The following is a 54182-nucleotide window of genomic DNA, read 5'->3' on the forward strand; positions in this document are numbered from 1 at the left end:
CCTCCCCGCCGGCCTCCCCGACCGCCTCCCCGCCGGGTCCGGAACAGTCGGCGGGCGAGGCCTCGGTGCCCGCCGCGCTGCGGTTCACCGCCCCGACGCTGGATGGCCGGACCTTTCGGGGAGAGAGCCTGGCGGGCAGGCCCGTCGCCTTCTGGTTCTGGGCGCCGTGGTGTCCCAAGTGCCTGTCGGACGCGCCCGCCGTCAAGGCGGCGGCCGCCCGGCATGGTGATGTCGCGTTCGTCGGAGTTGCCGGCCTGGACACCGAGGCGGCGATGCAGGAGTTCGTCCAGCGCACCGGAACCGGAGATCTCGTGCACCTGTCCGACACCGAAGGCGCGGTGTGGACGAAGCTCGGCGTCAGCGAGCAGTCCACCTTCGTGTTCGTGAAACCGGACGGCTCCGCGGAGAAGGTCTCCGGCCCGCTCGGCCGGGACGGGCTGGAGGAGCACCTGCGCACACTGGCCGCCCGGTAGCCGAGTCGTGTCCTCCCTCGGTACGGGCCTGTCCGAGGCGCCGCTGGCCCTGGCGCTCACCGCCGGGATGGTGGCCGCGTTCAATCCGTGCGGTTTCGCCATGTTGCCGGCCTACCTCACCTTGCTGATCAACAGCCGGGGAGCCGGCCCCGTCCGCCGGGCGCTGATCCTGGCAGCCGCCATGACCGCCGGATTCGTCACGGTCTTCGGCCTGTTCGGACTGGTCGTGACTGTGCTGGCGGTGTCGGTGGGCCGCCACCTGCCGTGGGTGACGCTGGTCATCGGGGCGATTCTGGTCGGGCTGGGCCTGTGGTTGCTGTCAGGGCGGGAGCTGGTGCTGCGCCTGCCGGGCCTTGCCACCGGCCGCCCCGCCACCTCAGCGCTGTCGCTGTACGGCTACGGCCTGTCATACGCGGTGGCCTCCTTGTCGTGCACGGCCGGGCCGTTCCTGGCGGTCACTTCGGCCGCACTGTCCGGCGGCGGAGTGAGCGGCGGAGTGGCGGCCTTCACCGCCTACGCGCTGGGCATGGGTTTGATCGTCGCCATCTTGTCGCTGGCGGTGGCGCTCGCCCGTGCCGCCATCGTGGCCCGGTTGCGGCGTCTGCTGCCGTACGTGTCCAGGGCCAGTGGCGGCCTGCTCGTCCTCGCGGGCCTGTACGTCCTGTATTACGGCTGGTACGAGCTACGCGTCTTCGCGGGCCAGGACGCGCGCGATCCGATCGTGGGCGCGGTGACCGCCGTGCAGTCGACCGTCGCGGGCTGGGTGGCCGGGCTCGGCCCGGGATGGCTCACGCTCTCGCTTCTCCTCCTGCTCGCCCTGGTGACGCTGGTCGTGCGCCTGGCACGTGGCCGCGACGAAGCCCGCTGAAGACCTGTCCCGATCCTGCCTGTGGCCCTTACCAGATGCACGTGTTCTGGGCGTGCACTACCCGTGGGACGGCAGCGACGGCCTGGCGCTGGGCGAGCGCATCGCCGGGCAGGTCCTCACCACCAAGCTGACCCCGCTGCCCAGCACGCCGCTGAAGGCCCCCGCACGCTGAGCAAGCCGTAGATCAGTTGCTCACTCGGCGAGTTCTCCGTGCACCCACCGGCGCCAACGAAGATCGGGGACCCGCCGAGCGGCAGCCGGCTGACGGTCAGCCGAGGACGAACGGCAGCCTCGCCGCCGACGCGCCCAGCCCGGCCGTCTCCGCGCCGGTCGGGGCGCGCCGCCCGGTGCCGACCAGCAACGCGTCCCTGTCGGAGAACGACGCGGGGAACGCGGTTCCGGCGATCTTCTCCAGCAGCTCACGGGACAGGGCGAGCCCTTCCTCCGGCGGCTCCGCCGCGTCCGGTAGGTGCGCGATCAGGTCGAGGTGGTGCAGCGTCCACTCCAGGACGTAGGCGGTGAGATAGTCGCCCGCGGTGAGAACCACGTCGCGGGTGCCGACCCGCAGCCGAGGGTCGGCGAGCCCGGCGGCCCGGCCCGCGGCGGAGCCGACGTCGTCGAGATGGAACTTCAGCAGCCGGGGTTCCTCGTACGCGGCGGCCAGCCGGACGACCAGCGCGTCGAGCGGGTCGTCGCCGGTCGGGGGAGTGCGGGAGACCTCCCAGTAGGTCACCGCGTCGCGGGTCGGCTCCGTGTCGGCCGGGGTCACCAGGGTGATCAGGACGTCCTGGGCGTCGATGACGAGGTGGCACACCAGATCCCGCACCAGCCAGCCGGCGCAGCCGGACGGCCGCGCGAAGTCCTCGTCGGGAAGCTCGGCGACCGCCGTGCGCAACGCCGCCCATGACCGGGTGAAAGGCTCCACCTCGCCACGGTAACCCAATGATCACCCAGGCGGTTTCCTCAGGCTCCGACGTAGGCCGCGAGGTGCTCGCCGGTGAGGGTGGAGCGGGCGGCGACGAGCTCGGCGGGCGTGCCCTCGAAGACGATCCGGCCGCCGTCGTGACCGGCGCCCGGGCCGAGGTCGATGATCCAGTCGGCGTGCGCCATGACCGCCTGGTGGTGCTCGATCACGATGACCGACTTGCCGGAGTCGACGAGCCTGTCGAGCAGGCCGAGCAGCTGTTCGACGTCGGCGAGGTGGAGACCGGTGGTCGGCTCGTCGAGGACGTAGACGCCGCCCTTGTCCGCCATGTGGGTGGCGAGCTTGAGCCGCTGGCGTTCGCCGCCGGACAGCGTGGTGAGCGGCTGGCCGAGGCTCAGGTAGCCGAGCCCGACGTCGGCGAGCCGGCCGAGGATGGTGTGCGCGGCCGGCGTGCGCGCCTCGCCCGCGCCGAAGAACTCCGTGGCCTCGGTGACCGACATGGCGAGCACCTCGCTGATGTCTCGGCCGCCGAAGCGGTATTCCAGCACGGCCGGCTGGAACCGCTTGCCCTCGCAGTCGTCGCAGGTGGTGGCGACGCCGGCCATCATGCCCAGGTCGGTGTAGATGACCCCGGCGCCGTTGCAGGTGGGGCAGGCGCCCTCGGAGTTGGCGCTGAACAGCGCCGGCTTGACGCCGTTGGCCTTCGCGAACGCCTTGCGGATCGGTTCGAGCAGCCCGGTGTAGGTCGCCGGGTTGCTCCGGCGTGATCCCTTGATCGCGCTCTGGTCGACCGAGACGACTCCGGCCCCGGCGGGGACGGATCCGTGGATCAGCGAGCTCTTGCCCGAGCCGGCGACGCCGGTGACGACGCAGAGCACGCCGAGCGGGATGTCCACGTCGACGCCCTGCAGATTGTGGCGGGTGGCGCCGCGGATCTCCAGCGCGCCCTTGGGGGTCCGTACGGTCTCCTTGAGCGCGGCCCGGTCGTCGAGGTGGCGGCCGGTGATGGTGTCACTGCCCCGCAGCCCCTCGAAGGTGCCCTCGTAGCAGATGGTGCCGCCCGCCGCGCCGGCGCCGGGGCCGAGGTCGACGACGTGGTCGGCGATCGCGATCGCCTCCGGCTTGTGCTCGACGACGAGCACCGTGTTGCCCTTGTCCCGCAGCCGCCGCAGCAGGTTGTTCATCCGCTGGATGTCGTGGGGGTGCAGGCCGATGGTGGGCTCGTCGAAGACGTACGTGACGTCGGTGAGCGCGGAGCCGAGGTGGCGGATCATCTTGGTGCGCTGCGCCTCGCCGCCCGACAGCGTGCCCGCCGGCCGTTCCAGGGAGAGGTAGCCCAGCCCGATCTCCACGAACGAGTCGAGGGTGTGCAGCAGTTTGGCGAGCAGCGGCCCGACCGACGGCTCGTCGAGGCCTCGGATCCAGGCGGCCAGGTCGCTGATCTGCATGGCGCAGGCGTCGGCGATGTTGATCCCGGCGATCCGCGAGGAGCGGGCCTCCTCGCTGAGCCGGGTGCCGTCGCACCCGGGGCAGGTGGTGAACGTGACCGCCCGGTCCACGAACGCCCGGATGTGCGGCTGCATCCCCTCCCGCTCCTTGGACAGGAACGACTTCTGGATCTTCGGGATCAGGCCCTCGTACGTGAGGTTGACCTCGTCGACCCTGACCTTGGTCGGCTCCTTGTAGAGGAAGTCCTGGAGCTCCTTCTTGGTGTAGTCGCGGATCGGCTTGTTCGGGTCGACGAAGCCCGACTCGGCGTAGACCCGTACCGTCCAGAAGCTGTCGGACTTCCACCCGGGGATGGTGAACGCGCCCTCCGCGATCGACTTGGAGTCGTCGTAGAGCTGGGTGAGGTCGATGTCGGAGACCGAGCCGCGGCCTTCACATCGGGTGCACATGCCGCCGATGCGGGTGAAGGTCGCCTTCTCGGTCTTGCGGGCGCCGCGTTCGACCGTGATCGCGCCGCTGGCCCGGACCGTGGGGACGTTGAAGGAGAAGGCCTGGGGCGAGCCGATGTGCGGCTGCCCGAGCCGGCTGAAGAGGATGCGCAGCATCGCGTTGGCGTCGGTGGCGGTGCCGACCGTGGAGCGGGGGTCGGCGCCCATCCGCTGCTGGTCGACGATGATCGCGGTCGTCAGGCCGTCGAGCACGTCGACCTCGGGTCGCGCCAGCGAGGGCATGAAGCCCTGCACGAAGGCGCTGTAGGTCTCGTTGATCAGCCGCTGCGACTCCGCGGCGATCGTGCTGAACACCAGCGAGCTCTTGCCCGATCCCGAAACGCCGGTGAACACCGTCAACCGGCGCTTCGGGATCGCGATGCTGACGTCCTTGAGGTTGTTGACGCGCGCACCGTGGACGCGGATCAGGTCGTGGGTGTCGGCATCGTGCGGCGCAGGCGACTGCGGGTCCGTGTTCGTGCTCATGGTCTCTCCATCTGTTCGCTGGGTCGCCTTCGCGGTCGTGCCGGGATCGATCTGACCAGCTTCGAGCGTATGTCTCAGGTGCCGCGCATCGTCCGCCCGGGGACGTTATCACCACGGGCGCTGCCAGATACTTCGCAGGTCAGCGCAGTTCGTTGATGCGGATGAGGTTGCCCGCGGGATCGCGGAAGGCGCAGTCGCGGGCTCCCCACGGCTGCTCGGCCGGCTCCTGGACGACGTCGGCGCCGCCTGCCTGCACGCGCTTGAAGGTGTCGTCGAGGTCGGTGGTGGCCAGGGTGATGCCGGCGTAGACGCCCTTGTCCATCAGGCTGGCGACGGCGCGCCGCTCGTCGTCGGAGACGCTCGGGTCGATGGCCGGCGGCTCCAGGACGATGGACGTGCCGGGCTGGCCCGCGGGGCCGACCGTGATCCAGCGCATCCCCTCGTTCCCGACGTCGGCGCGGACCTCGAAGCCGAGGACGTCGCGGTAGAACGCCAGGGAGGCGTCCGGGTCGTCATGGGGGAGGAAGGTCGAGTGAATGGTGATGTCCATGGCGGCAACGCTAGGCGCCGCACCGGGACGGGGGCTTCTCCGATCCTGACCGATCCGGCACCGGGCACGTTCAGCACTCGCGCAGCGCCGCGCGGGCCTGCGTGACGGACAGGGGCGGCGCGGGCAGGGGTCGCGCCGCGGCGGCGCGCAGGCCGTCCAGCGACAGCGCCAGGTGCCGCCGCCAGGCTCCCGGGGACACGGCGTGCGTGGCCTTGACGGTCGCCGCCACGCCCCAGATGACGAAGGCCAGGTCGGTGAGCGTGACGTCGTCCCGCAGGTCGCCGGCCCGCTGGGCGCGGTCGAGGATCTCGCGCATCAGGCCGTGCCCTCGGTCGCCCGCCGTCGCCGTCCGCGCGGCCAGGTCGTTGTAGCCGAGGTCGGCGGCCTGCAGCTCGCACACGCCGGTCAGGAACGCGACGAACCCCTCCCAGGCGTCGTCCGTCGCCACCGCCTGCTCGGCCAGGTCGGCCACTCGGGCCACCCGATCGGCGAAGACGGCCTCCACCAGGGCTTCGCGGGTGGGGAAGCGGTTGTAGAGCGTCCCGATGCTCAATCCGGCCGCCCGGGCGACCTCTTCGAGCGGCACGTCGAGCCCGCGATCCGCGAACAGCCGCCGGGCTGCCAGCAGGAGGCGTTCGCGGTTCAGCACGGCGTCCTTGCGCATACCGGTCAGCTTAGCTAACTTGAGGGCCATCTCAACTTGAGGAGGACCTCAACTTATGGCCCGGACCATTGTGATCACCGGCGGCACGAGCGGCATCGGCCTGGCGCTCGCCCGCCACCACACCGGACGCGGCGACCGGGTCGTGGCCGTGGGGAGCGGCGAAGCGGGCGGCCGCCGCCTGCGCGCGGAGGTGCCGGAGGCCACGTTCGTCAGGGCCGACCTGAGCTCCGTCCGCCAGACCCGCGAACTGGTGGCCCGGCTATGCGCCACGTACCCGGTGATCGACGCGCTGGTGCTCGCCGCGTTCCGCTTCAACCCGGCACGGGTGGAGACCGGGGAGGGGTTCGAGCACACCTTCGCCCTGTACGTGCTCAACCGCTGGCTCATGGCCGAAGGGCTGCGCGGCCCGCTGGAGAACGCCCCCGAACCGGTGATCGTCAACCTGTGCGGCGCCGGGCGGGGCGGCCGCATCCACTGGGACGACCTCCAGCTCGAGAACGGCTACCGGGGACTCACCGCGACCATGCAGGGCGCCAGGGCCAGTGAACTGCTGGGGGCGGCCCACGTCTCCACACGGACGAAGTACGTGCTCTACAACCCGGTGTTCGTGGCGACCGGGCTGCACGAGCCCTTCAGGCAGCCGTTGCGCGCTCTCGTCAGGGTGGCGTCGGCGGCGTTCGCCCAGCCGGTGCGCAAGGCCGTGCCGCCGATCGCCGCGCTCGTCGACCGGCCGCCGGCCGCGCCGCTCACGGCCTGGAAGAAGGGCGAGCCCGTCGGCCTCACCGTGGACCGGGCGCAGGCGCGCCGCTTCGAACAGACCGTCCGCGCGATGGTCAGAGCTTGACGCGGGCCGCGACCGGCAGGTGGTCGCTGCCGGTCGCGGGCAGGGTCCACGTGGCGACGGGCGCCACCGCGCGGGTCATGACGTGGTCGATCCTGGCGACGGGGAAGGCGGCGGGCCAGCTGAAGCCGAACCCCTCGTCCGCCGGGGTCATCCGGGAGGTGAGCGGGACCAGGCCGCGGTCGTCGAGGGTGCCGTTGAAGTCGCCGAGCAGCACGACCCTGTCCAGTTCCTCGGCGTCGAGGGCCGCGCCCAGCGCGGCGGCGCTCTCGTCCCGCCATCCGGTGCCGAAGCCGTCCGGCAGCCGGATGCGGACCGACGGCAGGTGGGCGACGTACACGGCCAGGTCACCCGACGGCGTCCGCACGGTGGCCCGCATCCCGCGGCTCCAGTCGCCCCGGACTCCCGCCGGCCTGATGTCCACCGGCCGGGAGCCCGCGAGGGGATACCTGGACCAGAGCCCGACGGTGCCCACGACGGCGTGGTGGGGATGGCCGGGCGTCAGCGCGGCCCGGTAGACGGCCAGGGCGCCGGGCATCAGTTCCTCCACGGCGATGAGGTCGGCTCCCGCCCGGGCCAGGGCGCGGGCGGTTCCTCCCGGATCGGGGTTCTCGTCGCTGACGTTGTGCTGGACCACGGTCAGGTCGTACGCCTCCCGATCGGCGGGCAGCCACCGTGCGCCGAACAGGACGACCCAGACCAGCGCGGGCAGTGTCGACGCCACCAGCGCGACCGCCGAGCGCCGTAACAGGGCCAGGACCACCACCGCCGCAACCGCCAGGCCGCCCCAGGGCAGGAAGGTCTCCAGCAGACTGCCGAGATTGCCCGCGCTGTTGGGCACGACCCGGGGGAACGCCAGCAGCCCCGCCGCCAGCACGGCAGCCGCCGCGAGAACCCGCCCGCGCCGCCTCGGCCGATCTTCGATGCTCATACGCCGACCGTACGGAATCCGCAGTGGATTTCTTTGTGATACTAACCTGGTTCCGGTAGGGAACCTGCGGGTCGGCGCCGCTCAGCACGGGATCAACGGCAAGGAGACGGCTGTGGCACGGGAGTTGCGGGAGCAGGACGCCGTCTGCGCGATCGCGCAGGGCGCGGCCGTGGTCGGGGAGTGGTGGAGCCTGCTCATCGTCCGGGAGGTCATCCGCGGCCGGCGCCGTTTCGACGACCTGCAGGCGGAGCTGGGCATCTCACGCCGGGTGCTCGCCGAACGGCTCAAGCACCTGCTCGACCACGGCGTACTGGAGCGCCGTCCCTATCACCAGCGGCCGACCCGGTACGAGTATCTCCTGACCGACGCCGGCCGCGCGCTGGCGCCCGTGCTGATCGGCCTGCAGGACTGGGCCGACCGCTTCGTCCTGGGCGATGGCACCCTCACCGGCGGCGCCGGGCCCGACAGCCCCGAGACCGAGCGGCTGCACGCGCTGATCGGCTCGGGCGTGCCCGGCCCGCTGCGCCTGCCCTCGGCCGGCGGAGGCGACCTGGACGTGGTGGCCGGCGACGCGCCCGTCACCGTCATCTTCACCTACCCGGCGACCGGCGCCCCCGGCCCGCTGCCGGCGAACTGGTCGCAGATCCCCGGCACGGCCGGCTGCACGCTGGAGAACCGGCTGTTCCGCGCCTCCGCCCCGGCCTTCGCCGGGGCCGGGGTCGCCCTGCGCGGGGTGAGCACCCAGCGTCCGGACGAGCAACAGGCGTTCGCCGAAGCGGAGGACATCCCCTTCCCTCTTCTCTCCGACGTGGATCTGGCCCTGTGTGCGGCGCTGCGCCTGCCCACCTTCCGCGCCGGACAGACCCTGCGCCTCAAACGGGCCGTCGTCATCGTCGACGCCGACCGGACGATCCACCACGTCCTCTACCCGATCACCGACATTCCCGCCGCGGTCGACGAAGCCCTGCGTCTCGGCGCGCAACTGGCCCTGCGTCTTCCGCGTACGGGCTGAGCGTGGGGGAGCACTACAGCTCCGGAGCGCCCCACGAGGTGACGCGCACGACGTCGCCGACCGAGATCTTGCCGGGGCGGATCACCGCGAACCTGCTGCCGAACGCGACCCCGCCCCGGGCGGCCCGGCGATAGGTGGCGAGGGTGCGCAGCGGCTCCGGGCCGGCCTTCCGCCCGGTCTCCTGCTCGACCATGGTGACGGCGCAGCGGATGGCGAGCTTGGCGTGGCCGATCTCCGTCTCGCCGATGCCGACGCGGTGGGCGCGGTCCTCCGTGTGGGGCTCCTCCCAGCCGTCGACGACGATGTTGGGCCGGAAGCGGTTCATGGGCAGCGGGCCGGCGCCGCGCGCGGCGAGCTTGCCGTCGAGGAGGCCGAGCGTGGACCGGGACAGGACGAGCAGGGCGCTGCTGTCGGCGTATCCGGCGGTGCCGGGGGTGCTGCCGCTGGTGACGCGGTGGTGCTCGGGCGGCACGCGGACGAGCCGGCTGCTCCCGCCGAGCACCTGCGAGAGCCATTCCGCGGCGGCCTCGCCCTGGTCGATGCCCAGGTAGCCGGTCCCGAACAGGTCCACGGGCCGCCGCTCGCCCGAGGTGTCCACGCGCAGGCGCAGGGTCTCGGTCCCGGGCGCGCGGAGGGTGAGCCGCTCGCCGTCGGCGCTGACGCCGGGCCGGATCAGGGCCATCCGCGGATCACGGCGCTGGGTGCGGAACACGCCCTGCTCGCTGACGACCATGAAACTGCGGTCGTGCGCGAGCCCGGCGGGCGTGAGCACCGCCTCGCCGGCGGACGTCCCGGCGCATCCCTTGATCGGGTAGTAGGTCAGCTCGCTGACGACGGCCATGGCCGGCCCGCTCCTGATGATGTCCGGCAGGGCTGGGACATGGTGGGTTTCCCTTCCACACTGAGTGAATTCCAGAAGGAAACCTACTACGGGCGGCGAACAGGCTGTCAACTCACCGCCTGCTCGCGTTCTGCCGTTTCACCCAGACGGCGGAACAGGTGCGCCCACCCGCCGCCGGTCTCCTCTTCGAGCGCGGCGGGCAGACCGCTGTGGCGCAGGGTGAGCTCGGTGCTGTCGCCGTCCGGGGTCAGGGTGACTTCGACCCGGGATGCCTCCGGCGGCAGGCCGGGCGCTCCCGGCGTGGCCTCCCAGGCGAAGGTGAAGACGAGACGTTCGTACGGCACGAGCTCGACGAACCGTCCGCGCATCACCGGGCATGGGCCCTCGTGCATCGCCACCCGCAAGGCACCGCCGGGGCGGGCGTCCAGCTCGGCCGTTCCCCACCATCGCGCCAGGCGTGCCGGGTCGGTGAAGAACCGCCAGACCGTCTCGGGCCGCGCCCGGATGCGCAACGTCTGCTCAATCGTCCTGCTCACAACGATCCCTCCCCGTCCTGGTCGCCGGTGTGCGCGCGTTCTTCCCGCTCGGCTTCGCGCTGGAGGCGGCCGAGCGAGGTGGACCACATGCTCTCCAGGAACGCCACCGCCTCGGCCAGCCCCTCGGGACGTAGCCGATAGAAGCGGCGATTGCCCACGCGGCGGACCTCGACGAGGCGGGCCGCGGCCAGCGTTCGCAGATGCTGGGACACCGCGGGGCGGCTGATCTCGGGGAAGCGCCCGGCGATCTCGCCCGCCGACACCTCGCGATCCCGCACCAGGACGAGGATGGCGCGGCGGGTCCGCCATGCCAGGAGACGACAATGCCCCGCGGCCGGAGAACCAGCGCTTGAACGCACTGGTCGGCCGTTGGCGTTCCCAGGGGCGCATCGCGGCCACCGCGACCGGCCCGGCGGTCGGCATCGCCGGGTCGGACACCTACGAGTGGCTGGCGGGCGAGCACTTCCTCATTCACCGGGTGGACGTACGCATGAACGATGAACACGTCGAGGTCATCGAGATGATCGGGCCCTACGATCCGGCGAGCCGGACCTACCCGATGCGCTCCTTCGACAATCACGGCAACTTCCTCACCATGCGGGCAAGCGTCGACGACGACGGTGTCTGGACGTTCGCCGGTGAGACGGAGCGGGCGACGCTGGTGATCACCGACGACGGCGGCGCCATGACGGCCGCATGGGAGCGCACCGACGACGGCTCGAACTGGCGGCACTGGATGGACATGAGCTTCACGAGGCACCAGGTCCAGGACCGGCTTCCGAAGGATCACTGATCGTCGAGCCGGGAATCACCTGGACGAACCGCTTGGCGCACCATCCGGTCCCGGTGTTCCTCAGGCGTGCGGCCTCAGGCCGTGCGGGTGGTGCGCCTCCCGACGAGAGCCGTGACACCGAGGGTGTTGTGAGGTGGACCAGGCGTTGATGGCCGCCCGGGTACGTGCGAGGGTGGGCGGCGACGGAAGGGTTGAGCGATGAGATCGTTCACGGGAAAGATGGCCGTCGTCACCGGAGGCGGCGCCGGAATGGGACGCGAACTGGTCGTCCGGTTGGCCGCCGAAGGTTGTTCGGTCGCCGCGTGCGACATCGACGAGGCAGCTTTCACGATGCTCTCCGTCGAGTGGTCATCAGTTTCTTCTGTCTCGAGGCGCTTCGAGACTGTTCCCAGTGACGTCTCGGCGGGTGTGGTCTCGTCGGCTGATGCGCGTTGCCGGCGACCGCCACGGTGATCTATAGCCGAGTTCGCGGAGACGCTCGGCGAGCCGGTAGGAACTGATCGGGCGTCCGGGTACCTCGTCCGCGCGAGGCGGGCCGCAGCGCTGCGCTCCACAGGATCTGGGAGACGCAGGGAACACGGTGCTTCGACTACGTGCCCGCGCGGCCGGCGATCGTCAGCGCCAATGGAGATCTCCGATCAACGCCGTCTCGGCACCCCCGTCCGCGAAGATGACCTGACCGGTGACGAAGCGGTTGTCCGCACCGGCGAGCCAGCAGATGAGCTCGCCAACCCACTCCGGTCGCCCGGGAAAGCCGCCGAACGGTTGCGGAGCTGCGGTTTCCACAGCGGTGCGTACGTCTTCGCTCGCGAAGATCCAGGAGGCCGCGGGTGTGTCGACGACGCCGGGTGCGACGACATTGAGGGCAATGCCGGCTCCCGCCCATTGGGATGTCGGGGCAACCTTGCGCACCCACCGATTCAGCGCTCGCTTGGCGATGCCATAGGCGCCGGTAGCGCCACCACTGGATGGGTTCGCGTCAGCGTAGGAGACGGCGGCGGCCTCGTCGCCGTCAAGACATGCCTGCACCACGCGCTCGTCCGCGGGCGCCAGCGAGGAGGTCGACGACACGGCCACGGCCCGGGGCGCCTCGCTCTGCGCCAGCAACGGCCGTAGCCCTTCGAGCGTCGCCACCGTGCCGAAGTAGTTCGTCTCCAGGAGCCCGGTCTTGCCGCCCCCGGCGACAGCGAGCACTGCGTCGATGGGCCCACGCTCGGTCACCTGGTCGACCAGCGACTGCCGACCGTCAGGCGTGGACAGGTCGGCCTGGATATCGGCGTCGCCGAGGTCGCAACCGATGACCGTGGCACCGCGCTCACGGAGCATCGTCGCAGTAGCGGCGCCGATGCCCGACGCCGACCCGGTCACGACATACCGCCGCCCAGCAATCCCTGCATACGTCATTGCTACCCCTGTGTATCGGTCCTGGACGGCTGTGTCATTTCAGGATTTTTCTCGTGCTGCGGTCGAAGAGTTCGACGAGTTCGTCGGCGCATAGATCGGGGGCGAGGCCGGCGGAGACGAGCGGGGCCGCACTGTCGATCGAGGCGCGTAGCGCCGCCGCCATGACCTGCGGGCTGAAGGGGCGGAAGGCGCCGGTGCGCTGCCCTTCGGCGAACAGCTGGGCCAGCCGGTTCTGCGATTCGATGTGGTGCTGCTCCCAGACACCCGCACCGCCGTTGAGCAGGATCTGCTGGAGCGCCCGCACCTGCGGCGAGTGGCTGGCGATGAACGCCACGTTCGCCCGGATGACGGTGGCGAGCAGTTCGCGGGCGCCGGTCACGCCCTCGATGGCGGACCTCATGTAACCCTCGGCGTCGGCGACAACCTGGTCGGCGACGGCTGCGAACAGCTCATCCTTGCTGGAGAAGTGGTAGGTGATCAGCCGCTTGCTGCTGAGCCCGGCCTCCTTGCAGATGGCCTCGAAGGTGGTGGCCTGGTAGCCGCGTTCGGCCAGCAACGCGATCGCGGCACGGGTGATCTGCTTCCTGCGAGCCGCGGTCGCCTCGTGACGGGTAGTCATGCCCACCGCACCTACTTGCGGGTGCCGGAGTGGACAGCCTCGCGGCTCACCAGAACTGTGACCACGGCGAGAGTTCGTTTATCCACGTGGATAACTTTATCCGGCTGGATAATCTTATGGCAAGCTCACGGTCGATGATCTGTTCCGCGACGGAGGTGATGCGTTCCTGCGCCTCGGAAAACGCCCCCGGGCCGGTCGCCGCCCTGCAACTGGACTACATCGCGACCCGCGACAACATGAACACCGCCACCAACGCGCCTCTCGCTGGCGGTTCCCTGGCCGCCGAGCAGGCCAGCCCTGCCGCCCCGGCCCTCTCTCCGCCCTCCTCAACGAGATCGGCATCCCAGCGGCCGCCGCCCGCGGTGGTTGCCCTTGCGGGCCGCGGGGTCGAGTCCTTCGAGGGTGGCCTTGCGGATGTTCTCGCGCTCGGGTCTCGGCCATCGCGATGATGGAGCGGCTGCGGGGTGGCAGGACCAGTTATCGCCGAGGTCAGATCAAGGCCCTGCTGCATATCATCCAGCAGTGAACTCTCCCGTCATACTCGAGGCCGCCGCGACGCCGACCGCTCCCGCTCTTGTCCTTCGCCCCTGGCGCGCGGAAGACGTTGCTGCGCTGGTTGAGGTGTACCGGGACGCCGAACTGCGGCGTTGGACGAGCTCTCGTATGGAGAGTGAAGACGATGGCCTGTGCTGGGTTCGAGATCAGGAGCAGGGTTGGGCAGCAGGCGACCGGTTCGCCTTCGCAGTCCTTGAGACGGCCCTTGACGCGGCACCGCTGCGGTTGGTGGGCAACGTGGTGCTCAAGGAAGTCGCGTCCGGCAAGTCTTCCGCAGAGGTCGGCTACTGGACGGCGGCACAGGCTCGCGGACGAGGCGTGGCCCCGCGAGCCCTGGATACTCTCACCGCCTGGTCCTTCGATGCTTTCCGAGCACATGGTCTGGAGCGCCTCGAACTCCTGCATCAGGTCGACAACCTGGCATCCTGCCGCGTCGCCGAGAAGAACGGCTACCAGTTGGACAGGATCCTGCCATCGGCTCCTCCTTCCTATCCTCTCGATGGTCATGTGCACATACGGCGCGCAACCGCCTGACCCCGATCGGCGGCGCATATCCCCGGCAGGCGCGGACACATGGAACCGCGCCTACGGGCCGTCAACGTCGTCTTCACCCGGGCTCCGGCGGCCTCTCCCCGCGAGGTGCGCGGGGCGGGCACCTCCGCCCTTACGGACAGATCCGGATCGAGGCGGCTGCTCATGTCCAGCTCGAACCTGCCGTACGGATTCACGCGCGTCCCAGAACAGCGGCGACAGCGCTCGCCGGTCCGCGACGGTGAGCACGACCTGGAGCCCATCGTGGATGTCCTGGCGCATCTCGACGTCGGCGAGGTAGTCGCCTGAAGGTCGCGGTGAGTATCAGCGGCGGGCGTCCGGCAGGGCGGTGTCGGTGATGGCCAGGTCGTCGCCCAGGTTGAGGATGCGCACCTCGCCGTGATCGAGTCCGAGCCGGTGGCCGATCTCGGTCTCGATCCGGTGGTCGATGATGTGGTGAACGGCTCGGCTCATCAGAAAGGTCTCCGCGGCGGGAGCAACGGTGACCTGGCCGTACTCTTCCGTGCGGAAACGGGTCCGCGAGTGCATGTGAACGAGAAGTCACGCTAGGCCGACCGGCCCTGCTCCGCTGACGGGTGGTGATGGGCCGCTGCGAGACGCGCCTCAGCCCGTCGTCCAGTGACGGAGCTTCTCGGGATTACGCACGACCCAGATGCGCTTGATCTTCTCGTCTGCGACCTCGAACGCGAACACTGTCACGACGACGCCGTCCTGTTCGGCCACCACGCCGGGCTGCCCGTTGACCGTACGCTCCAGGAACGTCATGTTGCCGGGTCTGCGACGGGCGATTTCGATCCAGGCGCGCGCGATCTGCTCGCCGCCCTCGATGGGGTCCAGGAAGGTGGTGGCGAGGCCGCCGCCATCACCGATCGCCACGGCGTCGGGGTCGAGCAGCCCGATCAGGGCGTCGATGTCCTTGGCCTCCCACGCTCGCTTGAAGTCCCGGATGATGCCGGCCTGCTGGGGCGCCGGGGTGGCGGAGGGCTGGGCGGCGCGGATGCGGCGGCGGGCGGAGGAAGCCAGCTGGCGGCAGGCCGCCGGGCTGCGGCCGACGATCTCGGCCACTTCGGCGAAGGAGTAGCGGAAGACGTCGTGCAGGATGAACGCGACGCGTTCGGCCGGGTCATCGCTTCGAGCACGACCAGGAAGGCCAGATTGACCGACTCGTCCAGGGTGATCCGGTCGGCCGGATCTGCGGTCGCACCGCTGTCCGTGGGTTCGGGCAGCGGCTCGGGGAGCCATTCGCCCAGGTAGGTCTCTCGCCTGGCCCGGGCCGAACCGAGCAGGTTGAGGCAGATGCGGCTGGCGACGGTCGTCAGCCAGGCGCCGGGGGAATCGATGGCGTCCTGCCGCTGCCGGGACATGGCGTACCAGCGGGTGTAGGTTTCCTGGACGGCGTCCTCGGCCTCGGCCAGTGAGCCCAGCAGCCGGTACGCGAGGTTGATCAGCTGACGCCGCTCACTCATGATCGCGTCCAGGCTCGGATCTGTCCGGTCTCCGGGTGAACCAACAGCGTCCGGCCTGTTTCGGCTGGTCATCGTGACGGCTCCCTCGGTCGTGTCTGTCTTCATCCTGCTCGACAAGACAGCGTGCCGGAATGTGAGGCCGGTGCCGTCGCCTCACATTCCTGGGGGCTGTGCTGTCGAACCGCATGAGTCCAGCTCGGACGTCCTGGCCACCGCGGAAGGACGTGCCGAGCCCCGCCGCGTGCAAGCGAGCACCTTCGGCACTCGTACGACTACGGCGCGCAGTCGCGGCCTTACCCCAGGGAGCCATCTTGAGCCTGTTCCGGCTTGACGCCAGCATTCTTCCCGGCACCTCGGCCAGCGCCGAACTCGCCGACATCGTGGAAGCCGAATGGACCGCCGCCCACCCGGACGCGCCGGTGGTGCGCCGCCACCTGGGCACCGATCCACTGCCCGCGGACGCCTGGGCGCAGGCCCACACCGGCGCATTGACGCCCGCGTCAGACCGCTCGCCCGCCCAGCGCGACGCACTCACGCTCGCCGAGTCGCTCGTCGCGGAACTGGAGGCCGCCGAGAGGGTGGTACTGGCCGTGCCGCTGTACAACTTCGGTGTCTCCCAGCACTTCAAGGCCTGGGTCGATCTGGTCATCGCCGGGGCCCCCATGGGCAGCCCGGTGCTCAAGGCCAAGCCGACCGTCCTGGCCACCGTGCGGGGCGGCGGCTACGCCCCCGACACCCCGCGCGAGGGCTGGGACCACTCCACCCCGTACCTCAAGCGCGTCCTCGCCGACGTGTGGCAGGCCGACCTCACCATCGTCGAACGCGAGCTCACCCTCGCCGCCACCAGCCCAGGCATGGAACACCTGCGATCCCTCGCCGCCGACCTCCACACCCGAGCCCTGGCCGCGGCCCGGGACGCCGGCTCGAAGAGGTCATAGCCTCTCGCGCGGAGCAGCCCTGCGGCACGCCGGGGGCTCGTCTCTCCCGGCCAGTCCTCGACCGGCTTCGGTGCTGGTCATCGGGACGCCTTGGGGGCGACGACGGGTTCGGGCGCGATCCGCGTACGGCCCGGCAGCAGCGGGATCACGGCCAGCACGGCCGCGAGGAGCACGGTGACGAGCCAGAAGACGCCGTGGAGGCCGGCGGTCACGTCGCCGGAGGTCTGCAGGACGAGGGTGACCAGGGCGATGCCGAGCGCGGCGCCGAGCTGATTGAGCATGTACAGGACGGAACTGCCCTGCGCGACCAGCGGGCCCGGCAGGCTCCGGTAGAGCGAGCCCATCGTCGGCGCGCTGAAGCACCCCATGCCCAGGCCGATCGTCAGCGCCGCCAGCACCGGCCACGCCTGGCCGGTGCCGGCGTCGACCTGGGTGAAGGCCAGGGCGCTGAGCCCGGCCAGCAGGGCGCCGCCGAGGGCCAGGCCGCGGGCGCCGAGCCGGTCCGACAGCCGTCCGGCCAGCGGCATCGCGATGGCCCCGCCCAGGCCGGCCGGGGCCATCAGCAGCCCGGCGGCGAGGACCCCGTGGCCGTGCGCCTGCTGGTAGTACAGCGGGAGGGCGAAGAGGGTCGCGAAGTTGGCCAGGCCGCCCAGTCCCATGATGGTGACGCTCGCGGTGAATCCCCGACTGGCGAACATGCGCACGTCGATCAGAGGCGGCGTGCGCCGGGAGCGGAGCGCGTGCAGGGCGTAGCCGCTGATCAGGACGATGCCCGAGGCCAGCGGCAGCAGCGCCTGCCAGGCGGTGAACGACGCGTACTCCGCGGTCTGCGACAGGGCCAGGACGAGCGCGGCGAACCCCGGCGCGAGCAGGGCCAGCCCCAGGACGTCGAGGCCGACTGCCGGCCGCTGCCCGGCCGGGGGATCGGCGGGCAGCACGCGGACGGCGAGCAGGTAGGCGATCACGCCGGCGGGCACGCTCAGCAGGAACATCCACCGCCATGAGAGGCCGTCCAGCACGGCGCCGCCCGCGACCGGACCGAGGACCGGGCCCAGCGACAGCACCACGCCCATCAGGCCCATGACGCGTCCCGCGCGCTCCGGTCCTGCGGCGCGGGCCAGCAGGATCAGCACCAGCGGGTCGAGCAGTCCGGCGCCGACGCCCTGCAGGGTGCGGAAGGCGATCAGGCTGCCGGCGTTCCAGGCCAGCCCGGCGGCCAGCGAGCCCGCCACGAACAGCGCCAGGCCCGCCAGCCACAGCCGCCGGCTGCCGTACCTGTCGACCGCCCAGGTGGTGAACGGGATGGTGGCGGTGACCGCCAGCAGGAAGCCGGTGGAGGCCCAGCCGATCGTGCTGAGCGAGGCGTCGAGCGCGCCCGCGAGTGTGTTCGTGGCGACCGCGGCCATCGTGCTGTTGAGGATGCCCAGCAGGCCGCCGAGCAGGACGACGGCGATCAAGGCCGGCAGGGGGCGTTCCAGACGATTTGTTGAACTCATGAGTTCAATTTAGTGATCTCGATATTCTATTGGCAACTTGTGCGTTCAGCAGGATGAACTGGTGAGTACAATCGGGGTATGGCTACCGCACGTGGGCGCATCGACAAACGGCAGGCGATCCTGGACGGCGCGTTCACGGTGTTCGCCCGCCAGGGCTACGCCCAGGCCTGCGTGCAGGAGATCGCCAACGAGGCCGGCGTGGCCAAGCCCACGGTGTACAACCACCTCACGGACAAGGCGACGCTCTTCCGGCACGCGATGCGGGCGGCGGCTCAGAACGTGCTGGACCAGCGCCTGGCCGCGCTCCAGCCGCTCACCGAGCCGGGCCCCGACCTCCGCGCCGGCCTGGAGGAGGTCGGCCACCGCCTGGTGCGCCTGCACGCCGACGACCGCTCCTGCGCGCTGCGGCGGCTGCTGTATGCGGAGCTCAATCACTTCCCCGACATCCTCGACCTCGTCGTCGAGAGCGGACCGCAGCGCCTCAGCCAGGCGCTCGCCGACCGGCTGGCCCGGCTCACCCTCGCCGGCCGCCTGCGCGCCACCGACCCCGACCAGGCCGCCGAGCACTTCCTGGCCCTGATCACCGGCCCGCTGGAGACACGCTCCCAGATGGGCACCCGCCGGCTCGGCGACGCCGAACTGGACGAGATCGCCCGCGCCGCCGTCCGCACCTTCCTCCACGCCTTCGGCGTCGAGGACGACCGTCGCGGGTCCGGACCCGAGGAACCGGGTCTCAGGTCATGACGTCCGGGCCGGGCGGGTTCGCGGGGCCGGCAGCCGGAACAGGTGGTGGAGCCGGCGCAGGGCCTGCTGGTCGCCGGAGGCGGAAGCGGCGCCGCCGTTGATCGCCTCGGCGAGGGTCGACCTGCTGGCGGCGAGGTCGCGGAAGGCCTCCCTGCCGATGGTGATGACCACGTCGGGGTGTTGCGCCGGGCCGTGCACGGTTTCGACGGCGCCGTCGTCGACGCGGGCGTGGAAAACCTCCTCCTCCACCCGGAACTCGTACAGGGCCCGCAGGCCGGCGGCGGCCTCGGCGTCGAAGCAGGCCTTGAGGCCGAGCACGGCCCAGCCGGGGTGGAACGCCTCCTGCTCGCGGGGTTCGTCCATCGCCCAGGTCAGCCCCCACCGGGCCAGGGCCAGCACCACCGGTTCGAGGCCCTCACCGGCGGGAGTGAGGGCGTAGGCGGGGGTGCGGGCCGGCGGCGGGAGGGTGACCTTGCGCACCAGCCCTTCGCGTTCGAGGTGCTTCATCCGGGCGGCCAGCAGGCCGGTGCCCAGGCCGCGCAGGCTGTGCTGCAGGTCGCCGAAGCGTTTGGGGCCGGTCAGCAGCTCACGGATCAGCAGCAGCGTCCACCGGTCGCCCACGAGGTCGAGGGTGCGCGCGGTGGCGCAGTACTGGTTGTAGGTGCGCTGTTCCACTTCATCATCCTAATCCTCCAGCTTCTTGTTATTGAACTGAGCTGCGTGGGCATCCAGGAGGAGCCGGGCCAGCGCCCGCGGGTGGGTGAGCATCACGTCGTGCGGGCCGTCCAGACCGATGGGCCGGTAGCCGATCGCCTCGGCGAACCGGTCGAAGGGGTAGGTGCCCGGTCGGCAGTGAATGGCCGTACCGGGGATCCGGTCGACGGCCCCGCTGAGCCGGGCCGTCTCGGTGAAGGTTCGCAGCGGCTGTGGCCGCAGGCGCTGGGCGAGCCAGCGGGCGTCGCCGGGGTCGGTGACGCCGAAGCTCGCCGGGGGCGGGGCGGGGATGTGACGACCGTCCGGGCTCTTCCCGGCGGCGGCGCGGATCGCCTCGGCGAAGGAGTCCGGGGCCAGGCTGAACATGCCCTCGCCGTCGCCGCCGGCCCAGCCGTCCACCAGGATGGCGTGACTCACCAGGTCCGGTCGCAGGTCGGCGGCCTGCCGGACGACCAGGCCGGCGTAGCTGTGCCCGACCAGCGCCACGTCCTCGTCGTCCGCCGCCCGCAGCGCGGCGAGGACCTCGTGGACGTGGGTGCCCAGGCCGGCGTCGCCCTCCAGGCTGAGGGCGGGGGTCATGGTACGCGCGCCCGCTCGCTGCAGGAGTGGGGCCAGCCGCTCCCAGGCCCAGGGACCGTGCCAGGCGCCGGGCACGAGAACGAACGTGGTCATGCCGTTCCTTCCGGGTGAGGCAGGGGCAGGCCGGTGCCGGCCGAGTTCTCCATGGCCGCGCGGTGGCCGTCGGCGGCCGGCCTGTCCAAGGTGGCGAGCGTCACCCGGCGGGTGGCGGTAGCCACGGCCGGCAACAGGTGGCCGACCTTCAATGGGGCCATGCGATCCCTCCGCTTTCGTCAAGTTCTCGAACTTAAGCATAGACTTCCTGATTTTGAAGTCCAACTTTCGACATCCTCAAGGACACCGCCTTCCTCACCGACTTCACCGACGCCTTCACCTCGGTGGCGACCCGAGAGATGCTGGATCGGCAGACGCTGAACCGTCGGCTGCTGCTCGTGCTCTTCGCCCTCGGCACGAACATGGGGATCCGGCAGATGGCCGCGACCGGCGACCACGGCCAGGACGAGGCCGCGCTGCGGCACGTGCGCGCGATTTACGTCACCCGGCAGAACCTGCGGGCGGCGATCGTCGCGGTGGTCAACGCCACCCTGGAGGCCCGCGACCCCACGTGGTGGGGCGAGGCGACCAGCACTGCCTCGGACTCCAAACGGTTCGCCTCCTGGGACTCCAAGCTGATGACCGAGTTCCATGCCCGCTACGGCGGTTACGGCGTCATGATCTACTGGCACGCCGACAAGGGCCGCCTGTGCATCTACTCCCAGCTCAAGTCGTGTTCCTCCTCGGAGGTCGCGGCGATGATCGAGGGCCTGCTGCGGCACTGCACCAACGCCGAGGTCGAGGCGAACTACACCGACACCCACGGCGCCACCACGGTCGGGTTCGCCTTCACCGAACTGCTGGGTTTCAAGCTGCTGCCCCGGATGAAGAACAACGGCGCGATCGAGTTGTACAGCCCTGACACTGTTCAAACTGCCTGGCCGAAGGTGGACAGGATTCTCAAGAAGCGGCCGATCGACTGGGAGCTCATCGCCCGCAACTACGACCAGATGATCAAGTACGCGACGGCGCTGCGGCTGCGCACGGCGGAAACCGAGCAGGTCCTGCGCCGTTTCATGAAGGGCAACGGCCCCAAGCACCCGGTCTACCTGGCCCTGGAAGAACTCGGTCGGGTGGTACGCACCATCTTCGCCCTGCGACTATCTCAGCGACGAGCACCTGCGCCGGGAGATCAACAGCGGCCTGCAGGTCGTGGAGAACTGGAACAGCGCCAACGACAAGATCTTCTACGGGCGCGAAGGCGTGCTGACTGGGGCCGACCGCGAGCACGCCGAGGTGTCCATGCTCACCTTGCACCTGCTGCAGTCCGCGAGATCCGCAGTGGGCCGACAAACTGACGGAGGAAGACCGGCGCGCGCTCAGCCCGCTGTTCTGGGCTCATGTGAATCCCTACGGCCGGTTCCGGCTGGACATGGATACCCGGCTCGACCTCACTGCGGCCTGAGCGGGTCCCCCCGGCGTTTGCTGGAACCGCGTGTCCCGGTGTTGGGCTGAATGCCTTGCAGCGTGGGGATGGCTCACGGCTCGCGACATGTTCGCGAGGGAGCGGTCTTGGCATCGGCTGTAAGACTGTTCCGTCTTTGACCATTACCTGATGTAAGGGTCAAAGAGGGAGCCTGTGTGCTGAATGATGATGAGTTCGCCGCTTTGTTCGATGCGTACCGCCCCCGGGTGTACGCGTACGCGGTGAGCAGATGTGGTCGTCGGCTGGCCGAGGAGGTGGTCAGTGAGACGTTCGCGGTCGTGTGGCGACGGCGGGACGTCATTCCGGCCAAGGCGCCCTTGCCCTGGTTACTCGGTGTGGCGCACAACGTGATCCGCGATCTCTATCGCGACGAGCTTCGGCGTGCGGCGCTGGATGAGGCGCTGCGCGGCTGGACCGAGGAACTGGAGGGAGACGTGGCCGACCAGGTGGCCGAGCGGGCCACCGCGATGAAAGCCCTGTCCACGTTGAGCGACGCTGACAAGGAGGTGCTGACCCTGGTCGCGTGGCATGGGCTGACTTCGGCGCAGGCGGCTGCGGTGGTGGGAAGTTCGCGATCGGCGTTCTTCGTCCGGTTGCATCGGGCCCGCCGGCGGCTGGAGGCCGCCATGAACAACGTGACGGCGGCCGATCCCCGGCCCGCATTCGTCCCGGAGGAGGAGAAGTGAAGCGAAAGAACGCGCTCGATCTGCTGGCTGCGGCCCGGCCCGCCGACCTCGACCTGCCCGGGGCGCCCCGGGCGCGGACGGAGGAGTTTCCCACGCCGGTGCGACGGGGCCGCGTGCGGTGGGTCGGGGCGGTCGCCGCGTCGCTGGCCACGGCATCCGTGATCGGGACGCTGGCCGTCCCCCGCCTGCTCGCCCTCGACGTCTCCACGGGGCAGGTGGCTACCGTTCCCGACGGGAACGTGCTGGACATGGCGGCCCGCAGCGCGGCAGCGCGGCAGCAGACGCCCGGACGGTTCTGGTACTCCGAGGGCCTGATCCTGGGTGAGGAGATCATCGGTGCACCGGGCAACCGGTACCGGATCAAGACCCGGGTCCAGACCGGCCGATGGGCCCCGCGCGACCCGGCGACGCTCACCGTGCTCACCGAACGCGGGCTGCCCACTGTGCCGGCGTCCGGACATGAGGAGCAGGCGTGGCGGCGAGCGGGGCAGCCCCAGCTGTGCGGCAACGACACCGACTGCAGGAACGACACGGCTCCGCTCGGACGCACGAGGTTCATGTTCATGCCCGGCACCTGGCCCTACCGAGATCAAGGGCTCACGCTTCCCGCCGCTGAGCTGCTCAATCTGCCCAAGGAGCCGGACGCGCTGCGCGAACGCCTGCTGGAGTTCTGGCCCGCCTACAGCGAGACCATGAAGGACTGGCCGACACCGCCGGCGGGGAGCTCGCTGCCCACGAAGGACTCCTGGCTCCTCAGCATCTCCCTGGAACTGCTCCAGCACGCCCCGATCTCAGCGGGCACCCGGGGAGCTCTCTATCGGATGGTGGCGAACCTGCCCGGCACCCGCGCCCTCGGCCGGATCCACGACGCCGAGGGACGCCTGGGGATCGGCATCGGATGGACCAGGGATGTGGGCGACGGGCAGAGTGAGCAGCAACTCATCGTGGAGGAATCCAGCGGCCGGCTACTTGCGCTGCAGAACGTCGTCGTGAAGCCCTGGTCGCAGGACCCTGCGGGCTACGAAGGGGCCGCAGGCCTGCCCGCAGGAACCCTCTACCACGCACTCGTCTACCAGCGCGCCGCCTGGACCGACACCCCCGCCCAGCTTCCCAAGGGGTGCCCCGCCCCCACTCAGACCGACCGGAAGGACTGCGTCGGCTGAAGCCCGACATCCACTCGGCGATCAACCCCTGGGCCTACAGGAAGTCGTCAAGTCATGTACGTGATAATGGTCTATTATCACGTACACGAGCGATCATGACGGCGCGCCGACCAGGCGAACCTTTCGCCGGGGCGGTGCGCGATATCCGGTACATGGCACCGGACGTGGCGCGGCGGCCGGCAGGAGCGCCGCGCCGAAGGTCGCCGCACTGCGCGGCGGAGACGTCAGCCTCGCCGCGGCCGCCGACGCCTTCCTGGCCACCCAGCGCACGGCCAACCTCAACACGCATCGCGCCTACGCCTCGGCCATCGACCGGGTCATCGCGCTGGTCGGCCGAAACCGGCCGCTCGCCGAAGTCGCCGACGCCGAGATCGGCCAGGCGCTCGCCGAGTTGTGGGGGGCGAGCGCGCCGGCGACCTGGAACCGCAACCGCGCCGCCATCGCCTCCTGGCTGTCCTGGTGCCTTACCAAGAAGCACTGGGCCGCGCCGTCGGTCCCGGCCGACGCCGAACGCCGCAAGAAGAGCGCCGACGAGACCCGCACCGTGGCCAAGACCACCATCCACCGGCTGCTGTCACGCCGCGACATCCCCCTTCGCGAGCGGGCGCTCTGGCGGATGCTCTATGAAACGGCGGCCAGAGCGGCCGAGATCCTCGCGCTCAATGTCGAGGACCTCGACCTGGAGCATCGGCGCGCCCCCGTCCGGTCCAAGGGCGGCGCCGTGGAGTGGGTGTATTGGGACAGCGGCACCGCCCACCTGCTGCCCCGTCTGCTCCGGCTGCCCGACGGCAGCACGCGCACGCACGGGCCGGTGTTCTTGTCCGAACGGCGCCCCGTCCCGCCCCGCCGCCCGGCGGCCGACGACATCTGCCCGCACACCGGCCGCGCCCGGCTCGGCTACGACCGCGCCCGCGTCCTACTGGACAAGTACGCCGGTCTCGACCTGCACCAGCTGCGCCACTCCGCCGCCACCCACCTCGGCGAGGCCGAAGTCCCGCTACAGCTCGTCATGGGTAAGACCCGGCACAAGAACCCTCGCACCGCCATGCGCTACGTCAAACCCGGAGCCGAGGCCATCGCCAAGGTCACTGAGGTTCTGGCGCCCCGTCGCCGTACCCACTGATCAACCGGGTGGCGGCCGGCCGGAGCTATAGGAGTTCCGGGCCGAGATCGCACGGCGACGGGTGCGCTACTGGGGAGGGAGCACGCAGAACTCGTTGCCGTCGGGGTCGGCCATGACGATCCAGCCGGCCCCGTGCTGCTCGATGTCGAGGCGGGTCGCGCCGAGGGAGACGAGACGGTCGACCTCCGCCTGCTGATCACCGTGGGCGGGTGGGGCGAGGTCGATGTGCAGCCTGTTCTTCCCGAGCTTCGGGGCCACGGGCGGACCGCCCCAGGTGATCTTCGGGCCGCCGTGCGGTGAGCGGATCGCGGTCTCCTGGTCCTGGTCCCAGACCAGCGGCCAGCCGAGCGCCGCGCTCCAGAAGTATCCGACCTCCTGCGTGCCGTCGCAGGACAGCGCTCCGATGAAGCCGCACTCGGCGAGGAAGTTGTTGCCCGGCTCGATGACGCAGAACTCGTTGCCTTCGGGGTCGGCGAGCACCACGTGAGGCTCGTCCGGGCTCTGCCCGATGTCGATGTGGCGGCCGCCGAGCTTGAGCGCTCTGGCCACCGTCGCCCGCTGGTCCTCGAGGGACGTGCTCGTCAGGTCGAAGTGCGCCTGGTTCTCGCCGGTCTTCTTCTCCCGGGACGGCAGGAACCGGATCCGGAACCCGGTGTCGTCGTCCGGCAGGAGCGCGATGCCCTCGTGGGGGTCGTCGGCCCTCTCCCAGCCCAGGACCCCGGCCCAGAAGCGCGCGAGTGTGAGGGGGTCGTTCGCGTCGAAACAGAGCGCGACGAACTGAGAGGTCATCCCGCATCTCCATTCTGATGACTTGCGGGCGCGGCCAGGGCACACGTACACCTGACGCAGGACGGCAGCCACGCTAGCCCGCCCGGCGACGGCCATGCCAGCGAATATGCGCCGGTCCCCGTACGGGACCGGTTGGCATGCCTTTGATCACGACTCATGAACTCCTTCGTACGCTCACGCGTGTCCAGCGGCGCCGGGCCGCCCGCCCGCTCAGCATGTGATGACGTCCACCTCACGCGCGTCATCGGAAGGAATCATCATGGGCGGTGCCGACGAGCACGGTGGCGACGGCGTCAGCGGGCTGACCTTCGAGGTGCTGGAGCCCGCCCCCGTCGGGGTCGCCGTCACGCGGGGGCGCGAGCACCGGCTGCTGTACACCAACCGCGGGTACCGGTCACTGTTCGGTGATCGCCCGATCGGGGCGCCCATCAGGGAAGCGTTCTCCGATCTTGCCAGCCAGGACTACTTCCTGCTGTTCGACCGGGTGCTCGCCACCGGCGAACCGGTCGTCGTCACCGACATGCCGGGCGACGCCACCCTCCTGACCAGGGCCGGGCAGGAGCGGTTCTTCACCTTCAGCCTGTCCAAGACCACCTTTCGCGACAGGCCGCGCGACGACCGGCACGGCGTCCTGGTGATGTGCCTGGAGGTGACCGACCAGGTCAGCGCGGCACGCCGGATCCAGCTCATCGCCGACGAGCGCAGCCGCATCCTGCGCCGCTACGAGAGTTTGGTACGGGTGAGCGCGCAGATCGTGTGGGTGACGGGACCCCGGGGCGGGGTGAACGAGCACAGTCCCGGCTGGGAGCGGGTGACCGGGCAGTCATGGGAGGAGTTCCGTGGTGACGGCTGGCTGCAGGCCGTCCACCCCGACGATCGCGCGCCGGTGGCCGAGTCGTGGTCGCGGGCCCTCGAACGGGTTCCCGACCGGTGGGAGCACATCTACCGGCTGCGCAGCGCGGGCGGCGGCTACCGCCACTTCGAGGTCAGTGCCGTACCCATCATCCAGGACGGCCAGGTGATCGAGTGGGTAGGCACCTGCACCGACATCGAGCAGCAGTGGCAGCAGCGGTGCCGCAGGCGGCTGCTCGACCGGGCCGCCGAGGCCATGGCCAACCGCAGCACCCTGGAGGAGATGCTCGGCGCGCTCGCCGACGTCATCGTGCCCGAACTGGCCGACGGATGCGGCGTCCACCTGGTCACCGACCTCGCCGAAGGGCTGACGGGCGAGACGACACTGGTCGTCGAGCGCGTGGCCACGGCGGCCGGCCCCGGGCTGCCGCGGATGGCGCCCTTCAGCGCCCAGCGCCTGACGTCCGAGGTCCGGTTCGTGCGCGCCGTTCGCGAGGCCAGGCCGGTCCTGACGACGTTCCCTCCGGGCTCGCCCCCGTACGACATCGGCCCCTCGGGCACGCGGACCTGGCTGGAGAACAGCCGGGCCAACAGCCTGGCGATCCTGCCGGTGACGGTCAACGGCACGGTCGCCGCCGTGGTCACCGCGGCGACCTGCGGCGAGCGGCCGCCGATCGGCCGCGCCGGGATCGACCTGCTGCGGCAGATCTTCGAGCAGGCCCACGACACGCTGCGGAACGTGATGCGCTTCCAGCGGGCCCGCCAGATCGCCTTCGCCCTGCAGCACAGCCTGCTCGCCGAACCACCGCACGTCCCCGGCCTGCGGATCACCGCCCGTTACCGGCCCAGCCTCGCCGCCGCCGAGGTGGGCGGCGACTGGTACGACTCCTTCGTGCTGCCGGACGGCGCCACCGTCCTGGCCATCGGGGACGTCGCCGGCCACGACCTGCGCGCCGCCGTGGCCATGGGGCAGCTCCGCAACATGCTCCGCGGCATGGTCGTCGACCGTCAGGAGCCGCCGGGGGAGGTCCTCTCGCGGCTGAACATGGTGACCGAGACGTTGTACGGCGAGGACACGGCCACCTGCGTGCTGGCCCGGATCGAGCGGCATCCGGACGGCCACCGGCTGAACTACGCGGTCGCCGGACATCCTCCGCCGCTGCTGATCACGCACGAGGGCGACGGGCGGTTCCTCGAAGCGGGCGGCAATCCCATGCTCGGGATCCCCTACCACGGCGCATACGTCTCCGCGCGGGTGCCGCTGCCCGCGCGGAGCACGCTGCTCCTGTACACCGACGGCCTGGTGGAGCGACCGGGGGAGAGCCTCGACACCGGCCTGGCCCGCTTGCTCGACCACGCCACCTCGCTGGCGCGCGCTCCCTTGGACGAGTTCTGCGACGAACTGCTGAGCCGGATGCCCCTCTCCGGGGAGGACGACGTCGCCGTGATCGCCCTGCGCCTTCCCGGAGAGGACCACCGATGAGCACCGGGGCTCATCGGCAGGGCTTGTACGGCCGGTCCTTGAGCGAATAGTCGCTCGCCTTCTTGATGGAGTCGAAGTTCAGCGAGGCCGCGTTCGCCCGGCGGCAGAACTTCGACGGCGACAGCCCGTACTCCACGTGGAAGACCGCCTTGCCCGCCTTGACGAACGGCTTGAGCTCGCCGCACTCGTCGTGGGTGAAGCACGACTCGTTGACGGCGAAGTCGAAGTACGGCTCCAGCTCGGCGGCCTGGCTGAGATCGTTCTTCAGGGCCACCGCAAGGCCGTGCTTGTGCCCGAGGGCGGCCAGCGCGCGGTTGTAGGTGAGCTGGGTGGCGGCGCTGACGGTCCAGCCGGTGACCGCGCGGCCTTCCTCGTGGGCGTTGACGACGTCGAACTCGACGCCGTCGAACCCGGCCCGCGCGCACTTGGCGACCCGGGCCTCCATCATCCTCAGCAGGAAGTCGCGCTGGCCCTTGTCGTTGTTGATGTTGGCCCAGCGCTCGTCGGGGAAGTCCGCGCTGAACGGCTTGCCGAGCAGGGAGCCGCCGTGGCGCTGGTGCCAGTCGGCGAACTGGCGGTAGTCGGGCCGGAACTCCTCGATCGACCCGGCGTCGACGTAGCAGACGGCCTTGCCGCCGCGCGCGTGGATGGCCTTGACCGCGGCGGTGTTGGGGGTGGAGTTGTCGCCCGCGACATCGCCGTCGACGTAGAGGTCGATGTCGAAGACGGTGGGCCGGACGCAGGCCCCGCCGGTCTGCGGCTTGACGCAGATGCCGACGTCGATGCCGCCGGTGGCCTTGTGCCGGGGGTTGCCTTCGAGCTGGTACTGCCAGCGGCTCTGCGGGGCCGGCCGCCAGATCCCCGAGCCGTCGGCGGCGGCGGCGGCCGGGGCGAGCGTCGCGAGGGGCGCCATGGCGATCGCGGCGGCCAGGGTCAGGCGTCTGAGAATCGCCCGGGTACCGACCAACTGAAGACCTCGATTCGACAGGAAACGGAGGTAGATCGTATCGCCGGCCCAGAAGTGGATCACAAGTCCTTACGGCCGAAGGACGCCGCAGCCAGGCCCCAGATCATCGCCACCCACAGCGCGGCCCACCCGAGGTAGACCGCCGTCAGCGGCGCCTCGGCCAGGAAGGGGAAACCGTCGAGCTCCGCGCCGAACCGCGCCAGCACGACCGGGTCCTGGAACGCGTGCATGGCTCCGCGCCACAGCCCGTCGGTGGGCAGGAGCATCCGCGAGACGGCGCCGACGCGCGCGATGCCCTCGTTGCCGAGCGCTTCGCCGATGCCGCCCACCACCCCGGCGACCCAGGTGGCGCCGAACAGGCCCACCGCGACGACGCCCGAGGCCATCGGCGAGACGACCGTCGCCAGCAGCAACCCCAGGGTGAGCAGCACGATCGTCTGCCCCGCGAGCAGCGCGAGGGCGAGCGCCGGCTGCGGCGGCCAGTAGCCGACCGTGCCCAGGACGACGAGGCACTGGGCCAGCCCGGCGAGCACGATGAAGCCGCTGCCGAACAGCACCAGCCCCAGCCACTTGCCCAGCAGCACCGCCGAGCGGCGGACCGGCCGGGCGAGTACGGCCAGCGCGATCCCCGACTCCGTCTCGCCGGACAGCGTCGGCCCGGCCAGGAAGGCGGTGCCGAGCGCCGCGATCAGGCTGAAGCCGAACATCACGAGATTGAGCAGCTGGGAAGCCGCCAGCCGGGCCTGGCCGCTGGTCAGCGTACCGAGGCCGGACTCGGCCGCCAGCCGTGAGAATCCCCAGCCGCTCAGCAGGAGCAGTACGACGGTGAGCACGGCGATGGCCAGCAGAGCCCGCCGCCGGGACGCCTCGCGCAGGGTGAGCGCGGCGATGGCCAGGACCGTCCGGAGCGCCGTCATCGGTCACCTCCCTGACCGGCGCGCAGAATGCCGAGCAGGCGCTCTTCCAGGCTGATCCGGGCGGGCTCGACCGCGTGCACCCGCACCGCCAGGGTGACCAGGTCGCGCACCACGTCAGGCACCACGTCACACCTCACGTCGCTCCCGGCCGTGCCGTCGTCGGCGGCCGGGAGCGCCACGGTGAACCAGTCGCCGGCGCGGACCACGTCCCCGGTCGCGGCCAGGCGGGCCTCGGCCTCGGCGGAGACGTCCGTCAGGCGCAGCCGCAGCGCGCGCCGGCCGAGCAGTTCGGCGAGGGTCCCCGACGCGGCGACGCGTCCCCGGTCGAGGATGACGACACGATCGCAGACGCGTTCGACCTCGCCGATCAGGTGCGAGTTGAGCAGCACCGCGACGCCGCGCGACTTCAGCGACAGGACGATGTCACGTACGTCGGCGCGGCCGAGCGGGTCCAGAGCGCTGGTCGGTTCGTCCAGGATCACCAGCTCGGGCCGGGCCACCAGGGCGACCGCCAGCCCGAGCCGCTGCTGCATCCCCTTCGAGAAGCCGCCCACGCGATCATCGGCGCGGTCGGCCAGACCGACGAGGGACAGGCACTCGCGCCGCTCCCGCGCGGGCACGCCGGCCTCCGCCAAGCGGACGTGGAGCGCCAGCACCTCGGCCGCGCTCAGCCACGGCTGATACCGGAAGAGCTCCGGCAGGTAGCCGACGCGAGCGCGCGCGGCCGGGTCGTGGGCGGGGCGTCCGAGGAGCATCGCCTCTCCCGCGTCGGGGCGGACCAGGCCGAGGAGCATCTTGATCACGGTGGACTTGCCGGCGCCGTTCGGGCCGAGCAGCCCGACCACCTCGCCGCGGCCCACCTCAAGGGACACGTCGTCGACCGCGGGCCGCCTGCCGTACCGCCTGCGCAGGCCGGAGCACCAGACGGCGGGCGTCGGCGGATCACCGGCCGCGGTCATGCTCACCTCAGCTCCCGGGCGACCGCCAGGACCTCGCCGGCGTCCAGCGCGCCCGCCACGGCGGTCACCACGCCGTCGTCCACCCACACGACGGCCGCCAGCGTACGGTCACGGGTCGCCAGCACCGTGGCGGGCACCCCGTTCACCCGCGCCCGCGACGTGGTGACCCGCTCGGCCGGCACGGGCAGCGGCAGGGTGGCGTCGTCCGCGCCGAACGTGCGCAGCAGCGCCGCGACGTCACCGGGCAGCCCGGGGAGCGACAGCAGGTAGTCGCGCACGGCCTCGTAGGCGACGCCCGACGACAGGGCCTTGGGCGCGACGGCGCGGCCCACGACCAGGGCGGGCACCCCGGCCGGCTGCGACCAGATCCCGGCCAGCCCCGGGCCCGCGACCAGGCGCACCTGCTCGCCGTCCAGTCCCGGCGGGGGAGGCGGCACCGGTTTCCCCGCCTCGGCGGCGGCCTTCGCGGCGCGCTCCGCGGAGAAGGTGAAGGTGGCGCTCACCTCGCCGCCGACCTGGTAGACCGGCTCGCCGCCGACGCCGCGCGGCAGGGTCTTCACCTGCGGCACGTCGAGACCGGTCCGCGCCGCCGCGGCCGCCGCGTCGGGGACCTCGCGCACGTCGCCGTCGCCGGTCACGACGACGTCGCCGTACGCGCTCAGGTCGGGCAGCGCGATGAGGTCGGCGGTGCCCACGCTGACCGGGGCGATCTGCTCGGTGTGGAAGATCCGCACCCAGTCGTTGGCGGCGGCGGTGCCCCCGCCGGCCAGCACGACGGCGACGGCCACGGCGGCGGCCACGGGACCACGCACTCTCCCGGCATGACCGGCGGCCCGTTCTGTGGGATGACGCATGACGACTCCACTCCCTCTTCCCCTCGGCACGGCGTCATCAAAGCAGGTCGGTATGCGCATGCCGCGCAGCCTTTGTGAGGGTCCGGTGCACGTTTCGTGAGGGGTTGCCGCCTACCGGTAGGGCGTCACGTCAATGAGAACGTACGAAGCAGATCTCGGCGCATTGCTTGTGACCGCTTTTCCCACGTCGGCCCCATGGTTTGTGATGCTGTGGACACGCTTGATGCTCAACCTCGTGAATTCCCATTTGGGGGATTCCATGCTGATGCTGGAGTAGTTCGGTTTGCCCGACAACACCCAACCGCGCTCTTCCAGGCGCGTACGCGCCTTGATGGCAGCCTCCTCGAACGAGGAAGCGCCCATATCCATGATCAGGATGTTGCACACCTGAACCGTGTTCTCGTAGATCGGGTCCACGATGGTCTGCGCCATGATCGTGCCGATGCCGCTCACCTCGCGAAGTGCCTCGGGGGCGACTTCGATCGTCTCGTGGGGCAGCAGCCCTTCGCCCGACACCACGCGCTTCACCACCAGCGCTTGGCCGCCGAGCACGATCAGGGCTCCCGCGGTGGGGCGGCCCTGCCGGTTGATCACATGATGTCCGGGCAGCATAGCCACGAGCCGGTATGGCCGGACATGTCTGTCCCTCCGGGTGAAGATCACGCTTGCCATCCGGAGTGGCGGGCCGCCCGGGGTGGGCGGCCCGTCGCTCAGTTGTAGACGCGCACCTCCAGCAGGCCGACCGACGCCTGGCCGCTCTGCAGCACCACCCGCAGCCGCGCGGTGCTGACCGGGGTGAAGGTGACCCGGTTGTAGGTCCCGGCCACGGTGCCGTAGCCGCTCGGGCCGGCCACGTCCACGTACGCGCTGCCGTTCCAGTGCTGCAGCTTCCAGGAGGCGGGCACGCGGACGCCGCCGCCGTCGTCGAAGAAGTGGACCTCCGCCGACCTGATCGTCTGCCCGGCGGGCCAGGTCAGCTCGGCCCACTGGGTCCCGGTCTGCGGCCAGGTGCCCCAGCGCGGGCCGGTCACCGCGCCGTCGTTGATCGCGGCGACGCTCTCCCAGGGAGAGGTGTACGAGGCCGACGGCGTCGCGCCCCGGGCGAGGTTGACCGGGTCGGGGGAGGGGCCGCCGAAGGCGAGGTCGTCGTCGCTGAAGACCGGATGGGGCGGGTTCACGTCGTTCTCGCCGGGGCCGCCGTCGCAGCGGCGGTCCGGGTCGAACATCAGGTACGTCCCCGCGCCGCAGGGCGTGGCGGGCTCGGCGCCGCCGCCGATGACCACCCGCCCGCTGAGCGCGGCCCCGCCCTGGACGAGGGCGTTGTCCCTGACCACGGCGTCGCCGGTGACGGTGGCGCCGCTGTTGACCCAGGCCAGACCCTCGACGCGGGCGTTGCCGCTGACGGTGGCGTTGCCGTACACGGCGGCTCTCGGGCCGACGTAGGCGGTGGCGGCCACGTTCGCCCTGTTGTCCACCCAGCCGCCGCCGTTGGCGTGCCAGTGGCCGTTGCCCGGCGCGGGCGGCTTCACGTGGCCGGGCTCGAAGCCCCAGGGCGTGGCGCCCTGGAGACGGAACTGGTACGGGTAGCGGTGGTTGCGGGGATAGCCGTCGAGGAAGGCGTACTTGTGCACGGTGCCGGGCGCGCCGGTGACGACGAGGTAGACGTCCTTCTCACCGGGCTGGGTCTGGAAGGTCACCTCGCCGTTGGACGAGGTGTGGACGGGGCCGTAGCGCGGGGTCCCGTTCCTGACCGCGACGAACCCGTACGACCACCCCGACTGGGCCGCGGCGTTGACGTGGCCGCGGAACCGCAGCCGGATGAGCGCGCCGTCGCCGCCCGGCACGAGCCGGATCTTGTTGTAGCCGTAGTCGGACGGCGCGAGCGCGTCCGGGACGCGGAAGTGCCCGGCGGCGGCGTTGACGGCCTCCACCGGCACGCCGTTGTAGGCGGTGACGAAGGGATAGAGGCTGTTGACGAACGGCATGAAGTCGGCCCGGTTGGAGTAGTCCCAGGTGACGTTGCGCTGGGCGTACTCGCCGAGGCGCCGGTTGAGCTCGGCCTGGTCGATGCCCGCGACGCGGCGGTAGACCTCCAGCGGGTGCTCGGTGTCGCGCGCCTCGTTCCAGATGCGGTTGAACATGGGCAGGCCGTCGCGGTCCTTGATGTACTGCAGGAGCATCCAGGCGCCGTAGTGGTGGCGGCTGCTGCTGTAGGCGAGGTTCTCGGTGCGGATGAACCTGGTGAGGTCGCCCGCGGCCGTCCTCGGGTAGACCTGCATCGCCATGAACTCGGCGCTGGCCTCCCAGAACGTCCCGGCGCCGGGGTGGGTGAACCCGTAGCCCGGCCGGCCGAGGAAGGTGTAGTTCTGGAAGACGTGCGCCAGCTCGTGCGCCAGGCCCCAGGACCCGGGGAGCGCGGCGGCGGGGGCGATGTTGATGACGCCGACCCGGCCGTCGGTGGAGCCGCCCGTGGCCCAGGCGTCGAGGGGCGCGTTCGACCAGGTCCTGGTGATGATCACGATGATCTTGTGCTGGGCCAGGAGGCCGGTCTCCGGTGTGAACCGCATGGTGTTCACGTAGAAGGAGTAGAGGTTGGCCTCCCAGTACTAGTGGAACGATGAGCCGGGGTTAGCGTCACATGATTTGACACACCGCCTCTGGCCAGGCCAGTCTTGCGCGGTGGCAGATTCAGAGGGTGTGGCGTTCCTGCGGTCTGATGTTGCCCGGTTCTGCGGCGAGATCGCCGATCTGGCGCCGGCGGTACGGCTGGCCCGACTGGCGGAGCTCAAGGCGATGCTCGATGATGTCACCTCGCAGGCGATGGCCGCGGCGATGGCGGACGCTCGCAGTGAGGGGTGGGGGCTGCGCCGGATCGGCAGGTATGCCGGGGTCTCCCATGAACAGGTCCGGCGGACGCTTGCGCCGTCCGAGGCGCAGCCCATCACGCCCGAGGTGAAGCGGTGATGCGGCCTGGTGGGGTTACTGGCCGGGCGGGGGTGTGCGCAGCGGGCGCAGGGCACCATCCCGGATGATCTCCGGCAAGGCGAAGTTGTAGCGGCCCAGGAAGTTGAAATGCTCGAATCCCAGTGGGGAAAGCCGGGCGATGTCGGCGGCTGCTATCTTCTTTCCTTCGGCACGGATTTCGTCCAGCGCGCGAGCCGTATAAACCGTATTCCACAGAATGCAGACGTTGGTGATGAAACCCAGCGTCCCTAGTTGATCTTCCTGGCCTTCTTTGTATTTCTGCCGGAGTTCGCCCTTTTGGCCGTGGAAGATTTTCCTGGCCAGCGTGTGGCGCGATTCTTGCCGGTTGAGCTGAGTTTGCACACGGCGGCGCAGGAGTTCGTCATCGAAGTAGCAGGCCAGGTAGGTGGAGCGATCCAGCTTGCCCAGCTCCATCAGCGCCCGGCCGATCGGCGTGGGTGTGCCGCCGCCGGCGAAGTAGCGAAACAACTCGCTGGCCTTGACCGCGCCGGTGGACAGGGACGCGGCGACGCGTAGCAGGTCATCCCAGTTGTCGCGGATGAGGCCGAGGTTGACGCGGCTGCGGATCAGGCCCTCCAGCCGTCCGTAGTGGGCGGCCGGGTCGGCGCGGAAGAGGGTGGCGCTGCCGACGTCGGCCAGGCGCGGGGAGAACTGCCAGCCCAGCAGTCGGAAGATGCCAAAAGCGATTTCGGAGGCCCCCGAGGTGTCGGAGGCGATCTCGGTCGGCTTCAGCGAGGTCTCCTGCTCTAGCAGTCCTTCCAGGATGTAATACCAATCCTTCGGCGTGCCGGGAATGACGATGCCGTGAAAGCCGGTGAATTGGTCGGAGGTGAAGTTGTAGTAGGTGACGCCCTTGGCGCCCTTGCCTTTCCCCCAGTATTTGGTGTTGGGCCCGGCGTTGATGGTTTTGACCGGGACGACGAAACGCAGCCCGTCGGCGGAGGCCAATTCGCCGCCGCCCCAGGCATGCACGAGATCCAGCTTGGTATGGTGGTCGACGAGGGCGGCGTTGGCGGCGGTGATGGTGGCCGCGCGCAGATAGTTCTGCTCCACCCAGAACAGCCGGTCCAGCGCGAGCGCCGGATCACCTTCGCAGACCATCGGCCGCATCCCGACATTCATGGACTGGGCGACCAGCACGGCGGCGATCGAGGTGATCATGTTCTCCTTGCGAGAGGGCGAGTCGCCCGACAGGTGGGTGAAGTGGTCCAGGCAGCCGGTCCAGGCGTGCACTTCCAGCAGCGCCTCGGGCAGGTCGACGACGGGGATGCGGGCGTCGACGTCGGCGCGCAGCGCGGTCAGCGAGGCGGGCTCGTCCAGGCGGTCCAGGCCGGTCAGGACGAGGCGGTCCTTGCCGCCCTCGTCCTTCTCCAGGCGCACCCAGTCGTTCTGGCCGTCCTCATCTCCCGACAGACCTGCGGCGAGCTGTTTGTAGGCGTGATCCAGGGTGGTGGCCCAGCGCTGCACGTCATGCTCGGGATCGGGGGACAGGCCCAGCTCCTCACAGATCTTCGGCCGGGCCTTCTCCCACGCTTGGCCGGTCAGCAGCCCGGCGGTGGGGTCGCCCCATTTGCGCAGGCCCGGTACGAACACCTCGTGGCGGCGTAACGACTCGCGCAACCGTTCGACCGCGGCCAGGGTGTAGGCCTGCTTGTCGAAGGCGCCCGCGAACTCGCCGCGTTTGGGAAAGACCCGCCGGTGCCAGGCGGAGGTCAGGAAAGCGGCGGGGACCTCCTCGGTGGAGATGTCGGTGCGGCGCCGTTCGATCGCGCGCAGGAAGTCGATCGCCTCCAGCACCTCATGCCCCGGCCGTATCCCCTGGCCCGGCGCCTCCAGGGCGGCGCCCGCGTCGAAGTCGAGGTGCTTGAGCAGCTTGGGCAGGAAGCGCCGCACGGTCGCGTAGCGCTCTGTCAGCTCCTCGTGCAGGTGCTCATCCGGTTCGCGGGCGATGTCGGCCACGACGTCGGCGGCGGCGTGGATGGCGGCGATGTCCATCTGCTGCAGGGCGGCGCGGATGTCGGCCTCTGGCTCCTGGGCGACGGAACAGATCGTGAGCCACACCTCGCGCAGCATGATCGCCGCGCCGTCCAGATCCTTGAGGGTGCGGATGCGTTCCTTGTTGGCCTTGAAGGCCGCGGTGCGCAGCAGGTCGCCGACAACCAGGTCGAACACCTCGATCGCCTCATCGGCCGAGGTCGGCTCCATCACCTGGGCGAAGGCTACCAAGGTGGCCAGCTTACGATCTCCGCCCAGGGCGTCGACAGCCTGGGCGCGGGCGGCATTGGCGAAGCGGGCCAGCGCGGCGATCCGGCCTGGCGGGATGGCCGACAGGTCCCAGGTGGTGGCGCCCAGGGCGCGCAGGTCCAGGTGCCGGTCGACGGCCTTGGCCACGCCAGCGCCGCTGACGTCGGTGGGGCTGCGCCGCAGCCGGTCCAGCTTGGAGACCCGGCGGCCCTCCTCCACCACGACCAGGTCCTCCAGGGCGCGGCGCTGGTGGGGGCTGGGGGCGGCGGCCAGCAGTCGGTACTGGCGCAACGCCGCGCGTTCGCGCAGCCCGGCGATCATCCGCTCCAGGGTGGTGACGCCGGGCAGCAGGATCTTGGCCTCGACTAGGCGGTGGGTGACCAGGTCGAACAAGACGATCGGGCGTTCACTGCCGTTCCACACCCGCCGATACACCCAGCGGGCCAGGGCGAACCACTGCTCGAACGCGAAGCTGGTGTAGCCGTGCGCTTCGCGGATCAGTTTCTGGTGATCCCAGCGCGCCTCCTTCTCCCCGTACCCCTTCAGATCGGCCGGATCCAGGCCGAGTTGCTCGGCGATATAGTCGATCACCACGGTCGGCGCGTCGGCCGGGTCGGCCAGGAAGGTGCCGAGGAAACGCACCGTCCCGAGTTGGAGGGCGTAGCCGATTTGGTTGCGGGCGCCGTTGGCGGTCATCGCCTGGCGCCGGGCGGCGGCGTCCAGGTGGAAGAAGGCGCCCAGCTGTGCGGGGTCGGGGACGCCGTTGAAGACGCCCCATCGGCTGCGTTGCTCCTCGGACAGGAAGTTGACCGGCATGTGATCCTCCTCAGGCACGCCGGAGCGCCTTCACCTCGCCCAGCGTGGTGAAGGCGCTCCGGATATCGCCGGCGGCCGGGTCGAGTGATCGACGTGGCCGAGTACGCGCTGAAGTGTGCCAGCCTCACGGCCTCATGGTCGGCCTCCGGGAGGATTGGACCGGATTGGCTCGGGTGCAGGGGGCGGAGGGCCGGCTCGGGTTGCTGGGATCAGAGGCGATGGAGCGCTCAGCGGCCGGCATGACCGTAGGTGAGTGGGCATCGACCGGCGCGGCAGTCCTGCAGCCGCTCTGCCGCGGTGCGCCGGGCTTGGCTCAGCTCGGCGATCTTGGCGTCGAGCCGGTCCACCACCGTCTCCAGCCGCCAGCGTTCGCTGTCGCAGGTGGCCCCGCCCTGGTCGTGGGAGGTGAGGGCGTCGACGACCTCGTCCAGGGTGAGGCCGAGTTCCTGCAGGGCTTTGGCCATCTGGATGCGTTCCACCGTCGTGGCGTCGAAGATGCGATACCCCGAGGGTCTGCGCTCGGCGGCGGGCAGGATGCCGCGCCGCTCGTAGAAGCGGACGGTGTCCACGGTGACCCCAGCCTCGCTGGCGACCTGTCCGATTTTCACGGCATTCCACCCCTTGACTCTGGACTCAAGTCCAGACTCTACGGTTGTGGTGCGGGCGCCACAAGAGCGCCGGCCAGCCATCCCGAAGAGGAGCCCACCGTGGACATCCCCGCCGCTTCCACCCCCATCGTCTGCGACATGACCACCGCCCCCGACACCGCCCAGCAGCGCCTGGACGAATACCGGCACCTGTTCGGCCGGCACCTCATCGACCGCGCCAAGACCGGTCAGGGCATCCGCTTCCGCCTGCGCGCCGAGCCCGGCGTGGCGGCGTGGGTGCGGGACCTGGCCGCGCGGGAGAAGGCCTGCTGCGCGTTCTTCGCCTTCGACATCGCCGTCGAGGGCGATCAGGTCATCTGGGACTGCGCGGTCAGCGACGACGACACCGCCCGCGCCATCCTGGAGGAGTACTACCGGCTGCCCGACACCGCCCCGCAAAGCCCTGAGGAGTTGGAGAAGCGCCTGGCGGGCAAGGGCCTGCACTTCATCGCCGACCCGGCCGACCCCCTGCGCTACACGGTCGGCTGAACCACAGGACCGCACGGATCGAGCCCCGCTCCGGCAAAAAGGTCGGCTGCGGGGCTTGCATCCGGGACCCGGGTACAGGTTTACCGTCGGGCCATGAGTATTCACCAGATCATCATCGGCGCCGAGCGGGTTCAGCTGCAGGCGGCCGGCGTGGCCGGGGCGGCGTGATGGCCGGACAGCCGTATGCGGGGTTGCGCAGCGGTGAGGTGGCCGAGGCGGCGGGGGTGAATCAGCAGACGCTGCGCTACTACGAGCGGCGGGGTCTGCTGGCCGAACCTGAGCGCACGTTGGGCGGGCACCGGCTGTATCGGAGCGAGGTGGTGACGCTGGTACGCGTGATCAAGGTGGCGCAGAGCCTGGGCTTCAGCCTGGAGGAGGTGGCCGAGCTGCTGGAGGCCGGCCACCACCATCATGAGCGGCCGCAGCAGGCGCGGCAGCGGCCGGACCGGCGGCACTCCGACGCTGACCTGCAGCAGCGCGCCCGGGCCAAGCTGGCCGAGGTGGAGGCGAAGATCGCCGACCTGGGCGTCATCGCCGAGACGCTGCGGGCGGCGATCCGTGCCGGCTGCGACGATCTGATCACGTGCGCGGCGACGCCGAGCTGTCCGTTGCCGTTCGCGGATCTGGCTGGGACGGGGCACCGTGACCCGGGCGCCTAGGCGGGCGCCGAGCCGGATGCGGCGCCGCTGGCCGTGGCTGGCTGTCGCGGGCGTGGCCACGGCGGCGCTGCTCGTCGTGGCCGTCGCCCGCATCGGCCAGGGCGGGCAGGCTTCGCCGGGTGGGCAGGCGATCAGCGTGCAGCGGGCGGGCGGGGCGCAGGTGGGCCAGCAGGCGGCCGCGTTCACCGCCACGACCAGCGCTGGCGGCCGTGTCACGCTGCCGGCGGGTAAGCCCGCGGTGCTGCTGTTCATGGCGGCCTGGTGTGAGCCGCTGCTGGAGGCCTCGGCACTGGATCGCATCGAACGCCAGGCCGGATCACGGGTGGTGGTGCTGGCGGTGGATGTCGATCCCTCCGAACCCGCGGAGGACCTGCGCCGTTTCGCCGGCAAGGTGGGCGCCCGCTACGGTTTCGTGCAGGATCGGCAGGGGGCTCTGGCGGCCGCGTTCGGGGTGCGGGCGCTGGATTCCACGGTGGTGCTGGATGCGGCCGGGCGGATCGTCTACCGCGATGCCGCGCCCACCGGTGAGGCGATGCTGCGCTCGGCGCTGGCCAAGGCGGGCCTGTGATGGAGCTGCTCTTCTTCGCGTTCGGCGCGGGGGTGCTGGCCACCGTCAACCCGTGCGGGTTCGCCATGTTGCCGGCCTTCTTCGGCTACTACCTCGGCCACACCGACGAACCCGATGCGGTCGGCGTGGGCGAGGCTGGCGAGGCGACCAATGCGGGCGATCGCCCGGCATCGGGGGGCGGGCTGCTGGCACGGCTGGCGCACGGGGCGTGGGTGGGGCTGGCGGTCAGCGCCGGGTTCGCGGGCACGTTCGTCGTGGTGGCCGCCGTGATCGCGGCCGGGTTGCGCCAGCTGGCCGGTGCGGTGCCGTGGGCCGCGGTGGTCATCGGCGGCGTGCTGGTGGTGCTGGGCGGCCTGCTGCTGGCCGGACGCCAGCTCAGCCCGAAGCTGGGCGCCGGTCCCCGCCGATCAGGGGGGCGGGCCTGGCCGCGCATGGTCGCCTTCGGCGCCGGCTACGCGGTGGCGTCGCTGTCGTGCACGCTGGGCGTGCTGCTGTCGGTGATCGCGCAGGCGAGCGCTGCGGGCAGCATGGCAGGCACCCTCGCGGTGCTGGCCGCCTACGCCGCCGGGGCGGCGGTCGTGGTGACCGGCGTGGCGCTGGCCAGCGCGCTGGCCAAGGCGGGGCTGGCCGTGTTGATGCGCCGTCTCATGCCGGTGCTGGCCCGCGCCAGCGGGCTGCTTCTGATCGTCTCGGGCGGGTATCTGATCGCCTATTGGCTTCCCGCTCTGGGCGGCGAGGGTCCGTCCGCATCGCTGGGCGCTCTGGCAGAGACGCTCTCCGGCGGCCTGTCGGAGCTGTTGTCGGCCCACTTGCCCGCGGTTGGCGGGGTGGCTGTGCTGCTGGCCGTGGCCGTGGCCGTCCTGCTGCTGCGTCGCAGGCACAGGGCGGCCGGGCCGCTGGCTGCCGCCACCTTGCCGTCCGGACCTTCGTCCGGATCTTCGTCCGGATCTTCGTCCGGCACCGACGACTGCTGCTGACCTCTGCTCTGCAATGGTCGAGCGGCTGGCCCTCGGGACAGTCGTCGGTGCCGAGATTGATCGTGTCGGCTACTCGGTCTCCGAGGACCCTAGGACCTGATCCTGGAGACGTTGCCGAAGGTCGGCTTCCTGCGGGGTGAGGAGATCGGCCGCTCACCGAGCATGGTGGAAAGAGAGGAAAGGGCGCCTGACGGCGAAGGGGCTTGCATTCGGTACCTAGGTACAGGTTTACCGTCGAGGTATGACCCAAGACATCGCCCTTGACCAGCAGTGGGTGCCCTCGGCGTGCACGCTGCCCACCGCCGAGCAGCCGCTGCGGGTGGCCGAGTTCGACGCCCTGTTCGCCGACGCCGTGCAGGAGCTGGCGCGGCCGGAGCGCACGAGGCTGCGCCTGGACCTGGTCTTCAGCCCGGACAACGCCGCGCGGGCCGCCGAGCTGGCGGCGCGGGAGAACGGCTGCTGCTCCTTCTTCACCTTCACCTTGACCATCGCCGACGGCAGCCTGGCCCTGGAGGTGACGGTGCCGCCGGAGCAGGTTCAGGTGCTGGACGCGCTGGCCGAGCGCGCCGGCGCGGCAGCGTCAACGGGTGCGGGTGCGGGTGCGGACGCCAGGAGGAGAGATCTGTGACGAAGCGCATCACGCGTGAGGATTTGCGCGCGCTGCTGGAGGGCGGGGGTGTGCAGCTGGTGGAAGCCCTGCCGGCCGACGCCTTCGCGGCCGAGCACCTCCCCGGCGCGCGCAACGTGCCCGATCAGTTGTCGGCCGAGCTGGCCGGGCAGGTGGCGCCCGATCGGGCCGCCCCGGTGGTGGTGTACTGCTCGGGCCCGTACTGCAACCGCTCCAAGATCACCGCCGCCGCGTTCGCCCGGCTCGGATATGCGGACGTACGCGTCTACCCCGGCGGCAAGCAGGACTGGGCCGAGGCCGGGCTGGCCTTCGAGGGCAGCCGCTCAGGCACGAGCACGATCAGCGGCCCGATCAGCGGCGCGGCCGCCGCAGCGGGACGGCCAGCGTGAGCCAGGACATCGTGCTGCACGGTGCGGGCGGGCCGTACCTGCGCAGCGGGCAGGTGGCCGAGCAGGCCGGCGTCAACCTGCAGACCCTGCGCTACTACGAACGCCGGGGGCTGATCGCCGAACCGGCGCGCAGCCCCGGCGGTCACCGCGCCTACCCGCCCGAGACCGTCACCCTGCTCACCGTGATCAAAGCCGCCCAGCGGCTGGGCTTCACCCTGGAAGAGGTGGCCGAGCTGATCGACACCGGCCGGCGCGGCCACCCCACCCCGGACCTGCGCTCCCGCGCGCAGGCCAAGATCGCCGAGGTGGACGCGAGGATCGCCGACCTGGCCACCATCCGCCAGGCGCTGACCCAGGTAGTCAACGCCGGCTGCGACAGTCTGACCCACTGCACCTGCCCCGACTGCCCCCTGCCGTTCGCCGATCTGGCCCACGATCGCACCCCCAAGGAGAGCTGATCACAGTGAGCACCGACCACGACCGTCGCACGCCCATCGCCGTGCCCATCGCCGTGCCCACCACCGTGCCCCTCACCACCTTCAGCGCTCCTGCGACCGAGCGCTCCAGCAAGGACGATGGCGGACCCCCACGGCGTAGCAAAGTCGCCGCCGCCCTGGCCGTGCTCGCGTGCGCGGCCTGTTGCGCCCTGCCCCTGTTGATCGGAGCCGGGCTGCTCACCGGAGCCGGCGCCGCGCTGGCCGAGCAGACCCTGCTCGCCGTCGCCGGAGTGCTGGTCGCCGTCGCCGCCGGCATGTGGTGGTTGCATCGTCGCCGCACCTCACGTGCCGCCCCCAGTGGGGGAAGCTGCGGATGCGGCGGCAGCGGCTGCGGCTGCTGAGCCGCCCGGCGCAAGGCCTCGCCCCGACAGGGCCCGTCGCAGTCAGGCCGCCGCCGAACCGGCATGGCGCTGCCGATAGCGTCACGTGCAGAAATCAAGCGGCATGAGCAGGAGTGGGAGGGCCGAGTGACGCCGCAGACGCAGCCGGAGGGGTTGGTCGCGCGGATGGAGCGTCACCAGGTCGCCATCTACGTGGGGGCGATCGTGGCCGGCGCCGTGGCGGGATGGGCCGCCCCGGCGCTGGGATCGGTGCTGGAGCATGCGATCAACCCGGTGCTGGCGGCCCTGCTGTATGTGACGTTCCTGCAGGTGCCCGCCGCCGAGTTGGTGCGTTCGCTACGCGCGGGCCGGTTCTTGGGGGCCGCGCTGGTGGTGAACTTCGCCGTGGTGCCGCTGGTGGTCGCGGCGATGTTCGCCTTCCTGCCCGCCGATCACGCGGTCCGCCTGGGCGTGCTGCTGGTGCTGCTGACCCCGTGCGTCGACTACGTGATCGTCTTCACCGGGCTGGCCGGGGGCGACAGCCGGCGACTGCTGGCCGCCACGCCGCTGCTGCTGCTCGTCCAGATGGTCGCGTTGCCGGTGCTGCTGGTGGCGTTCATGGGCGCCGAGCTGACCGCGGTGGTCGAGCCGGGGCCGTTCGTCGAGGCGTTCGTGGTGCTGATCGTCATCCCGCTGGCGTTGGCCTGGCTCACCCAGGCGTGGGCGGCCCGCCGCCCAGCTGGGCGCGCCGTCGCCAAGGGGGCGAGCGCGGCGATGGTGCCGCTGATGGCGGCCACGCTGATCACGGTGGTCGCCTCCCAGGTGCCCAAGCTGGACGGCAACCTGGCCGCGGTGGCCGCCGTGGTGCCGTTCTACATGCTGTTCCTGGCCGTGATGGCCGTCGCCGGCCTCGCTGTTGGCCGCCTGTTCCGCCTCGACGTGCCGGCCGGGCGGGCGATCGTGTTCACCGGCGCGACCCGCAACTCCCTGGTCGTGCTGCCGCTCGCGCTGGCGCTGCCCGACGCGCTGGCCGTCGCCTCGGCGGTCGTGGTCACCCAGACCCTGGTGGAGGTGGTGGGCATGGTCATCTACGTCCGCCTGGTGCCCAGACTGCTTCCGCTTCGCTGAGGCGAAGCGAGCGGTGCAGCTCACGCAGATGAGCCCTGTGCGAACCAGCACGAATGGGCGCCTGCCGGGATGCGCTGTACTTCCTGCCATGACGATCATCCGTTCCCTGGTGTTGTTCGCCCCGGGCCGCGCTCACCGAGATCGGCGGGGCGTGGCTGATCTGGCAAGGCGTGCGCGAGCAGCGCGGCATGGTGTGGATCGGTGCCGGCGTCATCGCCTTGGGCCTGTACGGGTTCGTCACCACGCTGCAGCCGGACGCGAACTTCGGCCGCATCCTGGCCGCCTACGGCGGCGTGTTCGTCGCCGGGTCCCTGGCCTGGTGCATGGTCGTCGACGGGTTCCGGCCCGACCGATGGGACGTCATCGGCGCTCTGGTCTGCCTGGCCGGCGTTGCAGTGATCATGTACGCGCCGCGCGGGTGATCGGCCCCGCAAGGAGGCCGAGTGCTGAGATCGCCGCCAGAAGTGATCACGGCATCTGCTGTGTGGCGGCACGACCCCTGACCGCGGCGTCTGAGGTATGAGCCTGAACTGTCCAGCCCCTGCCGGGGGAGGTGTCAGCAGCAGAACTTGAGGTAGTTCTGCAGGTCGCCGAGGATGCGGGCGACGCTGTCGCGGTCACCGCGATACAGCATCTCCTTGCCGGCGCGGCGGGCGGTGACGATACCGCCGCGGCGCAGCAGCGCGAGTTGCTGGGAGGCGGCGGACTGGCTGATACCGGCACGCTCGGCGACCTGGTTCACCGACAGCTCGGCGCCTTGGGCGAACAGCAGCATGATCTGCTGGCGGCCCTCGTTGGCCAGCGCCTTGAGGAAGTCGTGGGTGGCCTGGTCCAGCTGTGGGGCGCACGCGGCGGTCGCGCCGTCGCCGGGCGTCGCGGCCGGCGCGCAGGCGATCCCGGCGCTTGGTACGGCGGCCGGTTGCCCGGTGTCCGGTCGCGCCGCATTCGGTTGCGGGGTGTCCGGCCTGGTGGCGGGTGGTTCGGTGGCCATGCCTGCTCCCTTCCTTCCGGCATCCTACCCATCACATCAAGATATTGACATATTAGAAAATGACGGTACGTTCGCGGCATGCCTCTCGACAACGACTCCGTCCTGATCGTCGGGGCCGGGCAGTCCGGCCTGGCCGCCGCACACGCCGCCCTGGAGTACGGGCTGCGGCCTGTGGTGTTGGAAGCCTCCGGCCGGACCGCCGGGTCCTGGCCGCGCTACTACGACAGCCTGGCCCTGTTCTCGCCCGCCCGCTACAGCAGCCTGCCAGGCGCGCCCTTCGGCGGCGATCCCGAACGCTACCCGCGCCGCGACGAGGTGATCGCCTACCTGGAACGCTACGCCGCTGCCCTGGCCGGCCGCGGCGCCGAGCTGCGCACCGGCGCCCGCGTGGATGCCGTCGAGGCCAGCGCGGACGGTTTCACCGTAAGTCTGGACGGGGGCGAAGAACTGGCCGCCCCTGCTCTGATCGCGGCCAGCGGCTCCTTCGGCCGCCCGCACCGGCCCGCCCTGCCCGGCCTGGACACCTTCACCGGCCAGGTGCTGCACGTCGCCGACTATCGCTCGCCGGCCTCGCTGCCCGGCGAGCACGTCATCGTGGTCGGGGCGGGCAACTCGGCGGTCCAGGTCGCCTACGAGCTGGCCGCCGATCGGCGGGTGACGCTCGCCAGTCGCACGCCGGTCCGGTTCGTGGAGCAACGTCCGCTGGGGCGGGATCTGCACTTCTGGTTCCGCGTGACCGGGTTCGACCGGCTGCCGCTGGCACGCGCCGAGACCCCGCCCGCCTCGCCCGTCCTGGATGACGGCCGCTACCGCCGGGCGGTTCGCGAGGGCCGCTTTCGGCGCCGGGAGATGTTCATGCGCCTGGACGGCGACCAGGTGGCGTGGCCTGACGGCCGGCGTGAACGCGTCGATGCGGTGCTGCTGGCCACCGGTTACCAGCCGAACCTGCCCTACCTGGCCGGGCTGGGCGCGCTGACGGCCGACGGCCGCCCGCGCCAGCGCCACGGCCTGTCGCTCACCCATGGCGGCCTGGGTTTCCTGGGCCTGGAGTGGCAGCGCACCCCCTCCTCCAACACCCTGCGCGGGGTGGGCGGCGACGCCCGGCGCGTCGTGGCAGCGCTCGCCCGCCACCTGCGCGGCGACCGGGAACGCGGCCGCGCCTGAGCGGCCGCACCTTCCCCAACCTGCTTGATTCGATGAGCATCTAATTTGACATATCCCTAATCTGTCGGGCATCCTGCCGACGAGCTTACTTAGACAAACTTCAAACCAGCGCGGGCGCGGCTCGCGAGAACCGATGAGGAGATGCGCCATGAGCGGATGCTGCGGTCCCACCAGCGTCGAACTCCAGCCCAGCACGCAGGCCGCACAGCCGGACGAGCTGCCCATCGTGGTGATCGGTGCGGGCCCGGTCGGGCTGGCCGCGGCGGCCCACCTGGCCGAGCGGAACCTCGACTTCGTGGTGCTGGAGGCGGGCGAGCAGGCGGGCGCGTCGGTGGCCAAGTGGGGTCACGTCCGGGTGTTCAGCCCGTGGAGGTACAACATCGACGCAGCGGCTCGCCGCCTGCTGGAAGCCGACGGCTGGAGTGCGCCGGACGCCGGGTGGCTGCCGACCGGCGCCGAGCTGATCGATGACTACCTGGCGCCGCTGGCCAAGCTGTTCGGCGACCGGGTCCGCCTCGGCGCGCAGGTGAGCGCGATCAGCAGGCTCGGCTACGACCGGGTCCGCACCGCCGGACGTGAGGCGGCGCCGTTCCTGATCCGCCTGGCCGATGGCAGCGAGCTGCACGCCCGCGCCGTCATCGACGCCTCCGGCACCTACGCCACCCCGAGCGTGCTCGGCGCGTCCGGCCTGCCCGCCCACGGCGAGAGCGACGCGGCGGACCTGGTCGACCACGCGCTGCCCGACGTCCTCGGCGCCGACCGCGACCGGTACGCCGGCCGGCATGTCCTGGTCGTGGGCGCGGGCCACTCGGCCGCCACCACCCTGCTCGCTCTCGCCGAGCTGGAGGACACCCCGATCACCTGGGCCATCCGCGCCGGCAACGCCGCTCGTACGTACGGCGGCGGTGAGGCCGATGCGCTGCCCGCCCGTGGCGCGCTCGGCACCCGCCTGCACGCCCACGTCACCTTTGGCCGCATCCGGCTGGTGACCGGCTTCTTCACCCACAGCATCGAGCGGGCCATCGAACGCGACGGCGAGCAGGTACGGGTGATCAGCCGCGACTCGTCCGGCGCCGAGCAGACCATCACGGCCGAGCGGATCGTGGCCGCCACCGGATACCGGCCCGACCACGCCATCGCCGGCGAACTGCGCCTGGACCTCGACCCGGTCCTCGGCTCCACCCGTGCGCTGGCCCCGCTGATCGACCCCAACGCGCACTCCTGCGGCACCGTGCCCCCGCACGGCGCCGACGAGCTGGCTCACCCGGAGGCCGGCTACTACGCCATCGGTGTCAAGAGCTACGGCCGCGCCCCCACCTTCCTCCTGGCCACCGGATATGAGCAGGCCCGCTCGGTCGTGGCCGCTCTGGCCGGGGATTGGGAGGCGGCACGGGATGTGCAGTTGGAGCTGCCCGAGACCGGGGTGTGCTCCTCCAGCCTGGCCGAGGCGCAGGAGCAGCGGGTCGGCCTGGCCGCCGGCATCGGCGGCGGCCTGCTGTCCACGCCGCTCCCCCTGGCCACCGTCTCCGCCTCCGATGGCGGCGGCTGCTGCGGCTGAGCGGATCAGGCATGAGTAGCTCCACCGCCCAGACCGCCGCCCTCGATACTGAGGGCGGCGGTCGGTCGCGTTCCTGGCAGGGCTGGCGCATCGTCGCGGCCCTGGCCATCACCCGAACCCTCGACTACGGCGTGCGCAATCAGACTGGCGTGCGCGATTGCCGCGTTCGCACTGTTGACCTACCACCGCCTATAATTTCGACAGATTTCGAATCAGGGAGGGTCGGATGACTGCGGTCACGAGCCAGTGCTGCGCACCGATCGCGCGTGAACCGCTGTCGGAGAGCGACGCGGCCGAGCTCGCGGTCATGCTCAAGGCGGTCGCCGACCCCGTACGGCTGCGCCTGCTGTCGATGATCGGCTCCCACGCGGGCGGTGAGGCGTGCGTGTGCGACCTGACCGACGCCTTCGACCTGACCGCGCCCACCATCAGCCACCACCTCAAGGTGCTGCGTACCGCCGGCCTGATCGACGGCGAGCGGCGCGGCACCTGGGTCTACTACCGGATCATCCCTGAGGCGGTGAACAAGCTCGGCGCCCTATTCACCCCGCTCGCCGGGCCCGTCTCCGCGTGATGCGTCTGGTTGACGTCCTGGTCATCGGCGGCGGCCAGGCCGGGCTGGCCGCCGGCTACTACCTGCGCCGCGCCGGAGCCGACTTCGTCATCCTCGACGCCCAGGACCGCCCCGGCGGCGCGTGGCGGCACGCCTGGCCGTCACTGCGGCTGTTCTCTCCCGCCCAGTACAGCTCGCTGCCCGGCCGGATGATGCCCGTCCCACCCGGCGGCTATCCGAGCGCCGCCGATACGGTCGCCTACCTGGCCGACTACGAGCAGCGCTACGATCTGCCTGTGCTGCGGCCGGTTCAGGTCCATGCGGTCCGGCGCGGCGGCGCGCGCCTGACGGTCGAAACGGACGCCGGCACCTGGCAGGCCCGGATCGTCATCAGCGCGACCGGCACCTGGTGGCGGCCGTACGTCCCGTACTATCCCGGCATCGGAGACTTCCACGGCGAGCAACTCCACACGGTCGGCTATCGCGGCCCCGAGCCGTTCCGGGGCCGACGCGTGGTGATCGTCGGCGGCGCCAACTCCGCCGCGCAGATCCTGGCCGAGGTCTCCACCGTCGCCGACACCACCTGGGTCACCCTGCGCCCGCCCCGCCTGTTGCCCGACGAGATCGACGGCCGGGCGCTGTTCGCGTTGGCCACCCGACGGGCCCAAGGCGGAGGCGGCATCGGTCACTTGGGCGACATCGTCGCCGTCCCACCGGTCCGCGAGGCCCGCGATCGCGGCGCGCTGAAGGCCGAGCCGATGTTCCGCCGGATCACCCGCGACGGCGTCGCCTGGTCCGACGGCACCAGCCAGGCCGCCGACGCCATCATCTGGTGCACCGGCTTCCGCCCCGCGCTCGGCCACCTGGCCCCGTTACGGCTGCGCGGCCGGGGCGGCCTCATCCCGGTCGAGGGCACCCGCGCCATCGGCGAGCCCCGCCTGCACCTGCTCGGCTATGGCGACTGGACCGGCCTGGCCTCAGCGACCCTCATCGGCGCCGCCCGTACCGCCAAGCAGGCAATCATCGAAGTGATGGCCGCGCTCGGCGTCTCATCAGGTCGGGGCGGCCGGTAAGCCCGTTGCTCGATGCTCCACGGACTGGCCATCATGGAGGTTCGTGCCTTCCCTTGAGGCAGCAGAGCCGGAGGAGTCTGGCGAGGAAACCACGATGCGCCTGCTGGCGAGGGAGAGCGATGCCGACCAACGATCACACCGTGCCGCGGATGTATCTGCGGCACTTCTCGCGCCAGAAGAAGAAGGCGAGCACGAACTGGTTCATCACCGCGCGCAGCGTCGATGATCTCGACCGTGTCTTCGAGGCGAACATCACCAATGTGGCGGCGGTCACCGACTTCTACGGCCAGCGCGTCGAGCGGCTGCTCGCGAAAATCGAAGAGCGAGCCGCTCCGGTCTTTCGCGCCATACTCGACGACCCCGCAGGTGCGCTGCCCCTCCACTGGCCGCTCAGAGCCGAGGACAGGTCCTGGATGGCGTGGTGGATCGCCGCTCAGATCGTGCGGACCACGCGTCAACGCCGCCGCCTCGTTTCGATCACCGCAGCAGGCACCGACGAACAGCCGCTGGAGGTGCCGCACGCCGTCAAGTCGCTGGCCGGCCGAGACCCCCACCTTCAGTTCATCACCGGTCAGCTCGCCGCCTTAGGCCGGATCGTCTACAACCGCCCCTGGGGGCTCGGATTCAGCGACGCGTGCCTGTGGACCAGCGACGTACCGGTGGTGATCCTTAACGGGCACGACGATGCGAATCAGCTGCGCGCCGCGGCCTTCTGGGACATGATCCTTCCGCTGGACCCTCACCGCTTCCTCATTCTTCCCGGATTAGGGACGCGAGACCCAGACCCGGAAAAGCAGGTCGATCACCTGACCAAGTTCGACGGCGGCCTCGGCATCTGGCTCAATGTCGTGATCTACGATGCAGCCGACACGCACCTGTACTGCCACGCTGAACACGACTCACTGCCACTGCTCAGCTCGCACCTGACCGGCGTACGCCTGCCCACCCCATGGAATGGCGATCAGCGACGCAACAGCCCCTCCTACATCGTCGAGTATCCGCCCCTGGGCAGGAATCTGACCGTGGAGCGGCGATGGCTGACCGAACACCCGCCTTCCCGCCCGACCACATCGTGACCAGCCTGAAGATGAGGGCGGCAACCCGATCGGACCGGAACTGACCGTAGGCAACGCCCACCGAAAGCGATGAGCGCTGCACATGCCAGTTGCCCTCAGCTGGTGAGCTCACCGACGAGCTGTTCGACGCGGTCACGGATCTCGTCGCGGATGGGACGGACGGCCTCGATGCCCTGTCCGGCGGGGTCGTCGAGCTTCCAGTCTTCGTATCGTTTGCCGGGGAAGATCGGGCAGGCGTCGCCGCAGCCCATGGTGATCACGACGTCGGAGGCCTCCACCGCGTCGACGGTGAGGATCTTGGGATGGGCGGCGGTGATGTCGATGCCGACCTCGCGCATCGCCTCGATCGCGGCCGGGTTGACCTGGTCGGCGGGCGCCGATCCCGCGGAGCGGACCTCGATCCGGTCGCCTGCCAGATGGGTGAGCCAGCCGGCCGCCATCTGGGAGCGGCCGGCGTTGTGCACACAGACGAACAGGACGCTGGGCTTGCTGCTCAAGAGCTGGTTCCTTTCGGTTGTTTCCGTCGTCAGGCTGTGGGGATTTCGAGGTCGTCGAGCAGGCCGCGGACGCGGCGTTCGATCTCGTCGCGGATGGGCCGCACGTCTTCGACGCTCTTGCCCTCGGGGTCGTCCAGTTCCCAGTCGAGGTAACGCCTGCCGGGGTAGACAGGGCAGGCGTCGCCGCAGCCCATGGTGACCACGACGTCGGCGGCGCGGACGATCTCCTCGGTCCACGGTTTGGGGAACTCGCGGGAGATGTCGATGCCCCGCTCGGCCATGGAGGCCACCGCTGCGGGGTTGATCTCGCTGGCGAACTCCGAGCCGCCGGACCAGGCCAGTGCGCGGTCCCCGGCCAGGTGCTGGAAGAAGCCCATGGCCATTTGGGAGCGTCCGGCGTTGTGCACGCACAGGAACAAGACGATGGGCCGCCCGTCGTGGTGGCCTTCCACGCGGGCCAGGGCGTGCAGGCGCTGGCGGGCGAAGCGTTCGGCGAGCAGCGGCAGGTAGTTGGGGATCGTGCTGTGCAGGGCGAACTGGTCGTAGCTGGTGTGCAGGAACCGTTCGATGGTCTCGGTGCCGAACGTGCCGGTGAACTCCTCGGCCAGGCGGCGGGCGGCGGTGAGCAGGGCGTGCTGCTGATCGATGGACAGGTCCAGGTGGCGGTAGGTCTGCGGCATGGCTCACTCCTTGGGGGGATGGATGGCGGGTGCCAGCCGTTGGACGCGGTCGGCGATGTCGGTGTAGGCGTGTTCGAACGCCTCGTCGCTGCCGGTGCGTACCGGGTCGGGGATGGACCAGTGCAGTCGTTCGAGGTCGGCGAGTTGCTCGTGGGCGGTGTCGCAGACGGCCACGACCAGGTCGTCTGGGCGTAGCGTCTGGTCCACGTGACTGGTCGTGGCGTGGTCGAGGTCCAGGTCGTGGCGGGCGGCGAGGGCGCGGGCGGGGGGATGGACGTGTGGGACGGGTACCGTGCCGGCCGAGGCGGCCGGTACGGCGCTGGCGCGGGCCCACAGGGCGGCGGCCAGTTGGGAGCGGGCGGAGTTGTGGGTGCAGACGAACACGATGCGCGGGGCGCGTCGGACCGCCGCAGGCACCAGGCCGGATAGGGATTGCGGGATCAGGCGCAGGTAGGTGCGTCTGCGGTCGCCTTCGGAGCGGTGGCGCTCGATCACGCCCGCTTCCTGCAGCGTTTTCAGGTGGTGGGCGAGGAGGTTGGTGGGCAGGCCGAGGATCTGGCCAAGTTCACCCGGGGACGCATCGCCCAGCAGCAGCCGGTCCACGATGGACAGCCGGCCCGGGTCGCCGAGTGCCGCGTGCACCCGGGCCCGGGCCTCCAGCGAAGAAGACCCGTCAATGTTCATTGAGTCAATGATTATTGAGCTATCTCTTCGCGTCAAGTTGCCGGTGCTCAGCGCCCGTCTTGATGGGGTACGACGGGCTCGGCAGTTGCTGCGGTAGGACTGCCGAACAGGCCATGCACCAGTGCCAACCCGATAACGCCGCCGATCAGCTGGGCCGCGATGAAGCCGGGCAGCGATGTGGGAGCGATGCCGGCGAAGGTGTCGGAGAAGGTCCGGCCGATGGTGACGGCGGGGTTGGCGAAGCTGGTGGAGGAGGTGAACCAGTACGCCGCCCCGATGTAGCCGCCCACCGCCAGCGGCGCGGCGGCCGTACGGCCCGACCTGGTCAGGCAGAAGATCACCAGCACCAGGCCGGCGGTCGCCACGACCTCGCCCAGCCACAGGTGCGCACTCGATCGCGACGTGCCCGACCACGCGATCACGGGCTTGTCGAACATCGCGTTGGCCAGCAGCGCACCGCCGATAGCCCCCAGCACCTGGGCCACCACGTAGCCGCCAAGCTCGCCGCCGGACAGGCCATGTCCGCTCTGCCGTCCCTGCCACCAGTCGGCCAGCGACACCACCGGATTGAAATGGGCACCGGAGACCGGGCCCAGCACGACGATGAGAACGGCCAGGCCAAAGACGGTGGCGGTGGAGTTCTCCAGCAACTGCAGGCCCACGTCGTGAGGGGACAACGTCTGGGCCATGATCCCCGACCCGACCACCACCGTCACCAGCAGCGCGGTGCCGAGGAACTCGGCCAGCAACCGGCGCTTCACCCGTCCACCTCGGCGGCCGCCCCGTCATCCACCCTTGTGGGCGCGGCCAGCAGCGCCGCGAGCTCGGCGAGCCGTTCTGGCACGACCCGGTAATACACCCAGGAGGCCCGCCGTTCGCTGGTCAGCAGGCCGACATCCTTGAGCACCTTGAGATGGTGGCTGATCGTCGGCTGGGCCAGCTCGAAACTCGCCGTCAGGTCGCACACGCATGCCTCGCCGCCCTGGTGGCTGGCCACGATCGAGACGATGCGCAGCCGTACCGGATCGCCCAGCGCCTTGAACGCCCGCGCCAACCCCGCCGCCTGATCCTCGCCCAGCGGCTCGCGAGCCAGCGGGGAGCAGCAGTCCAGGACCTCCAACATATCCATGAGCGTCAATATTGGCATCCATGGATATCAGCAAGGACACGCCATGATGAACGTCAGATGGCCAGCCGGCCAGGCCGCTCGTCAGCGGCCCACCACTGTGCTGCGCCGTTCGATCGTCAGCACGTCGCGCCAGACGCCGTGGTGGCGGCCGACGCGCTCGCGGACGCCGACCACCCGAAAGCCCAGCGCCTGGTGCAGCGACAGGCTGGCGGTGTTCTCCGGGAAGATGCCGGACTGGATGGTCCAGACGCCGCAGTCCTCGGCGGCGGCAATGAATGCTCTCAGCAGAGCGCGCCCGATGCCGTGCGCCTGGCAGCCGGGGTGAACGTAGATGCTGTGCTCCACGACTCCGGCGTAGACGGGCCTGGTGGAGACCGGTGAGGCGGCGATCCAGCCGACGACATCGCCGGTCTCGGCGTCGGCGGCCACGTAGCGCAGATGCGGCAGCTTGCCGGCGGTGAAACCCTCCCAGCTCGGCGCCGTGGTCTCGAAGCTGGCCTGTCCGGTGTCGAGCCCCGCCTGGTAGATCGCCAGGACTTGGGCGGCATCGGTGTCACGCATGGGGCGGATCTCCAGGCCAGGCCCGATGGCGGGCTTGGCTGCCTGGACGATAGCCGAGTGCACGCCGTCGCCGTGGTCGGCGGTCGGCGTGATTCGGATGCCGACGAAGCCCGTCCGGGTCAGCAGTTCGCGGTACTCCTCGATCGGCAGGGCGCCGGCTACGCAGCCGATCCGCTGCTCTGCCGCCGCCCGTCGGACCGGGTCGAGCTCGCCGTCGACCACGACGTCGCTCACCCCGAACCGCCCGCCGGGGCGTAGCACCCGGAACGCCTCGGCCAGCACGGCGGCCTTGTCGCCGGACAAGTTGATCACACAGTTGGATATGACGACATCGACAGCGTGATCCGGCAGCGGAACGTGTTCGATGACCCCGTGCAGGAACTCGACGTTGCGCACGCCCGCCTGCTCGGCGTTGCGGCGGGCCAGCGCCAGCATGTCGGGGCTGGCATCCAATCCGTAGACCTTGCCGTGCGGGCCGACCCGGCGCGCCGACAGCAGCACATCGATGCCGCCCCCCGAGCCGAGATCAAGCACCGTCTCACCACGCTGCAGTTCGGCGACAGCTACCGGGTTGCCGCACCCCAGGCTGGCCCGCACCGCCCCCTCCGGCAAAGTGCCGAGCTCGTCGTAGCC

At 70.8% G+C, this 54182-nt stretch carries 62 protein-coding genes and 4 pseudogenes (1 of these 66 running past the window's edge); 33 read left to right on the forward strand and 33 right to left on the reverse strand.

Annotated features, from left to right (window positions below; translation table 11 throughout):
- Both ADY59_RS18980 and ADY59_RS18985 read left to right on the forward strand, forming a co-directional pair.
- A partial coding sequence (locus ADY59_RS18980; RefSeq protein WP_049563914.1) for a redoxin domain-containing protein occupies window positions 1-473 on the forward strand: 473 nt, incomplete at its 5' end.
- 7 nt (window positions 474-480) lie between these two features.
- The gene (locus tag ADY59_RS18985; protein WP_231618775.1) at window positions 481-1341 is read left to right on the forward strand and encodes a cytochrome c biogenesis CcdA family protein; all 861 of its coding nucleotides are present in this window, start codon (window positions 481-483) and stop codon (window positions 1339-1341) included.
- Between the two features lie 268 nt (window positions 1342-1609).
- Here ADY59_RS18985 and ADY59_RS18990 read toward each other — a convergent pair whose 3' ends face one another.
- From ADY59_RS18990 to ADY59_RS19005, 4 genes are all read right to left on the reverse strand, one after another.
- Window positions 1610-2266 (reverse strand): maleylpyruvate isomerase N-terminal domain-containing protein, encoded by a 657-nt coding sequence (locus ADY59_RS18990; RefSeq protein WP_049563916.1) that lies wholly within the window; start codon window positions 2264-2266, stop codon window positions 1610-1612.
- A 38-nt stretch (window positions 2267-2304) separates the two neighbouring features.
- A complete protein-coding gene (locus ADY59_RS18995) occupies window positions 2305-4689 on the reverse strand; it encodes an ATP-binding cassette domain-containing protein (RefSeq protein ID WP_049563918.1) in 2385 nt (794 codons plus the stop codon).
- Between the two features lie 139 nt (window positions 4690-4828).
- Window positions 4829-5239: a VOC family protein gene (locus ADY59_RS19000; RefSeq protein WP_049563920.1), complete on the reverse strand. Its 411-nt coding sequence runs from the start codon at window positions 5237-5239 to the stop codon at window positions 4829-4831.
- A gap of 70 nt (window positions 5240-5309) precedes the next feature.
- Window positions 5310-5903, reverse strand: a complete 594-nt coding sequence (locus ADY59_RS19005) for a TetR/AcrR family transcriptional regulator (protein ID WP_049563922.1) — start codon at window positions 5901-5903, stop codon at window positions 5310-5312.
- A 55-nt stretch (window positions 5904-5958) separates the two neighbouring features.
- On the opposite strand from ADY59_RS19005, the gene ADY59_RS19010 reads away from it, so the two are divergent.
- Entirely contained in the window at window positions 5959-6747 is a 789-nt protein-coding gene (locus ADY59_RS19010) for an SDR family NAD(P)-dependent oxidoreductase (RefSeq protein ID WP_049563923.1), read from the forward strand.
- On the opposite strand, the gene ADY59_RS19015 is transcribed toward ADY59_RS19010, so the two are convergent.
- Window positions 6737-7675 (reverse strand): endonuclease/exonuclease/phosphatase family protein, encoded by a 939-nt coding sequence (locus ADY59_RS19015; protein ID WP_049563924.1) that lies wholly within the window; start codon window positions 7673-7675, stop codon window positions 6737-6739. The genes ADY59_RS19010 and ADY59_RS19015 overlap by 11 nt on opposite strands.
- A gap of 112 nt (window positions 7676-7787) precedes the next feature.
- Between ADY59_RS19015 and ADY59_RS19020 the strand changes: the two genes are divergently transcribed.
- Window positions 7788-8687 carry a winged helix-turn-helix transcriptional regulator gene (locus ADY59_RS19020; protein WP_049563926.1) on the forward strand — a complete coding sequence of 300 codons (900 nt, stop codon included), beginning with the start codon at window positions 7788-7790 and terminating at the stop codon, window positions 8685-8687.
- A 13-nt stretch (window positions 8688-8700) separates the two neighbouring features.
- Here the strand turns inward: ADY59_RS19020 and ADY59_RS19025 are convergent, their stop codons facing one another.
- The 3 genes from ADY59_RS19025 to ADY59_RS19035 form a co-directional block, all read right to left on the reverse strand.
- On the reverse strand, window positions 8701-9528 hold the full coding sequence (locus ADY59_RS19025) for an MOSC domain-containing protein (RefSeq protein WP_049563929.1): 828 nt from the start codon (window positions 9526-9528) through the stop codon (window positions 8701-8703).
- Between the two features lie 107 nt (window positions 9529-9635).
- Window positions 9636-10064, reverse strand: coding sequence for an SRPBCC family protein (locus ADY59_RS19030; RefSeq protein WP_197093736.1), 429 nt, complete (start codon window positions 10062-10064; stop codon window positions 9636-9638).
- Window positions 10061-10423: an ArsR/SmtB family transcription factor gene (locus ADY59_RS19035; protein WP_049563932.1), complete on the reverse strand. Its 363-nt coding sequence runs from the start codon at window positions 10421-10423 to the stop codon at window positions 10061-10063. Before ADY59_RS19035 ends, ADY59_RS19030 begins: the two co-directional genes overlap by 4 nt.
- On the opposite strand from ADY59_RS19035, the gene ADY59_RS19040 reads away from it, so the two are divergent.
- The gene (locus ADY59_RS19040) at window positions 10372-10857 is read left to right on the forward strand and encodes a DUF1579 family protein (protein WP_082310220.1); all 486 of its coding nucleotides are present in this window, start codon (window positions 10372-10374) and stop codon (window positions 10855-10857) included. The genes ADY59_RS19035 and ADY59_RS19040 overlap by 52 nt on opposite strands.
- A 219-nt stretch (window positions 10858-11076) precedes the next feature.
- Window positions 11077-11310 (forward strand): SDR family NAD(P)-dependent oxidoreductase, encoded by a 234-nt coding sequence (locus ADY59_RS54060; protein ID WP_442937706.1) that lies wholly within the window; start codon window positions 11077-11079, stop codon window positions 11308-11310.
- A gap of 162 nt (window positions 11311-11472) precedes the next feature.
- On the opposite strand, the gene ADY59_RS19045 is transcribed toward ADY59_RS54060, so the two are convergent.
- Together ADY59_RS19045 and ADY59_RS19050 are read right to left on the reverse strand one after the other, a co-directional pair.
- Window positions 11473-12261 (reverse strand): SDR family oxidoreductase, encoded by a 789-nt coding sequence (locus ADY59_RS19045; RefSeq protein WP_049563936.1) that lies wholly within the window; start codon window positions 12259-12261, stop codon window positions 11473-11475.
- Between the two features lie 34 nt (window positions 12262-12295).
- On the reverse strand, window positions 12296-12880 hold the full coding sequence (locus tag ADY59_RS19050) for a TetR/AcrR family transcriptional regulator (RefSeq protein WP_063780711.1): 585 nt from the start codon (window positions 12878-12880) through the stop codon (window positions 12296-12298).
- A 29-nt stretch (window positions 12881-12909) separates the two neighbouring features.
- On the opposite strand from ADY59_RS19050, the gene ADY59_RS51520 reads away from it, so the two are divergent.
- The 3 genes from ADY59_RS51520 (at window position 12910) to ADY59_RS50120 (ending at window position 14275) form a co-directional block, all read left to right on the forward strand.
- Window positions 12910-13329 carry a hypothetical protein gene (locus ADY59_RS51520; RefSeq protein WP_197093737.1) on the forward strand — a complete coding sequence of 140 codons (420 nt, stop codon included), beginning with the start codon at window positions 12910-12912 and terminating at the stop codon, window positions 13327-13329.
- A 73-nt stretch (window positions 13330-13402) separates the two neighbouring features.
- Window positions 13403-13969, forward strand: coding sequence for a GNAT family N-acetyltransferase (locus ADY59_RS48820; protein WP_197093738.1), 567 nt, complete (start codon window positions 13403-13405; stop codon window positions 13967-13969).
- A gap of 39 nt (window positions 13970-14008) precedes the next feature.
- Window positions 14009-14275: a hypothetical protein gene (locus ADY59_RS50120; protein ID WP_049563940.1), complete on the forward strand. Its 267-nt coding sequence runs from the start codon at window positions 14009-14011 to the stop codon at window positions 14273-14275.
- A 15-nt stretch (window positions 14276-14290) separates the two neighbouring features.
- On the opposite strand, the gene ADY59_RS19060 is transcribed toward ADY59_RS50120, so the two are convergent.
- From ADY59_RS19060 to ADY59_RS53715, 3 genes and pseudogenes are all read right to left on the reverse strand, one after another.
- On the reverse strand, window positions 14291-14440 hold the full coding sequence (locus ADY59_RS19060) for a hypothetical protein (RefSeq protein WP_156325594.1): 150 nt from the start codon (window positions 14438-14440) through the stop codon (window positions 14291-14293).
- Window positions 14441-14590: 150 nt separating this feature from the next.
- On the reverse strand, window positions 14591-15052 hold the full coding sequence (locus ADY59_RS52620) for a nuclear transport factor 2 family protein (protein WP_231618777.1): 462 nt from the start codon (window positions 15050-15052) through the stop codon (window positions 14591-14593).
- A gap of 263 nt (window positions 15053-15315) precedes the next feature.
- Window positions 15316-15558 (reverse strand): annotated as a pseudogene (locus tag ADY59_RS53715) (sigma factor); the annotation flags it as partial.
- 206 nt (window positions 15559-15764) lie between these two features.
- Here ADY59_RS53715 and ADY59_RS19070 point away from each other — a divergent pair.
- Window positions 15765-16391, forward strand: coding sequence for an FMN-dependent NADH-azoreductase (locus ADY59_RS19070; RefSeq protein ID WP_049563947.1), 627 nt, complete (start codon window positions 15765-15767; stop codon window positions 16389-16391).
- A 77-nt stretch (window positions 16392-16468) separates the two neighbouring features.
- On the opposite strand, the gene ADY59_RS19075 is transcribed toward ADY59_RS19070, so the two are convergent.
- Window positions 16469-17887, reverse strand: coding sequence for a DHA2 family efflux MFS transporter permease subunit (locus ADY59_RS19075; protein WP_049563950.1), 1419 nt, complete (start codon window positions 17885-17887; stop codon window positions 16469-16471).
- Window positions 17888-17965: 78 nt separating this feature from the next.
- Here ADY59_RS19075 and ADY59_RS19080 point away from each other — a divergent pair, with 78 nt between their 5' ends.
- Entirely contained in the window at window positions 17966-18631 is a 666-nt protein-coding gene (locus ADY59_RS19080) for a TetR/AcrR family transcriptional regulator (protein ID WP_049563952.1), read from the forward strand.
- Here the strand turns inward: ADY59_RS19080 and ADY59_RS19085 are convergent.
- Genes ADY59_RS19085 through ADY59_RS50125 form a run of 3 tightly spaced genes read right to left on the reverse strand, consistent with a single transcriptional unit; the run spans window position 18626 to window position 20178 of the window.
- Window positions 18626-19306, reverse strand: coding sequence for a winged helix-turn-helix transcriptional regulator (locus ADY59_RS19085; RefSeq protein ID WP_049563954.1), 681 nt, complete (start codon window positions 19304-19306; stop codon window positions 18626-18628). The genes ADY59_RS19080 and ADY59_RS19085 overlap by 6 nt on opposite strands.
- 9 nt (window positions 19307-19315) lie before the next feature.
- Complete coding sequence (locus ADY59_RS19090; RefSeq protein ID WP_049563956.1) at window positions 19316-20017, reverse strand: alpha/beta fold hydrolase; 702 nt, start codon at window positions 20015-20017, stop codon at window positions 19316-19318.
- Entirely contained in the window at window positions 20014-20178 is a 165-nt protein-coding gene (locus tag ADY59_RS50125) for a hypothetical protein (protein WP_156325595.1), read from the reverse strand. The genes ADY59_RS19090 and ADY59_RS50125 overlap by 4 nt, the downstream gene beginning before the upstream one ends.
- Window positions 20179-20301: 123 nt before the next feature.
- On the opposite strand from ADY59_RS50125, the pseudogene ADY59_RS53410 reads away from it, so the two are divergent.
- The 5 genes and pseudogenes from ADY59_RS53410 to ADY59_RS48000 all read left to right on the forward strand — a co-directional run.
- A pseudogene (locus tag ADY59_RS53410) lies at window positions 20302-21051 on the forward strand (Tn3 family transposase); the annotation flags it as partial.
- A 118-nt stretch (window positions 21052-21169) separates the two neighbouring features.
- A complete protein-coding gene (locus ADY59_RS53415; RefSeq protein WP_269433618.1) occupies window positions 21170-21472 on the forward strand; it encodes a hypothetical protein in 303 nt (100 codons plus the stop codon).
- 126 nt (window positions 21473-21598) lie between these two features.
- Window positions 21599-22129 carry an RNA polymerase sigma factor gene (locus ADY59_RS19100; protein ID WP_049563958.1) on the forward strand — a complete coding sequence of 177 codons (531 nt, stop codon included), beginning with the start codon at window positions 21599-21601 and terminating at the stop codon, window positions 22127-22129.
- A complete protein-coding gene (locus tag ADY59_RS19105; RefSeq protein WP_049563960.1) occupies window positions 22126-23292 on the forward strand; it encodes a hypothetical protein in 1167 nt (388 codons plus the stop codon). The genes ADY59_RS19100 and ADY59_RS19105 overlap by 4 nt, the downstream gene beginning before the upstream one ends.
- A gap of 391 nt (window positions 23293-23683) precedes the next feature.
- Complete coding sequence (locus ADY59_RS48000) at window positions 23684-24415, forward strand: tyrosine-type recombinase/integrase (protein ID WP_231618778.1); 732 nt, start codon at window positions 23684-23686, stop codon at window positions 24413-24415.
- A gap of 66 nt (window positions 24416-24481) precedes the next feature.
- Here the strand turns inward: ADY59_RS48000 and ADY59_RS19120 are convergent, their stop codons facing one another.
- Window positions 24482-25204 (reverse strand): VOC family protein, encoded by a 723-nt coding sequence (locus tag ADY59_RS19120; protein WP_049563964.1) that lies wholly within the window; start codon window positions 25202-25204, stop codon window positions 24482-24484.
- Window positions 25205-25463: 259 nt separating this feature from the next.
- Here ADY59_RS19120 and ADY59_RS19125 point away from each other — a divergent pair, with 259 nt between their 5' ends.
- The gene (locus ADY59_RS19125; protein ID WP_049563966.1) at window positions 25464-27539 is read left to right on the forward strand and encodes a SpoIIE family protein phosphatase; all 2076 of its coding nucleotides are present in this window, start codon (window positions 25464-25466) and stop codon (window positions 27537-27539) included.
- 10 nt (window positions 27540-27549) lie between these two features.
- Here the strand turns inward: ADY59_RS19125 and ADY59_RS19130 are convergent, their stop codons facing one another.
- The 6 genes and pseudogenes from ADY59_RS19130 to ADY59_RS19155 form a co-directional block, all read right to left on the reverse strand.
- Complete coding sequence (locus ADY59_RS19130; RefSeq protein WP_156325597.1) at window positions 27550-28506, reverse strand: endo alpha-1,4 polygalactosaminidase; 957 nt, start codon at window positions 28504-28506, stop codon at window positions 27550-27552.
- Between the two features lie 59 nt (window positions 28507-28565).
- Window positions 28566-29423, reverse strand: a complete 858-nt coding sequence (locus ADY59_RS19135; protein WP_049563969.1) for an ABC transporter permease subunit — start codon at window positions 29421-29423, stop codon at window positions 28566-28568.
- Complete coding sequence (locus ADY59_RS19140; protein WP_049563971.1) at window positions 29420-30382, reverse strand: ABC transporter ATP-binding protein; 963 nt, start codon at window positions 30380-30382, stop codon at window positions 29420-29422. The genes ADY59_RS19135 and ADY59_RS19140 overlap by 4 nt, the downstream gene beginning before the upstream one ends.
- A gap of 2 nt (window positions 30383-30384) precedes the next feature.
- Complete coding sequence (locus ADY59_RS19145) at window positions 30385-31236, reverse strand: hypothetical protein (protein ID WP_197093740.1); 852 nt, start codon at window positions 31234-31236, stop codon at window positions 30385-30387.
- Window positions 31237-31347: 111 nt separating this feature from the next.
- Window positions 31348-31854: a hypothetical protein gene (locus tag ADY59_RS19150; protein WP_156325598.1), complete on the reverse strand. Its 507-nt coding sequence runs from the start codon at window positions 31852-31854 to the stop codon at window positions 31348-31350.
- A 92-nt stretch (window positions 31855-31946) separates the two neighbouring features.
- A pseudogene (locus tag ADY59_RS19155) lies at window positions 31947-33818 on the reverse strand (DUF6055 domain-containing protein); the annotation flags it as partial.
- Window positions 33819-33933: 115 nt separating this feature from the next.
- Here ADY59_RS19155 and ADY59_RS19160 point away from each other — a divergent pair.
- The gene (locus tag ADY59_RS19160; RefSeq protein WP_231618779.1) at window positions 33934-34200 is read left to right on the forward strand and encodes a hypothetical protein; all 267 of its coding nucleotides are present in this window, start codon (window positions 33934-33936) and stop codon (window positions 34198-34200) included.
- A 15-nt stretch (window positions 34201-34215) separates the two neighbouring features.
- On the opposite strand, the gene ADY59_RS19165 is transcribed toward ADY59_RS19160, so the two are convergent.
- Together ADY59_RS19165 and ADY59_RS19170 are read right to left on the reverse strand one after the other, a co-directional pair.
- On the reverse strand, window positions 34216-37281 hold the full coding sequence (locus ADY59_RS19165) for a Tn3 family transposase (RefSeq protein ID WP_049563975.1): 3066 nt from the start codon (window positions 37279-37281) through the stop codon (window positions 34216-34218).
- A gap of 227 nt (window positions 37282-37508) precedes the next feature.
- Window positions 37509-37889, reverse strand: coding sequence for a MerR family transcriptional regulator (locus ADY59_RS19170; protein ID WP_049563978.1), 381 nt, complete (start codon window positions 37887-37889; stop codon window positions 37509-37511).
- A gap of 99 nt (window positions 37890-37988) precedes the next feature.
- Here ADY59_RS19170 and ADY59_RS19175 point away from each other — a divergent pair, with 99 nt between their 5' ends.
- From ADY59_RS19175 to ADY59_RS19220, 10 genes and pseudogenes are all read left to right on the forward strand, one after another.
- On the forward strand, window positions 37989-38417 hold the full coding sequence (locus ADY59_RS19175) for a hypothetical protein (RefSeq protein WP_049563980.1): 429 nt from the start codon (window positions 37989-37991) through the stop codon (window positions 38415-38417).
- A 167-nt stretch (window positions 38418-38584) separates the two neighbouring features.
- Window positions 38585-39076, forward strand: coding sequence for a MerR family transcriptional regulator (locus ADY59_RS19180; RefSeq protein ID WP_049563981.1), 492 nt, complete (start codon window positions 38585-38587; stop codon window positions 39074-39076).
- Complete coding sequence (locus ADY59_RS19185; protein ID WP_156325599.1) at window positions 39060-39644, forward strand: TlpA family protein disulfide reductase; 585 nt, start codon at window positions 39060-39062, stop codon at window positions 39642-39644. The genes ADY59_RS19180 and ADY59_RS19185 overlap by 17 nt, the downstream gene beginning before the upstream one ends.
- A complete protein-coding gene (locus tag ADY59_RS19190; RefSeq protein WP_156325600.1) occupies window positions 39641-40621 on the forward strand; it encodes a cytochrome c biogenesis protein CcdA in 981 nt (326 codons plus the stop codon). Before ADY59_RS19185 ends, ADY59_RS19190 begins: the two co-directional genes overlap by 4 nt.
- A gap of 241 nt (window positions 40622-40862) precedes the next feature.
- Window positions 40863-41249: a hypothetical protein gene (locus ADY59_RS19195; RefSeq protein WP_049563987.1), complete on the forward strand. Its 387-nt coding sequence runs from the start codon at window positions 40863-40865 to the stop codon at window positions 41247-41249.
- A complete protein-coding gene (locus tag ADY59_RS19200) occupies window positions 41246-41638 on the forward strand; it encodes a rhodanese-like domain-containing protein (RefSeq protein WP_049563989.1) in 393 nt (130 codons plus the stop codon). Before ADY59_RS19195 ends, ADY59_RS19200 begins: the two co-directional genes overlap by 4 nt.
- Entirely contained in the window at window positions 41635-42096 is a 462-nt protein-coding gene (locus ADY59_RS19205) for a MerR family transcriptional regulator (protein ID WP_231618780.1), read from the forward strand. Before ADY59_RS19200 ends, ADY59_RS19205 begins: the two co-directional genes overlap by 4 nt.
- Window positions 42097-42101: 5 nt before the next feature.
- Window positions 42102-42476 carry a hypothetical protein gene (locus tag ADY59_RS19210; protein WP_049563991.1) on the forward strand — a complete coding sequence of 125 codons (375 nt, stop codon included), beginning with the start codon at window positions 42102-42104 and terminating at the stop codon, window positions 42474-42476.
- Between the two features lie 126 nt (window positions 42477-42602).
- Entirely contained in the window at window positions 42603-43583 is a 981-nt protein-coding gene (locus ADY59_RS19215; protein ID WP_231618781.1) for an arsenic resistance protein, read from the forward strand.
- Window positions 43584-43671: 88 nt separating this feature from the next.
- Window positions 43672-44005 (forward strand): annotated as a pseudogene (locus ADY59_RS19220) (YnfA family protein).
- A 134-nt stretch (window positions 44006-44139) separates the two neighbouring features.
- Here the strand turns inward: ADY59_RS19220 and ADY59_RS48835 are convergent.
- On the reverse strand, window positions 44140-44574 hold the full coding sequence (locus ADY59_RS48835; RefSeq protein ID WP_082310224.1) for an ArsR/SmtB family transcription factor: 435 nt from the start codon (window positions 44572-44574) through the stop codon (window positions 44140-44142).
- Between the two features lie 78 nt (window positions 44575-44652).
- Between ADY59_RS48835 and ADY59_RS19230 the strand changes: the two genes are divergently transcribed.
- The 5 genes from ADY59_RS19230 to ADY59_RS19250 all read left to right on the forward strand — a co-directional run bounded on the left by ADY59_RS19230 (window position 44653) and on the right by ADY59_RS19250 (window position 49998).
- A complete protein-coding gene (locus tag ADY59_RS19230; protein ID WP_049563993.1) occupies window positions 44653-45738 on the forward strand; it encodes a flavin-containing monooxygenase in 1086 nt (361 codons plus the stop codon).
- A 148-nt stretch (window positions 45739-45886) separates the two neighbouring features.
- A complete protein-coding gene (locus ADY59_RS19235) occupies window positions 45887-47296 on the forward strand; it encodes an FAD-dependent oxidoreductase (protein WP_082310225.1) in 1410 nt (469 codons plus the stop codon).
- A gap of 226 nt (window positions 47297-47522) precedes the next feature.
- A complete protein-coding gene (locus ADY59_RS19240) occupies window positions 47523-47870 on the forward strand; it encodes an ArsR/SmtB family transcription factor (RefSeq protein WP_049563995.1) in 348 nt (115 codons plus the stop codon).
- Complete coding sequence (locus ADY59_RS19245; RefSeq protein WP_049563997.1) at window positions 47870-48922, forward strand: ArsO family NAD(P)H-dependent flavin-containing monooxygenase; 1053 nt, start codon at window positions 47870-47872, stop codon at window positions 48920-48922. The genes ADY59_RS19240 and ADY59_RS19245 overlap by 1 nt, the downstream gene beginning before the upstream one ends.
- A 119-nt stretch (window positions 48923-49041) precedes the next feature.
- Window positions 49042-49998 (forward strand): DUF4238 domain-containing protein, encoded by a 957-nt coding sequence (locus tag ADY59_RS19250; protein ID WP_049563999.1) that lies wholly within the window; start codon window positions 49042-49044, stop codon window positions 49996-49998.
- Between the two features lie 95 nt (window positions 49999-50093).
- Here ADY59_RS19250 and ADY59_RS19255 read toward each other — a convergent pair whose 3' ends face one another.
- From ADY59_RS19255 to arsM, 6 genes are all read right to left on the reverse strand, one after another.
- Entirely contained in the window at window positions 50094-50495 is a 402-nt protein-coding gene (locus ADY59_RS19255) for an arsenate reductase ArsC (protein WP_049564001.1), read from the reverse strand.
- A gap of 29 nt (window positions 50496-50524) precedes the next feature.
- The gene (locus tag ADY59_RS53720) at window positions 50525-51175 is read right to left on the reverse strand and encodes an arsenate reductase ArsC (RefSeq protein WP_049564003.1); all 651 of its coding nucleotides are present in this window, start codon (window positions 51173-51175) and stop codon (window positions 50525-50527) included.
- A 3-nt stretch (window positions 51176-51178) separates the two neighbouring features.
- A complete protein-coding gene (locus ADY59_RS19265; protein WP_049564005.1) occupies window positions 51179-51859 on the reverse strand; it encodes an arsenate reductase/protein-tyrosine-phosphatase family protein in 681 nt (226 codons plus the stop codon).
- Window positions 51860-51906: 47 nt separating this feature from the next.
- Complete coding sequence (locus ADY59_RS19270) at window positions 51907-52620, reverse strand: MIP/aquaporin family protein (protein WP_049564006.1); 714 nt, start codon at window positions 52618-52620, stop codon at window positions 51907-51909.
- Window positions 52617-52988, reverse strand: a complete 372-nt coding sequence (locus ADY59_RS19275; RefSeq protein ID WP_049564043.1) for an ArsR/SmtB family transcription factor — start codon at window positions 52986-52988, stop codon at window positions 52617-52619. The genes ADY59_RS19270 and ADY59_RS19275 overlap by 4 nt, the downstream gene beginning before the upstream one ends.
- A gap of 81 nt (window positions 52989-53069) precedes the next feature.
- Window positions 53070-54182 carry the 3' portion of an arsenite methyltransferase gene (gene arsM / locus ADY59_RS48005; RefSeq protein ID WP_063780708.1) on the reverse strand. 117 nt of this gene lie beyond the right edge of the window, so only the last 1113 of its 1230 coding nucleotides appear in the window; its start codon lies off the right edge, out of view; it ends in the stop codon at window positions 53070-53072.

Origin of the sequence: Nonomuraea sp. SBT364 (assembly GCF_001083785.1) — a bacterium.
Classification (GTDB): Bacteria; Actinomycetota; Actinomycetes; order Streptosporangiales; family Streptosporangiaceae; genus Nonomuraea.

Coding starts and splice junctions, on each gene's coding strand:
- ADY59_RS19195 (WP_049563987.1), top strand. CDS start 40,863: ATGACCCAAGACATCGCCCTTGACCAGCAGTGGGTGCCCTCGGCGTGC.
- ADY59_RS18995 (WP_049563918.1), bottom strand. CDS start 4,689: ATGAGCACGAACACGGACCCGCAGTCGCCTGCGCCGCACGATGCCGAC.
- ADY59_RS19015 (WP_049563924.1), bottom strand. CDS start 7,675: ATGAGCATCGAAGATCGGCCGAGGCGGCGCGGGCGGGTTCTCGCGGCG.
- ADY59_RS54060 (WP_442937706.1), top strand. CDS start 11,077: ATGGCCGTCGTCACCGGAGGCGGCGCCGGAATGGGACGCGAACTGGTC.
- ADY59_RS19125 (WP_049563966.1), top strand. CDS start 25,464: ATGGGCGGTGCCGACGAGCACGGTGGCGACGGCGTCAGCGGGCTGACC.
- ADY59_RS19135 (WP_049563969.1), bottom strand. CDS start 29,423: ATGACGGCGCTCCGGACGGTCCTGGCCATCGCCGCGCTCACCCTGCGC.
- ADY59_RS19005 (WP_049563922.1), bottom strand. CDS start 5,903: ATGCGCAAGGACGCCGTGCTGAACCGCGAACGCCTCCTGCTGGCAGCC.
- ADY59_RS19250 (WP_049563999.1), top strand. CDS start 49,042: ATGCCGACCAACGATCACACCGTGCCGCGGATGTATCTGCGGCACTTC.
- ADY59_RS19075 (WP_049563950.1), bottom strand. CDS start 17,887: ATGAGTTCAACAAATCGTCTGGAACGCCCCCTGCCGGCCTTGATCGCC.
- ADY59_RS53720 (WP_049564003.1), bottom strand. CDS start 51,175: ATGCCGCAGACCTACCGCCACCTGGACCTGTCCATCGATCAGCAGCAC.
- ADY59_RS19240 (WP_049563995.1), top strand. CDS start 47,523: ATGACTGCGGTCACGAGCCAGTGCTGCGCACCGATCGCGCGTGAACCG.
- ADY59_RS48835 (WP_082310224.1), bottom strand. CDS start 44,574: ATGGCCACCGAACCACCCGCCACCAGGCCGGACACCCCGCAACCGAAT.
- ADY59_RS19180 (WP_049563981.1), top strand. CDS start 38,585: ATGGCCGGACAGCCGTATGCGGGGTTGCGCAGCGGTGAGGTGGCCGAG.
- ADY59_RS19140 (WP_049563971.1), bottom strand. CDS start 30,382: ATGACCGCGGCCGGTGATCCGCCGACGCCCGCCGTCTGGTGCTCCGGC.
- ADY59_RS19230 (WP_049563993.1), top strand. CDS start 44,653: ATGCCTCTCGACAACGACTCCGTCCTGATCGTCGGGGCCGGGCAGTCC.
- ADY59_RS19045 (WP_049563936.1), bottom strand. CDS start 12,261: ATGACGTATGCAGGGATTGCTGGGCGGCGGTATGTCGTGACCGGGTCG.
- ADY59_RS19165 (WP_049563975.1), bottom strand. CDS start 37,281: ATGCCGGTCAACTTCCTGTCCGAGGAGCAACGCAGCCGATGGGGCGTC.
- ADY59_RS19000 (WP_049563920.1), bottom strand. CDS start 5,239: ATGGACATCACCATTCACTCGACCTTCCTCCCCCATGACGACCCGGAC.
- ADY59_RS19090 (WP_049563956.1), bottom strand. CDS start 20,017: ATGACCACGTTCGTTCTCGTGCCCGGCGCCTGGCACGGTCCCTGGGCC.
- ADY59_RS19040 (WP_082310220.1), top strand. CDS start 10,372: ATGCCAGGAGACGACAATGCCCCGCGGCCGGAGAACCAGCGCTTGAAC.
- ADY59_RS19265 (WP_049564005.1), bottom strand. CDS start 51,859: ATGAACATTGACGGGTCTTCTTCGCTGGAGGCCCGGGCCCGGGTGCAC.
- ADY59_RS19080 (WP_049563952.1), top strand. CDS start 17,966: ATGGCTACCGCACGTGGGCGCATCGACAAACGGCAGGCGATCCTGGAC.
- ADY59_RS50120 (WP_049563940.1), top strand. CDS start 14,009: ATGGAACCGCGCCTACGGGCCGTCAACGTCGTCTTCACCCGGGCTCCG.
- ADY59_RS19050 (WP_063780711.1), bottom strand. CDS start 12,880: ATGACTACCCGTCACGAGGCGACCGCGGCTCGCAGGAAGCAGATCACC.
- ADY59_RS19060 (WP_156325594.1), bottom strand. CDS start 14,440: ATGAGCCGAGCCGTTCACCACATCATCGACCACCGGATCGAGACCGAG.
- ADY59_RS50125 (WP_156325595.1), bottom strand. CDS start 20,178: ATGGCCCCATTGAAGGTCGGCCACCTGTTGCCGGCCGTGGCTACCGCC.
- ADY59_RS19235 (WP_082310225.1), top strand. CDS start 45,887: ATGAGCGGATGCTGCGGTCCCACCAGCGTCGAACTCCAGCCCAGCACG.
- ADY59_RS19010 (WP_049563923.1), top strand. CDS start 5,959: ATGGCCCGGACCATTGTGATCACCGGCGGCACGAGCGGCATCGGCCTG.
- ADY59_RS19025 (WP_049563929.1), bottom strand. CDS start 9,528: ATGGCCGTCGTCAGCGAGCTGACCTACTACCCGATCAAGGGATGCGCC.
- ADY59_RS19245 (WP_049563997.1), top strand. CDS start 47,870: ATGCGTCTGGTTGACGTCCTGGTCATCGGCGGCGGCCAGGCCGGGCTG.
- ADY59_RS19275 (WP_049564043.1), bottom strand. CDS start 52,988: ATGGATATGTTGGAGGTCCTGGACTGCTGCTCCCCGCTGGCTCGCGAG.
- ADY59_RS19145 (WP_197093740.1), bottom strand. CDS start 31,236: ATGCGTCATCCCACAGAACGGGCCGCCGGTCATGCCGGGAGAGTGCGT.
- ADY59_RS19120 (WP_049563964.1), bottom strand. CDS start 25,204: ATGACCTCTCAGTTCGTCGCGCTCTGTTTCGACGCGAACGACCCCCTC.